Below are 57,671 nucleotides of genomic sequence, written 5' to 3'. Positions count from 1 at the left end.
ATCTTCGTCAAGCTCGGCGACCTCAGCCCGTGGTGGCTGCTCGCGCTGTGGGGTGGCGCGTTCGTGCTCGGGTGGGTGCCGGTGCTCGGCTCGCTCATCGGCCTCGCTGCCTTCCTCTACACGCTCGCCGCCGCCTGGCGCGTCGGGCTGAAGCTGCAGAAGGAGGCCGTCTGGCTCATCCTCTACTTCTTCCTCGCGATCGTCTGGCTCGGCATCAACGCGTTCGACCGCTCGCGCTGGAACACCGCCATCCCGGCCGCGCCGTGGGCGAACAGCTTCCTCGCCGACAAGACCGTGTGGAGCGGTGTGCCGAGCCAGGTGCCCGCGGCCGGCTACCCCGCCAACCCGGCGACTTCGCCGGCGTTCGGCGCCCCGGCCGGCTACCAGCCGCCGACGGGCTACACGGCTCCGCCCGCGCCGCCTGCCGGCTACACGGCCCCGCCCGCCGCGCCCGCGTCGCCGGCAGCTCCCGTGCCGCCGCCCGCCGCGGCTCAGCCGCCGGTGCCGCCGCCCGCGGCACCGCAGTCGCCGGCCGCCGAGCCGCCCGCCGCGCCGCCGGCGCCGGAGGCCCCGAAGCCGTGACACCCGTCGACAGCCCCTCGCCGCCCGGCGAGGGGCTGTCCCGTTCCCGGGCGACATCGCCTCTCGCCCCCGGGATCCCGGACGCCGTGGACGGCCTTTCCGGCCGAGGCCCCTCGTCCGGCATCGCGGCTAACGTGGAGGCATGACCTCGATCGTTCCGCAGCGCCGCGTCGGCGCGTCCGGTTTGCTCGTCTCGGCCGTCGGACTCGGCTGCAACAACTTCGGCCGCCCCGGCACGCGCACCGAGACGCTCGACGGCACGCGCGCGGTGCTCGATGCGGCACTCGAGTCGGGCGTGACGTTCCTCGACACCGCCGACATGTACGGCGGCGAGCCGGGGCTGTCCGAGACCCTCATGGGCGAGGCGCTCAAGGGGCGACGCGACGCGGTGGTGCTCGCGACGAAGTTCGGGCACCCGGGCCGCGACATGGGCTACCCGCCCTCGGGGGCGAAGGCGTCGCGGTCGTACGTCCGGCGTGCGGTCGAGGCATCCCTCACCCGTCTGCAGACGGAGTGGATCGATCTGTACCAGCTGCACGTCCCCGACGACGAGACGCCGATCGAAGAGACGCTCGACGTGCTCGGCGACCTCGTGCACGAGGGCAAGGTGCGCTACATCGGGCACTCGAACTTCGCCGGCTGGCAGCTCGCCGAGGCGCATTTCACCGCGCTCATGCGGCGGGGCGTGCCGTTCGTCTCGGCGCAGAACGAGTACAGCCTGCTGGCACGTGGCGCCGAGCGCGAGGTGCTGCCCGCCGCGCTGCGCTTCCACCTCGGCTTCTTCCCCTACTTCCCCCTGCACAACGGGCTGCTCACCGGCAAGTTCACGCGGGATGCCGCGCCGGCCGACAGCCGGATCATCCGCCAGCGCCGCCACATCTACGACGACGCTCCCTGGGATGCCCTCGACGCCTTCCGCGCGTTCTGCGACGAACGCGGCATCACGATGCTCGACGCCGCGTTCGGCTGGCTGCTGTCGCACCCCGCGCTGTCGAGCGTCATCGCGGGCGCGACGACGCCCGAGCAGGTGCGGGCGAACGCCGCGGCCGCGTCGGCCTGGACGCCGACGGCGGATGATCGACGGGTCCTGGACGAGATGTTCCCGGCACCCGAGTCGGCCGCCTGACCCGCCGGGCCCGACCCGGGTGCCGACGGTTCGCCGACGGCGTACGGCCCGGGCTGTCGGCGGCGCGCGCGCAGGCGTAGCGTCGCATTCCGTGCGCGGTCCGCGGGTGCGGAGGTCGCCGCGCCCCGGAAAGGACCGTCGTGCTCGGAAAGCTCCTGGTGCGCTACCTCCGCCCCGCCTGGCCCCTCATCGTCGCGGTCGTGGTCTTCCAGCTGGCGCAGTCGATCGCGTCGCTGTGGCTGCCGACCCTCAACGCCGACATCATCGACAACGGCGTGGTGACGGGCGACATCCCCTACATCTGGTCGACGGGCGGCGTGATGCTGCTCGTGAGCCTGGTGCAGGTCGTCTGTGCCGTGATCGCGGTGTACTTCGGCTCGCGGCTGGCCATGGGCATGGGACGCGACCTGCGCGGCGACCTGTTCCATCGCGTCGTCGCGTTCTCGCAGCGGGAGGTCGGTCAGTTCGGCCCGCCGTCGCTCATCACCCGCAACACCAACGACGTCCAGCAGGTGCAGATGCTCGTGCAGGTGTCGGCGACGCTGATGGTCTCGGCGCCCATGCTCGCGATCGGCGGCGTGATCCTGGCGATCAGCCAGGACGTCGGACTGTCGTGGCTCATGGCGGTCGCCATCCCGGTGCTCCTCATCATCGTGGGTCTCATCGTCTGGCGGATGGTGCCGGCGTTCACGCTCATGCAGAAGCGCATCGACCGGGTCAACCAGATCATGCGCGAGCAGCTCAGCGGAATCCGCGTCGTCCGCGCCTTCGTGCGAGAGCGCGAGGAGCATGCGCGGTTCGCCGCCGCCAGCGACGACGTGAAGGCGACCGGCCTGCGCGCGGGCAATCTCATGGCACTCATGTTCCCCGCGGTGATGCTCGTGATGAACGTCTCGAGCGTCGCCGTCATCTGGTTCGGCGCGTTCCAGGTGCAGGAGCAGGACGTGCAGATCGGCACGCTCTTCGCCTTCCTGACCTATCTGATGCAGATCCTGATGGGCGTCATGATGGCGACCTTCATGTTCGTGATGATCCCGCGGGCGGCGGTGTGCGCGAATCGGATCGGCGAGGTCCTCGAGACGGCGCCGTCGGTCGCGGCGCCGGAGGTCGCGGCATCCGCTCCCGCTCCCGCGGGCCGGGTCGAGTTCGACCACGTCGACTTCGCGTACCCCGGAGCTGACGACGCGGTGCTGCACGACCTGACCTTCACCGTGGAGCCGGGAACGACGACGGCGATCATCGGGTCGACCGGTGCCGGCAAGACGACGCTGGTGAGCCTCGTGCCGCGGCTGTTCGACGTGACCGCGGGCAGCGTGCGGGTCGACGGACTCGACGTGCGCGAGTACGACCCGGACGAACTGTGGACGCGGGTGGGGCTGGTGCCGCAGCGGGCGTTCCTGTTCTCGGGGACGATCGCCTCGAATCTGCGCTACGGCGACCACGACGCCACGGACCGGCAGCTGTGGGAGGCGCTGGAGCTGGCACAGGCGGCCGACTTCGTGCGCGCGATGCCCGAGGGGCTCCAGGCGCCGATCGCGCAGGGTGGCACGAACGTCTCGGGCGGGCAGCGGCAGCGTCTCGCGATCGCGCGGGCGCTCGTGAAGCGCCCCGAGGTCTACATCTTCGACGACTCGTTCTCGGCCCTCGATCTGAGAACGGATGCCGCGCTCCGGCGCGCTCTCGACACGCACCTGCCCGACGCCACACGCCTGGTCGTCGCCCAGCGCGTCTCGACGATCCAGCACGCCGACCAGATCGTGGTGCTCGATCACGGACGCGTCGTCGGCATCGGCACGCACGACGAGCTGGTCGAGACGTGCAAGACGTACCGCGAGATCGTGGATTCGCAGCTCGCGGCGGAGGCGGCGGCATGAGCGGCCAGCAGACGACGCGTCCGGCTCCCTTCGGGCCACGAGGCGGTGCGTTCGCGGGCGGCGGGGCGCCCGCGGCGAAGGCTCAGAACTTCGGGCCGAGCGCCCGGCGGCTGCTCGGCACCCTCCGCACCGACACGCCCCGGCTCATCCTGGTGCTCGTCTTCGCCGTGGTGTCGGTGACATTGTCGGTGATCGGGCCGAAGCTGCTGGGCGAAGGCACGAACGTGGTGTTCGCCGGCTTCATCTCGCTGCAGGTGCCGGCCGGGGTCACCCAGCAGCAGGTGGTCGACCAGCTCGTGGCGTCGGGCGATCAGGACCAGGCGAACATGGTCGCCGCCATGGACTTCGTGCCCGGCGCCGGGGTGGACTTCGCTCAGCTCGCGCGGATCCTCGCCCTCGTGCTCCTCGTGTACGTGCTGTCCAGCGTGTTCGGCTGGCTGCAGGCGCGCATCCTCAACGGCGTGGTGCAGCGGGCGATGCACCGGCTCCGGCTGCAGGTGGAGGAGAAGGTGCACCGGCTGCCGCTGTCGTATTTCGACGGCGTGCAGCGCGGCGAGCTGCTCAGCCGGGTGACCAATGACGTCGACAACATCGGCCAGACCATGCAGCAGACGCTCTCGCAGGTGGTCGTGTCGCTGCTGACGGTGATCGGGGTGCTGACGATGATGTTCCTCATCTCGCCGCTCCTCGCCGTGATCGCCCTGGTGACGATCCCGCTGACCATCCTCATCACCGTTCTCGTGGCACGGCGATCGCAGGAGCTGTTCGTGCAGCAGTGGAAGGCCACCGGCGTCCTCAACGCGCGCGTCGAGGAGACCTTCTCAGGTCACGCGATCGTCAAGGTGTTCGGGCACCAGCGCGAGGTCGAGGCCGACTTCCGCGCCGAGAACGACGAGCTCTACCGTGCCGGTTTCGGCGCGCAGTTCCTCTCCGGCGTCATCATGCCGGCCATGATGTTCGTCGGCAATCTCGTGTACGTGGCGATCGCGGTGATCGGGGGCCTGCAGGTGGCGGCCGGCCTGCTGTCGATCGGGGACGTGCAGGCGTTCATCCAGTACTCGCGGCAGTTCACGCAGCCCCTCAGCCAGCTGGGCTCGATGGCCAACCTGCTGCAGTCCGGCGTCGCCAGTGCCGAGCGCGTCTTCGAGCTGCTCGACGAGGAGGAGCAGACGCCCGACGACGACCCGGCCGAGACGCCGCCCGGATCCGCCAGCCGGCTGGAGTTCGAGGATGTCTCGTTCCGCTACGTCGCCGACAAGCCGCTGATCGACGGGCTGACACTGGCCGCGCGACCGGGCGGCACCGTGGCCATCGTCGGGCCGACGGGGGCCGGCAAGACGACGCTCGTCAACCTCATCATGCGGTTCTACGACGTCGACTCCGGCCGCATCACGCTCGACGGCGTCGACACGCGACGCATGACGCGCGCTGACCTGCGGGCGCGCACCGGCATGGTGCTGCAGGACACGTGGCTCTTCGCCGGCACGATCCGCGAGAACATCGCGTACGGGCGGCCCGAGGCGACCGAGGAGGAGATCGTCGCGGCCGCCACCGCGGCCTACGTCGACAGGTTCGTGCACGCGCTGCCCGACGGCTACGACACGATGCTCGACGACGAGGCGACCAATCTCAGCGTCGGCGAGCGCCAGCTGGTGACGATCGCCCGGGCGTTCCTCGCCGACCCGCGCATCCTCATCCTGGACGAGGCGACGTCGTCGGTCGATACGCGCACCGAGCTGCTCATCCAGCGCGCGATGTCGCGGCTGCGGGAGGACCGCACCGCGTTCGTGATCGCCCACCGGCTCTCGACGATCCGCGATGCCGACCTCATCCTCGTGATGGAGGACGGGGCGATCGTCGAGCAGGGCTCGCACGAGGAGCTGCTGGCAGCCAAGGGCGCCTACTGGCGCCTCTACAACGCCCAATTCGAGGCGCCGCTCGACGACGAGGACGCGGAAGTCGTGCCGTCGGTGCCGCTCGCGCCGCCCCCGACCACGGCGCAGATCGTCGTCGACGCCCTCGCCGAGTCGGAGGAGGCACTGGAGTAACCCACTAGTATGTGAGGACGCGGGGCTGACCGGTCCCACGAGGGGCCGACAGGAGGACAGGGCGTGCCCGAGGTTTCCACCGAGTCGGTCGCCGTCCCGATTCCCGGCGGCGTGCTCGACCTCTCCTGGGCTGCCGTGACCGACACCGGGCGCCGGCGCGAAGTGAACCAGGACGCGATGTTCGCCGCGTATCCGCTGTTCGTCGTCGCCGACGGCATGGGCGGCCATGTCGGAGGCGAGATCGCCAGCGCCAGTGCCATCGAGCGCCTGCGCGCGGTGGCCGAGGGCGGCCCGGTGAACCCCAAGACGATCGAGAAGGCCCTGGCGCGGGCCGTCAAAGACATCGCCTCGCATCCTGACGCCACCGACGACGGCACCGGGACGACCGTCACCGGCGTCTTCCTCGACACCACGGGTCACACCGCGCACTGGGTGACGCTCAACATCGGCGACTCGCGCGTGTACCTCGTGCGCGACGGCGCGATCGTGCAGATCACCACCGACCACTCCGTCGTGCAGGAGCTCGTCGCCGCGGGGCGGCTCAGCCCCGAGGAGGCCGAGAACCACCCGTACGGCAACGTCATCACGCGCGCTGTCGGGCCGAGCGAAGGCGTCACGCCCGACTACGTCCGGCTGGACGTCCTCGAGGGCGACCGGTTCGTGATCTGCTCGGACGGCCTGACGAAGGAGCTCACGGACTACGGCATCCGTCACTTCCTCGACGAGAACGCCGACCCCGCCGACGCGGTCACGGCGATGCTCGACGCCGCACTCGAGAACGGCGGCCGCGACAACATCACCATCATCGTCCTCGACGTCGGTCGCCCCGCCGTCGCGTCGCCGTCCGAGGAGGGCGACGAGTCCGGCGCCGCGGACGCTGCCGCGTCGGACGCGGACGCCCACTCCTCCCCAGCGGGGGACTGACGCGGGATATCCCCAGTCTCCGGCCGTGCGCACGCGCGGTCGTCGTTCGCGGGGTGCACTGGGAGCATGCGCTCGAGCCTCGCTCCGACCTTCCCGACGTCCGCCCCCGCCCGCGGAGGCTCCGAGCGGGTGACGGCTGTCGGGATGCCGTTGGACGACGACCCCCTCGTGCTGCCCGGTGCCTGGACGCCGCCCGCCCGGCCGCCGCTGCCGATCGTGGCGGCCGTCGTCCCCGTCGTCGGGGCCGTCGGGCTCTGGCTCGTCACCGGATCGATCTACTCGCTGTGGTTCGCCCTCCTCGGGCCGCTGATCGCCGGGGCGACGATGCTCGACGCCGCGCGCGCGGCCCGGCGCGACGGCCGCCGGGCGAGAGCCGAGGCGGACCGTACTCGCGCGGTCGTCGCCGCCGCTGTCGCCGACCGCCACGACGCGGAGCGGGCGCAGCTGTGGGCGCGGCATCCCGACGTCGCCCGCCTCGTCTCACGGGACGGCGACATCTGGCGTGCCGGCCGCGTGATGTCGCTGGTGGTCGGTGAGGGCGAAAGTGCCAGCGCCGTTCGCGTGAGCGGGGGAGAGGGGGATTCGGATGCCGTCGACCTGCGCCGGCGCGCGGCCCGGGTCGACGGGGTTCCCGTGACGGTTCCGATTTCCGCCGGGGTGGCCGTCGTCGGGCCGGAGACGCTCGCCGTGGCGGTCCAGCGCGCCCTCGTCCTGCAGGCGTGCCTGGCGATCCCGCCGGGGGAGCTGCGCATCGTCGGCCCGCTCGCCCCGGGATCGGACTGGGCGCAGGTGCTGCCGCATCGCGAGGCGCGCTCGGGCACCGGGCTTGCGGTGCTCGGGCCGGGCGATCTCGTCCCGGCCGACGCGGACGTCGTCATTGCCCGGTGCCGCCCGGGCGACCCGGTGCCGCCGCGCTGCGGTGCGGTGCTCACCGTCTCGTCGCCCGGGCGGGCGCGCCTGGAGCACGCCGGCACGGTCGCCTCGGTGCGCGTGGAGGCCGTCGCGCACCCGCAGGCCGACGGCATCGCCGCTGCGCTCGCCGCCCGGGCCGAGCGCAGCCTCGGCCTGGTCCGCGGCGGCGGCGACCCGGTCGCGCTCGGGCCGCTCCTCGCCCAGTCGCTCCCCGCCGCCGGGGGACTCGCGGTGGTGATCGGGGTGGCCGGCGCCGACCCGGTCGTGGTGGATCTGGTCGCCGACGGGCCGCACGCCGTCGTCGCGGGTGTCACCGGCGCCGGCAAGAGCGAGCTGCTGATCACGTGGATCCTGGCGCTGTGCGGGACGTACTCGACCGAGGAGGTCACGTTCCTGCTCGCGGACTTCAAGGGAGGAACGGCGTTCGACCCGCTCGCGGGCGTGCCGCACGTCACCGGCGTGATCACCGATCTCGACGGCGCAGGCGCCCGGCGGGCGATCGAGAGCCTCCGGGCCGAGCTGCGACGGCGCGAGGCGACCATCGCCGCGGCCGGCGCGCGCGACATCGTCGACCCGCGCGTGCCGCTGTCGCGGCTCGTGGTCGTGGTCGACGAGTTCGCCGCGCTGCTGGCCGACCATCCGGAGCTGCACGGCCTGTTCGCCGATGTGGCCGCACGGGGCCGGGCCCTCGGCATCCATCTCATCCTCGGCACCCAGCGTGCGGCGGGCGTCATCCGCGACAACCTCCTGGCCAACTGCCCCCTGCGGGTGAGTCTGCGCGTGACCGACCGGGCGGACAGCCGGGCGCTCCTCGGCTCGGACGACGCGGCGCTGCTGCCCGGAGGGGTGGCCGGTCGTGGCACCGCCTTCGTGCGGCGCGCCGGAGATGCCGCGCCCCAGCAGGTGCGCATCGCGCTGTCGGGGCCCGACGACGTGGCCCGTGCGGTCGGGCGCGGGGGTTCGGCCGTCCCCGAACGGCCGTGGCTGCCGGCGCTGCCGGCCGAGGTGACGATCGCCGAGCTGGCCGCGCGCGCCGACAGCGACGACCGGGACGGACCACCCCGGTCCGGAGCCGCCCTGATCGGCCTGGCCGACGAGCCCGAGCGGCAGCGGCAGCCCGTGCTCTCGCTCGCTCCCGGCGACCGCGCACTGCTCGTGCTGGGCGGACCCCGCTCGGGCGTCTCCAACACGCTCGACGTGATCGAGGCGCAGGGAAGCGGCGCCGTCGTGCGCGTGCCGGCGCACCCCGAGGGCGCGTGGGACGCGCTCGCCGCCCTCCACGACCGTCCGCCGCGCGCGGGCGCCGTCGTGCTGCTGGACGATCTCGACGCGCTCGCGCAGCGGATGCCTCCCGAGTACGCGCAGTCGGTCCTCGAGCGGGTCGAGGGTCTCGTCCGGCGCGCCGGCGACGACGGCGTGCTGGTGGTCGCCGGGGCGCACCGGCTGACCGGCGCGGTCTCGCGGATCGCCGACCTCTTCCCGCGACGGCTCCTGCTCCCGTTCGCCACACGCCTGGACCACGCGTCGGCCGGCGGCGAGGCTTCCGCCTTCCAGGCATCCGCCCCGCCGGGGCGCGGTCGACTCGACGGCAGCACCGTGCAGATCGCGCTGGCGCCGCCGGTCGGACGCACCGCCGCGGCCGAGGATCCGTCGTGGACGCCGATGTCGTCGCTGACCGGTGTGGTCGCGCGCCGCTCACCCCGGTTCCGTCGCGCGCTCGCCGCGTGGGAGGAGCACGGCGTCCGCGTGCTCGCCGTCGACGAGTACCTCGCCGATCCGGCGTCGGTCGCGGCGGGTCGTGTCGCGGTGGTCGGGGAGCCCGACGACTGGCAGCGGCAGTGGCGCCTCCTCGCCGACGTGCGCGGCGACCACGACCTCGTCGTCGACACGTCGTGCGCGTCCGAGCTGCGGGTGCTCGCCGGATACCGCGGCGTGCCGCCGTACTGCGATCCGGGCCGGGCACGGGCCTGGCTGATGTCGGCAGGGGCGGACCCCGTCCGCATTGTCCTTCCGGACGCGGATGTCCGGCCGAACCGTCGGGACGACGCGTTGACCAGCCCCGACCGATCCACCTAACGTCGCTCTGTGGCTACTTCCCCTATCGATCTTCAACGACCGGACGGAAAGGGGCTCGCAGCAGGGACGCTCGGGCTCTGGGGCTCGACCGTCATCGGCCTCGCCTCCACCGCACCGGTCTACTCCCTCGTCGCGACCCTCGGCTTCGTCGTCCTGGCCGTAGGCGCTCAAGCTCCCATCGCGTTCGTCATCGCATTCATCCCGATGCTGTTCATCGCGTTCGCGTACCGTGAGCTCAACAACGACGTGCCCGACTGCGGAACGACGTTCACGTGGGGCACCAAGGCGTTCGGTCCCTGGGTGGGCTGGATGGGCGGCTGGGGCGTCGCCGTGGCCGGCATGGTGGTGCTCGCGAACCTCGCTCAGATCGCCGGCATCTACTTCTGGGCGCTCGTCGACGGGATCATCGGCTCGCCCGAAGAGGCACTGCTCTCCGAGAACGTGCCGCTCGTGACCGCCACCGGTGTCGTGTTCATCGCGGCGATGACCTGGGTGAGTTGGCGCGGCGTCGAGATCGGCGAGCGCATCCAGAACGTGTTGCTCGCGATCCAGTACGTGGCGCTGGCGATCTTCGTCGTCGCCGCGCTGTGGCAGTTCTTCGCCGGGAGCGCCCCCGACCCGACCCCCTTCGACTGGTCGTGGTTCAACCCCTTCGCCTTCACCGAGTGGGGCGGATTCATCGAAGCGATCCTGCTCGCGCTCTTCATCTACTGGGGCTGGGACACCTGCCTCGCCCTGAACGAGGAGACGAAGGACCCCAAGCGCATCCCCGGCCGTGCAGCGCTCCTGACGACCGTGATCCTCCTCGTCACCTACGTGGGTGTGACGGTCGCGGCGATGATGTACGCCGGCCTCGGCGACACGGGCACGGGCCTCGGGAACGAGGCCAACGCCGACGACTTCTTCCTCGCGATCAAGGACGGCCTGCTGGGGCCGCTCGGGTGGGTGCTCGTGGTCGCCGTCATGATCTCGGCGATCTCGTCCACGCAGACCACGATCCTCCCGACCGCGCGGGGCACCCTGTCGATGGCCGCTTACAAGGCGCTGCCGCGGCGATTCGCGACCGTGCACCCGCGCTACAAGACCCCGTCGTTCTCGACGCTCGTCATGGGGGTCGTCGCGATCGTCTACTACATCGGCATGACGCTCATCAGCGACAACATCCTGCAGGACTCGATCCTGTCGCTCGGACTCGCGATCGCGTTCTACTACGCGATCACCGGCTACGCGTGCGTGTGGTACTTCCGGCGGGAGCTGTTCACCAGCGCGCGGAACTTCTTCTACCGGTTCCTGTTCCCGCTGCTGGGCGCGCTCATGCTCACCTACGCCTTCGTGCAGTCGGCGATCGACATGTACGACGTCGACTACGGCTACACCGTCCTGCTCGGCATCGGCGGCACGTTCGTGCTGGGCATCGGCTCGCTCGCGTTCGGCGTGCTGCTCATGCTGCTGTGGTTCATGTTCCCGCGCGCCAAGGCGTTCTTCCGCGGCGAGAGCCTCAACCGCGACACCCCCGTGCTGGTCCCCGAGGACCCGGCCGACTTCGCCCGCTCGATCGACGGCGGGCTCGCCTGACCGGAGGGAAGCGGATGCCGCAGCCCCGGACCGCGCTCGGTCCGGGGCTGCGTCGTTCCGCGGCCGGTCACCCCGTGTCGCGGAGAACGGCCCGGGTCCCCGGCGACAGGGCCCCCGGCGCGCGGGGCCGGGCCCCGGCGAGCGGGCCCGGCCTCCCGGCGATAGTGCCCGGCTCCGGCGATAGGGCCCGGTCTCCGGCGATAGGGATCGGCTTCCCGGCGATAGGGCCCGGCCTCGCGGCGATAGGGCCCGGCCTCCCGGCGATAGGGCCCGGCCTCCCGGCGATAGGGCCCGGCCTCCGGCGATTGGGCTCGGCCGCCCCGGCGATTGGGCTCGGCCTCCCGGCGATTGGGCTCGGCCTCGCGGCGATAGGGATCGGCTTCCCGAGCTCGGCCGGCCTCACGGGCCGAGATGCGCGCCGCAGCCGACCTCGTAGGCCTCGCGCAGCCACGCCGCGAAGGCCTCGTCGAGTTCGCTCTCATCGGCGAGCCGGAACTGATGGACGAACAGCTTGCGGCCGTAGGGCGCCGCGCCGCTGATCCTCGGATCGGCCGGCAGCTCGCGCATGAGGTCGAAGTAGCCGCGCACGCCGGTGCGCCACGGCCGCGCTCCGGCGAACCCGCGACGCGTGCCCTTGAAGGTGATCGTCGTCTTGGACACGGATCGGGTGACCGGACCGAACGAGCCGATCAGGTCGTCGATGCGCTGCCACAGCCGGACAGCGGCAGGATCGGCGTCTCTCAGGTGGTCGTCCACGGTCCACACGTGCGAATCCGTCATCCGCCCAGTGTCGTGCAGACCGCCGACACGTGCCGCAGGCACCGACGCCGCGGCCCCGCACTCCGCGAGGAGCGCAGGGCCGCGGCGACGCGTTCGGCCGGTTAGGCCGCTGCGCCGTCCCACGCGACGTGCTCGAGACCGTGCGCGGTCGCCACGCCGGCGTTCGCGACGCGTCCGCCGACGGTGTTCAGCCCGCCCGCGAGAGCGGCGTCGGCGCGCAGCGCCTCCGCCCAGCCGCGGCGCGCGATCTGCCGGATGTAGGGCAGGGTGGCGTTGGTGAGCGCCGAGGTCGACGTGTTCGGCACGGCCCCCGGCATGTTCGCCACGCAGTAGAAGATGCTGCCGTGGACGGCGAAGGTCGGGTCGGCGTGCGTCGTGGGGTGCGTGTCTTCGAAGCAGCCGCCCTGGTCGACGGCGATGTCGACGAGGACCGACCCCGGCCGCATGCGCGACACCATGTCGTTGGTCACGAGCTTGGGGGCCTTCGCTCCGGGGATCAGGACCGACCCGATCACGAGATCCGACGCCGTCACGGCGCGGTCGAGGTCGAGCGGGTTGGAGGCCGCGGTCTTGACACGCCCCTGGAAGTGGTCGTCGAGGTACCGCAGCCGCTGCACGTTCGTGTCGAACACCGTCACGTCGGCTCCCATGCCGACGGCGATGACGGCCGCGTTCGCGCCGGCGACGCCGCCGCCGATCACGGTGACGGTCGCCGGGCGGGTGCCGGGGACCCCCGACATCAGCAGGCCGAGGCCGCCGGCCGAGCGCATGAGGGTGTTGGCGCCCACCATCGGTGCCAGGCGGCCCGCCACCTCGCTCATCGGCGCGAGGAGCGGCAGCCCGCCGCCCGCCAGCTGGACCGTCTCGTACGCGATCGCGGTGACGCGGTCGGCGACGAGCCGCTCGGTGAGCGGACGATCCGCGGCCAGGTGCAGATAGGTGAAGAGCACGAGGTCGTCGCGGAAGTGGCCGTACTCGCTCGCGATCGGCTCCTTGACCTTGAGCAGGAGCTCGGCCCGGTCCCAGACCTCCGTCGCGTCGTCGAGCAGCATCGCGCCGGCCGCCTCGTACTCGCCGTCGGGCATCGACGATCCCTCGCCGGCGCCGCGCTGCACGAACACCTCATGGCCGGCCGCCACGAGATCGTGTACGCCCGCGGGGGTGAGAGCGACCCGGTACTCGTTGTTCTTCACCTCGGTGGGGACGCTGATCCTCATCGTGTGATCCTTTCCGCTCCGCCGTTGGAGCGCTCGGGCTCCTCGTGGGAGCGCCTCTAGAAGGCGGGGCGGATGGCCCCGACATCCTGTCCGCCGCCGGTGACGGCCAGCGGAAGCCTCGACATCGTGTCGGCGACGTCGGAGGGCGCGAGTGCGCCATGCCGCTCGAGCAGCTTCAGCGCGACGGCCGTCGCGGCGCGTCCGCTGCCGTCGAGCATCTTCAGCGCCACGGTGGTGCCGTCCGGCGCCACCATCACCATCACGCCCTCGGCTCCGCCTTTGGCGAAGACGCCGAGCCGTTCGATGGCGACCGTGTCGGCGCGGCCGGGGCCATCGATCGTCCACGGGTTCGCGCGCACAGCCTCGACGAGAGCGCCGGCGCTGCGGTGCAGGGCGAACGGCGACGTCGTCGACGAGTTGCCGATGCGGTGGATCGCCTTCGCGAGGCCGAAGAGCGTCATGGCGTAGACCGGTGCGCCGCAGCCGTCGATGGCGGTGGCCGACACCTTCTCGCCGATGAGCCGCTCGACGACGTCGCGGATCAGCAGCTGCACGGGGTGTTCGGGGGAGAGGTAGCCCGCCGGATCCCAGCCGTTCACGACGCTGGTCAGCAGCATGGTGGCGTGCTTGCCGGAGCAGTTCATGCGGATGCGGGCGGGCTGACCGAGCTCGCGCACCATCTCGTCGCGGGTCGCCGTGTCGGTCGGCCACGCGGCGGGGCACCCGAGGTCGTCCTCGCCGAGCTGGGCTGCGGCGAGGATGTCGCGGACGACGGCGACGTGGCGGTCGGTGCCGGAGTGGCTCGCCGTGGCCAGTCCCAGCCGCTCGCCCTCGAGGCCGACGCCGGCCGAGAGGCAGGCGAGCGCCTGCAGCGGCTTGAGGCTGGATCGGGGGAGGATCAGCGCCGATGGGTCGCCGAGCTTCTCCGCGATGGTGCCGTCGGCCGCGAGCACCACCGCGATGCCGGCGTGCCGCGACTCCACGAATCCGCTGCGTTCGACGACGGCGAGTTCGACGGCGTCGGCTGCGGCGAAGGTCTGCGGCACCCCGCCAGCCTACCGCCGCGGCGGCCATGGCCCGTCATGACAGACTGTGCTCCATGTTTGGCGAGCATCGATACTCCGTCCGGACCACATGGACCGGCGACCGCGGCACCGGCACGTCGGGGTACCGCGACTACGACCGCTCCGTCACGCTCGAGATCGCGGGCAAGCCGGCGCTCCTCGCCTCGTCAGACAAGCCCTTCCGCGGCGACCCGTCGCGCTGGAACCCCGAAGACCTGCTGCTGGCCTCCCTCAGCGAGTGCCACCTGCTGTCGTATCTGCACGCGTGCGTGCAGGCGGGCGTGGTCGTCGTCGGCTACGACGACGAGGCATCCGGTCTCATGGTCGAGGACGGTCGCGGCGGCGGCGCGTTCCGGGAGGTCGTGCTGCGCCCGCGGGTGACCGTCGCGGACGCATCGATGACGGATGCCGCCACCGCCGCCCATGCGCAGGCCAACGCGTGGTGCTTCATCGCGAACTCGGTGAACTTCCCCGTCCGCCACGAGCCCACCATCCTGGTCGCCGGCGCCTGATCCCGCCGGTCCTCGGCCTCCGGCATCCGTTCCCGCGTGCCTATTGCGACGAGGCGTCACGACAGCACCGCCGGGAGGATCCGGACGGTGCGTTCGTGCGGTCTCGCGGTGCCGGCGCCGGCCGGGCGAGCCGGCCTCGGGGAATGGTGGATGCCTGGGTCTCCGGCATCCGTTCCCGCGTGCGATCGCGCCGAGGCGTCACGACAGCACCGTCGGGAGGGTCCGGACGGTGCGTTCGTGCTGTCTCGCGGTGCCGGCGCCGGCCGGGCGAGCCGGCCTCGGTGAATGGTGGATGCCGGGGCCTCCGGCATCCGTTCCCGCGTGCCGATTGCGACGAGACCTCGCGACAGCACCGACGGGAGGCTGCGGACGGTGCGTTCGTGCGGTCTCGCGGTGCCGGCAGCGGTCGGGCGAGCCGGCCTCGGGGAATGGTGGATGCCTGGGCCTTCGGCATCCGTTCCCGCGTGCCGATTGCGACGAGACGTCCCGACAGCACCGACGGCAGGCTCCATATGATGCGTTCGTGCGGTCTCGCGAGAGACGGCGCAGGCCGGGCGGGGAGTGCGTCCGGAATGGTGGATGCCTCGGCCTCCGGCCTCCGTTCCCGCGTGCCGATTGCGACGAGACGTCCCGACAGCACCGACGGCAGGCTCCATATGATGCGTTCGTGCGGTCTCGCGAGAGACGGCGCAGGCCGGGCGGGGAGTGCGTCCGGAATGGTGGATGCCTCGGCCTCCGGCCTCCGTTCCCGCGTGCCGATTGTGACGAGACGTCACGACAGCACCGTCGGGAGGGTCCGGACAGTGCGTTCGTGCGGTCTCGCGGTGCCGGCACCAACCGGGCGGGAGTGCGTCGGGGGATGGTGGATGCCTCGGCTCCCGGCATCCGTTCCCGCGTGCGATCGCGACGAGACGTCACGACAGCACCGTCGGGAGGGTCCGGACGGTGCGTTCGTGCGGTCTCGCGGTGCCGGCACCAACCGGGCGGGAGTGCGTCGGGGGATGGTGGATGCCTCGGCTCCCGGCATCCGTTCCCGCGTGCGATCGCGACGAGACGTCACGACAGCACCGACGGGAGGCTCCGTACGGTGCGTTCGTGCGGTCTCGTGAAGGACGGCTGCACGAGGCGCCCGTCAGGCTCAACCGAGCCCGGAGGGACGGAGCCCGGAGGGACGGAGCCCGGAGGGACTGAGCCCGGAGGAACGGAGCCCGGAGGAACGGCGCCCGGAGGGACGCCGCCCGGAGGGTCAGCGGCGCTCGTGGGGGAGGACCTGCTTGATGCGGTCGATGGGGTTCTGGGCCGGCACCTCGTTGTAGGCGTTCGCGAGCTCCTGGCCGGACAGCGCGTGGATGGCGGCCATGATCTCGTCGGTCGCCAGGCGGCGGGCCTTGCCCGATGTGGCCGGACCGTGGTGCGCGAGATCCAGCGGCTCTCCGAATCTCACCGTGATGCGGTGCCGGAACGACGGCTTCTTCGCCCCGACGGGCATCACCTTGTCGGTTCCGATGAGCCCCACGGGCACCACTCGGGCGCCCGCCTGCAGGGCGAGGAACGCGACGCCGGTGCGGCCCTTGTACAGGCGGCCGTCGAGCGACCTCGTGCCTTCGGGGTAGAGGGCGACGGCCTTGCCCTCGTCCAGGAGCGCCCGCTGCTGGTCCAGCGCATCCAGCGCGGCCTGTCCAGCCCCGCGCTGCACCGGGATCGCACCGATCGACGTGAAGAACCAGCGCGAGGCGGGCTTCTCGAAGTAGCTGGACTTCGCGAGGAAGTGCACCGGGCGCGGGGCGGCTACCGGGATCGCGATGGAGTCGATGAACGACAGGTGGTTGCTCGCGAAGATCACCGGGCCGGTCTTCGGGACGTTCCCCTTGCCCTCGATGCGCGGACGGTAGAGGACACGTGCCAGGGGAGTCAGGATGCCGCGACCCAGCGCGTACGTGATGCCCATGCGGCGGGGCGCCGGGGCCGGCGCCCCTTCCGGCTCTGCCGTCTCGTCGGCGGTCTGGTCGGCGCCGGGCACGAGGTCGGAAGTCACCCGTAGAGGGTACTCTGCATTGCATTCCGGTATCGGCATGGCCTTCCCACAGCTGGCACAGAAGAAGATGCGGGAGGATGGAGGCTCACCTTCCATCGACTCGAGGTTGTTCCGTGCGCATTCGCCCGCTCGCCGCCCTGTCCCTCGCCGCGCTGTCGGCCGTCATCCTCGCCGGCTGCGCCGGATCGGGTGAGCCGGACGCGACGCCGACTCCGTCGGCCAGTTCCGCCGCCTCGGACTGCGGCCTCGACCCCCAGCCCGGCGCGGACTCCGATGCGGTCACGGTGTCGGGCAGCGCGCCGGCGCTGACGGCAGAGGTGCCGACCGACCTGGAGTTCACCGACCTGCAGCGCACCGTCGTCACCGAGGGCGACGGGGACGACCTCGCCGGCGGCGATCTCGTCTCGGGTCAGTACGTGATCATCGACCCGGCGACGGGCGAGGTCATCCTCGACTCGGCCACGCTCTCGGCCGACGACTCGGGCCTCGTGCCGATCACCGTCAACGGCAGCAGCATTTTCGGAAGCGCCGTGCTGTGCGCACCGCTCGGATCGACGACGGCGTTCACCATCCCGGGCTCGCTGCTCGGCGAAGGCGCCTCCAACGCTGTCGTCGTCGCGCAGTCGGTCGAGCAGCTCCCCACCGTCGCGACCGGCGAAGACCAGGCGCCTGTCGACGGCATGCCCGAGGTCGAACTCGCTGACAACGGCGAGCCCACCGTGACCATCCCCGACGCAGAGCCGCCGGCCGAGGTGCAGATCGCCGAGCTCAAGAAGGGCGACGGAGCCACCGTCGAGTCGGGCGACACCGTCTTCGTGCAGTACAGCGGCATCAAGTGGTCGGACGGCTCCGAGTTCGACTCCAGCTGGAGCCGCGGCGAGCCCACCCAGTTCGAGACCACCGGCGTTGTCGAGGGCTTCCAGCAGGCGCTCGAGGGCCAGACCGTCGGGTCGCAGGTGCTCGTGGTGATCCCGCCTGCGTTCGGCTACGGCGAGGGCGAGATCAACGACGCCGACCTCACCGGCGAGACCCTCGTCTTCGTCATCGACATCCTGGGCGTGCAGCGCGCTGCCACCCAGCAGTAGGCCGCGGCCGCATCCGGCCCGGCGATAGGCTGGCCGGATGCGGCGCGTCCTCATCCTCGGCTCGACCGGCTCCATCGGCACGCAGGCGCTCGACGTGGTGCGGGCCAATCCGCGCCGGTTCGAGGTCGTGGGTCTCGCGGCGGGCTCCGACCGGCAGACGCTGGACGCGCAGGCCGCCGAGTTCGGTGTCGAGAGCACCGCGCTCGGCGCCGCCGAGGCGGAGCAGCTGGTGCGCGACGTGGAGGCCGACGTGGTGCTCAACGGCATCACGGGCTCCGTCGGGCTGGGTCCGACGCTCGCCGCGCTCGAGACGGGTCGCACCCTCGCCCTGGCGAACAAGGAGTCGCTGATCGTCGGCGGCGATCTCGTGACCGCCCTCGCGCGGCCGGGGCAGATCGTGCCGGTGGACTCCGAGCACTCGGCCATCGCGCAGGCGCTCCGCTCGGGCGCGCGCGAAGAAGTGCGTCGCCTCGTGCTGACGGCATCCGGGGGCCCCTTCCGAGGACGCAGCCGCGAGTCGCTCGCTGCGGTCACTCCCGCCGAGGCCCTCGCGCACCCCACGTGGGACATGGGGCGGGTGGTCACGACCAACTCCGCGACGCTCGTGAACAAGGGCCTCGAGGTGGTCGAGGCACACCTGCTGTTCGGTGTCCCCTACGCCGACATCGAGGTGGTCGTGCACCCGCAGTCGATCGTGCACTCCATGGTGGAGTTCGTCGACGGTTCTACGATCGCCCAGGCCTCGCCCCCCGACATGCGGCTGCCGATCTCGCTGGGACTCGACTGGCCCCACCGTGTGGCGGGCGTGGGACGCCCGTTGGACTGGTCCACGGCGTCGTCCTGGACCTTCGAGCCGCTCGACGACACGGCGTTCCCCGCGGTGCGGCTGGCGAAGCACGTCGGGCGTGCGGGCGGCACCTACCCGGCGGTGTTCAACGCCGCGAACGAGCAGGCCGTCGACGCCTTCCACGAGGGCCGCCTCGGGTTCCTCGGCATCGTCGAAACGGTGGCCCGGGTCGTCGACGCCCACGAGGCGCCCGACGCGCTCACGCGTGAGGCGCTGGCCGACGCCGAGGCGTGGGCTCGTCGCACCGCCGACAAGCTCATCGCTGCGGCATCCTGATCCACCGTTCCTCGGCTCCTGCGCGACCCGAGGGTGCCTTCCCCACCAGATGAGTCGTCGTATATGCACGCGACACGCTGGCGCGTCGCGTGCACATACGACAACTCAAGAGGGAGAGCGGCGGGGCGGACGCGCCGGGGAGCGGCGGGGGGGACGCGCCGGGGACGGGCGGACGCCCGGGCAGGGCGGGCTGACGGCTCAGGCGTCGGGATAGACCGGGCGGAGGGGGTCGGATGCCGGGGTCTCGTGCTCGGGGTACGGCACCGGCCAGTGGGGCTTGGGCACCGGCCACCCCGCGGCGCGCAGGGCGCGTCGGGCGAGTTCGCGCGCCGAGTAGGGGGTGCGGACGCCGCGGATGTCGCGGTAGTCCTGGTGCCCCGGCCCCGCCCACAGGATCGCGTCCCCGTCACCGACGAGCGCGACCGCTTCGATGATCGCGCGCTCGGGCGGCGAGAATTCGTGGATCTCGGCATCGGGCTGCGCCCGCCGGGCGCCCTCGATGAGGGTGGCGCGGATGGAGTCCGGGTCTTCGTGGCGCGGGTGGTGGTCGGTGATGACGAGGATGTCGCTGCCCTCGACGCCGGTGCGTCCCATGTCGTGGCGCTTGGTCGCATCGCGGTCGCCGTCGGCGCCGAACAGCATGACGACCTTGCCCGGCGTCACGCGTCGCACGGCGGCGAGCGTCTTCTCGAACGCGTCGGGGGAGTGGCCGAAGTCCACGTACACGGCGGGACCCGTCTCGCCCGAGACGAGCTCGGTGCGCCCCGGGAGGTAGGCGTCGATGCGTGCACCGTCGAGCGCCGCCACGAGCCGCTCCCACGCGTAGCCGCCCTCGAGGATCATGACGATCGCGAGCCCGGCGTTGGCCGCCATGTGGCGGCCGATCACCGGCACGACGGTCGTGAGCGTCCGGCCGTCGCGGGCTGACAGCCGGAACTGCGTGCCGGCCGGGCGCTCGTCGAGGATCTCGACGGTCCAGTCGGCGGCGGCTGCGGCATCCGGATCCGAGGCCAGGGCGGGCGTGCCCACGGTGACGGTCGGCACCTCGCTGCGCGCGACGACCTCGGCACCCGAGGCCGTGTCGACGCAGACCACCGCGCGTCGCGCCCGGTCGGGGCGGAACAGCGGCAGCTTCGCCTCGAAGTACTCGCGCATGTCGGCGTAGTCGTCGAGGTGGTCGTGCGTGAGATTGGTGAACCCGGCGACGTCGAAGACGATGCCGTCGACGCGCCGGCGGCTGAGCGCCTGTGCGCTGACCTCCACGGCCACCGCCTCGACCCCGCGCTCGCGCATGAGGGCGAGGAGCGCATGCATCTCGTACGCCTCGGGCGTCGTCAGACGCGAGACGATGACCTGCCCGGCGATGTGCCGTTCGGCGGTCGAGGAGAGCCCGGTGACCGCGCCGAGCTGCCCGAGGATGCCCTCGAGCAGGTGCGAGACGCTGGTCTTGCCGTTGGTGCCGGTGGTGCCGAACAGGATCGGCAGGTCGTCGTCGCGCCCGGTGCCGTAGACCCACGCCGACAGATCGCCGAGCACGGCACGCGGGTCGGCGACCACGATCACGGGCAGTCCGCTGGCGGCTGCCGCGTCGGCGCCCGCGGCGTCCGTGACGACGGCGACGGCGCCCTTCTCGGCCGCTGCGGCGGCGAACTCGGCGCCGTGGCGGTTCACGCCCTGCACGGCGACGAACACGTCGCCGGGGCGCAGATCGGCGGTCGCGAGGGTGAGCCCGGTGAGCGAGACGCCGGCGAGGTCGCCGCGGGTGTCGTCGGCGAATCGCGCCGCGAGGTCGGCGAGCGAGTGGGTCGGCGGCGCGTCGGGGCGGAGTACCGGGGGCAGGTTCGAAGGCGCGTCGGTCGGCATGGCGCATCCATCTTCGCACGGCGCCCCCCGCGAGCTTTCCGCGTCGCCGCGCCGCCGGGTTCGAATCGCGCACTTCGCGACTCCCGGTCGGGAATGACCGCGAAGTGCGCGATTCGAAGAGGGTCAGGCCCTGCGTCGCCCGCGCACGAGCACGATCGCGAGCGCGGCGATCCCGGCCGCGAGGCCGCCGGCGGCGAGCCAGCGGGCGACCGGGTCGGCGCCGGTTCCGGATGCCACGGCCTCGGTCTCTGCGGTCGCTTCCGCGTCGGCGGAGCCGGAGTGGCCGTCGCCCGCCGCGTGATCGTGCCCGGCGTCGTCGGCGACCGCGCCGACGGTCACGACGGGCGCGGGCGCGTCGAGGTCGTGCGGGTCCTGGCCGTCCTCGGCGATCTGCGTCCACGCCGTCTCGCCCGTGACACAGGTCTGCGTGACGGGGAAGGCGATCGACGTGTCGGCGGTGTCCTCCGTGAAGAGCACGTCCATCGACACGGCGGCCTTCAGTGCGTCGTCGATCGGGGCGTCCGCTGTGTAGACGACCCGCGTCGGCACGCCGTCGGCGCCGAGGTCGCGCGTGATGGTCCAGCCGCCCTGCGCGACCGGTGTGGCGTTGCCGACGCCCTCCGGGATGTCGACGGCGAGCGACGTCGTGGGCGACCCGTCGCAGCCGTGCGAGAACGAGAAGGTCAGCGTCTCGGTGGCGCCGGCCGAGGCGGCCTCGGGCGACACGTGGACGTGAGCCGAGGCAGCCAGCGGGGCGCCGAGCGCGAGTACGAGGCCGGCGGTGGCGCCGACGACGGCGCGACGGCTGCGGTGGGTGCGGGAAACGGTGGTCATGAGGGTGCTTTCGTCTTTCGTCTTTCGCCGGCGGATGCGCCGAACGAGGCGTGGCGCGGAGCGCGCGCACGCGAAGGGATCCGGCTCGCGTATCGGACGCGGCCGGTGACGCGCGACGCTCTGGCGTCGCTCAGACGAGCGCGGGAGGCCCGCGCCGCAACAGATCCGAGAGCAGGACCCGCAGCGGGCCGGCGGGGCGGGGCGCCGTCGCCGTGACGACGAGACCGGGCACGGCCGCGCGGGGCGTCACGGCGCGGGCGCGCGTGAAGACCGAGCGGATGCCCCGGCCCAGGGCGCGCAGCAGCCGCTCTCCGCCGTGCAGCGCGAGGACGGTGGCGATCGCGGCGAGCACGTGGGCGGCGAGCATGGGGGCGTCGGGAAGGACCAGGCTGCCGAGATCGTGCCCGAGATGCGCCACGTGGTGTCCGTGCAGCGCGGTCGGGTCGGCGCCGGCGGTCAGGGCGAATGCGGTGTGGAAGAGGGCCTGGCTCGTGAGCACGGTCGCGCCGACGCGCCACGCGGCGAGGCCCCGCCCGGCGAGAGCCACCGCGAACGGCGACGCGAGGACACCCACCGCGACGACGAGTCCGGGCGCGGGCGCACCGCCTCCGGCGAGCGTGTGCGCCGTCGCGGCCACGATCGTCGCGACCCACGCGGCAGCGGTGCCGCGCAGCGCGCGGACGTGGCGTGGGGTCACGGGCTCCTCCTGCCGTCGAGCCTACGCGAGGCCTTCGCCGACGCGGTGCGGGCGCTTGCAGCCGCAGCGCCGTCGTCACACCCAACTCAAAGGCTCGCGCGGGTACCGTGAGCGTGTGGAAGTCCTCGCGTTCGTCATCGGTGTGCTCCTCATGGCCGTGGGCCTCGCCGTGTCGATCGCGCTGCACGAGCTCGGGCACCTGTGGCCCGCGAAGAAGTTCGGTGTACGGGTCGGCCAGTACATGATCGGCTTCGGGCCGACGATCTGGTCGCGCCGCATCGGCGAGACCGAGTACGGCTTCAAGGCGATCCCGGTGGGCGGCTACATCTCGATGGCGGGCATGTACCCGCCGTCACCGCAGGCGGCGCGCCGCGACGGACGCGCCGGCGGCGGCTTCTTCGCCACCATGGTGCAGGACGCCCGCGACGCGAACGACGAGACCCTCCACGGTGACGACGACCCGCGGGTGTTCTACCGGCTCCCGGTGTGGAAGCGGATCGTCGTGATGCTCGGCGGTCCCGTGATGAACCTGTTGTTCGCCATCGTGCTGTTCGCGATCCTCCTCTCGGGGATCGGCGTGCAGACGGCGACGACGACGGTGTCGAGCCTGTCGGAGTGCGTGCCCGCCACCAGCTCGGCGGCGTGCACGGCGTCGGATCCCGAGGCGCCGTCGGTGGCAGCGGGGATCGAGCCCGGCGACACCATCGTGTCGATCGACGGGCAGCCGGTGGCCGACTTCGCCGAGGCCAGCGCCATCATCCGCTCGTCGCCCGGGGAGGCGCTGACGATCGTCGTGGACCGCGACGGCGCCGAGCAGTCGATCATGCTGACGCCCGCGACGACGCAGGGCCAGATCTCGGCCGACGACGGCACCACGACCACCGGCGAGATCGGCTTCGCGGGCATCAGCCCGGCCGTGGAGTACGTCCGGCAGCCGATCTGGGCAGGGCCGAGGATGGCCGCCGAGAACGTCGGCGCGGTGGCGGGCATCATCTGGCAGCTGCCGGTGAAGGTCTGGGAGACCGGCGTGACGCTCGTGACGGGCGGGGAGCGAGACCCCAACAGCCCGCTCAGCATCGTCGGCGCCGGCCGGCTGTCGGGCGAGGTGGCGGCGGCGGACTCGCCGATCCTCAACCGCGTCAGCGGCTTCCTCGGGCTGCTCGCGTCGCTCAACATCGCGCTCTTCGTCTTCAACCTGATCCCGCTGCTTCCCCTCGACGGCGGCCACATCGCCGTCGCGCTGTGGGACGGTCTCAAGCGCGCCTGGGCCAAACTCTTCCGCCGGCCCCCGCCGAAGCCCGTCGATGCCACGAAGCTCGTGCCGATCACGTTCGCCGTGTTCATCGCCCTGCTCGTGATGGGCGGCATCCTGATCCTGGCCGACCTGTTCAACCCGGTCCAGCTGCTCTGACGCGGGACGTCGATCCGACGATTTCCGGTGCGGCTGTCGAAAAGCGTCTTGTCCGTTCGCTGTGGGGGTGAAACGGTTCCACTGACGAAAGGACGACGACCGTGAAGTACGTCATCATGTTCACCTCCACCCCGGAGCTCGACGCCGCGGTACCCGAGGAGCGCGCGCAAGAGGTCTACGGGCGGATCTTCGAGTGGTTCCAGACCTACTCGGATCGGATCGCCGACGGCGGCGCCGAGCTGCTGCCCGTCTCGACCGCCACGACCGTCAAGCACGGGCCGGACGGACCGGTGGTGGTCGACGGCCCCTTCTCCGAGGCGAAGGAGGTCGTCGGCGGATTCAGCGTCATCGACGTGCCCGACCTCGACGCCGCCATCGCGCTCGTGAAGACCTGGCCGTCGATGGAGCTGCCGGGCGTGGCCATCGAGATCCGTCCGATGGTCACCGACTACAGCCAGTTCGAGCAGTGACGGAATCGGATGCCGCGGCCCGGCCGGGTGCGGACGACCCGCGCCCTGCCGCGGCCGGCGCCGCGGCATCCGATCGCCTGCTGGCCGCCGTGGTGCGCGAGGAGTCCGCGCGCATCACCGCGGCGCTCACGGTCGCCTTCGGCAGCTTCGACGTGGCGGAGGAGGCCGTCGCCGAGGCCGTCGAAGAGGCGCTCGGCGCGTGGCGGCGGCGCGGCATCCCGCCGAAGCCCGGCGCCTGGCTCATGCAGGCGGCGCGGCACAACGCGCTCGACCGGGTACGCCGGGAGCGCGTGCTGCGCGACAAGGTGGCGCTGCTCGGTGCGGGGGAGGAGCGCGGGGGCGACCCGGCATCCTCTCGCCCGCCGGCGGACGAGCGGCTGCCGTTGCTCTTCGGCTGCTGCCACCCGGCGCTGGCTCCCGACGCGCAGCTGGCCCTGACGCTGCGCGCGGTGTGCGGACTGACGACGGGGCAGATCGCCCGCGCGACGTTCTCGACCGACGCCGCGACCGGGCAGCGGATCTCGCGGGCCAAGCGCAAGATCGCCGACAGCGGCATCCCGCTGCGGATCCCGGAGGGGCCCGACGCCGCGGCGCGGCTCGACCTCGTGCTCACGATCGTCTCGGTCATGTACAGCGAAGCGCACTTCGTGGCGGGCGCCGATGCGGCCGCCGATCGCGACCTCGCCGACGACGCTCTCTGGCTCGCGCGGGTGGTCGCCGAGGCGCTGCCGCGCGCGGCGGAGGCCTGGGGCCTGCTGTCGCTGCTGCGGTTCCACCGGGCCCGGGAATCGGCGCGCGCGGTGGACGGCGAGCTGGTGCTGCTGGCCGACCAGGACCGGTCGCTCTGGGACGCCGCGCTGCTCGCAGACGCGCGCGTCGCGCTGGAACGCGCAGCGCGGTTGCGCGCGCCCGGACGCTGGCAGCTGCACGCGGCGATCGCGGCGTGCCACGCGGATGCCGCCGGCGCGGCGTCGACCGACTGGCTGCAGGTGCTGACGCTCTATGACATGCTGCTCGCCTACGACCGGTCGCCGGTGGTGCGGCTCAACCGCGCCGTCGCCCTGGCCCGCGTGGACGGTGCGGCGGCGGCGCTCGCCGAGGTCGACGCGCTCGAGGAGCCGCTCGTCCGTTCGCACCTCTGGCACGCCGTGCGCGCCTCCGTGCTGCGAGAGCTCGGTCGTGACGACGAGGCGCTCGCCGCCGACCTTCGCGCGCTCGAGCTCACCGCGAACGAGTCGGAGCGCCGCCTGCTCGCCGCCCGCGCAACGCGCTGACGACCGGGTTCGGGCTCAGACCGTGATAGGGGCGAGGGCCTGGTCGACGAGGCGCTCGAGGGTCGTCATGCCGTCACGCGAGAGGATCGACTCGAGGTGGCCCTGCACCGACGCGAAGCCCGGTCCGCGCAGCGCGTAGACGTCTCCGGCCGCATCGGCAGCCACCTCGGCCTCGCCCGCGCGGGTCGTGCCGGGCGCGACACGGGCGGTGAACGTGTTGTAGAAGCCGATCGAGGCGGGCGCGTCGAACACGTCGACCGTCTTCTGCAGGCCCTGGTGCGGGGCGTCGAGCGGTGCGAGCCCGATGCCGAACGAGTCCGCGAGGATCTGGTGGCTGAGGCACACCGCCAGGAGCGGTCGCCCCGAGGCGCGGCGGCGCGCCACGATCTCGCGCATGCGCCGGATGCGCGGGTTCGCGGTGTCGCGCGGGTCGCCAGGACCAGGGCCCGAGACGAGCAGCTCGGCGGCATCGATCTGGGCGTCGGTGGCCTCGTCCCACGGCGCGATCTCGACCTCCAGGCCGAGGTGGCGCAGCTGGTGGGCGAGCATGGTCGTGAAACGGTCCTCAGCGTCGACCACGAGGGCGGACCGGCCGGCGAACGGCCCCGGTTCGCCCGAGCCCTGCGGATTCAGCCAGAACTCTGCCAGCCGTCCGTTGCGCGAGGCGAGGAGCGCCGCGATGGACGGGTCGTCGGCGAGCCGGCGGGGCGCGGGTGCCGGCGCGTCCTCGTCGATCGCGGCGTCGGCCGACGGCGCGGCCGCGGTCTCGGCCGCGGAGTCGCGGGGGACGGCGCCGATCGCGCCCAGCACGCCCGCGGCCTTGCCGTGCGTCTCGCCGACCTCGCCGTACGGGTCGGAGTGACGCACGAGCGTCGCGCCGACGGGCACCCGCAGCCGGCCGTCCTGCAGGTAGGCGGTGCGGATGAGGATGGGCGCGTCGAGGTCGTGCGTCGGCTCGTCGGCCGCCAGGGTGAGGCGCGGCGTGAACAGTGCCGCGACGCCGGAGTAGTACCCGCGCGGCGTCGTCTCGTGGCGCGTGATGACGGTGCACGCGTTCTGCATGGGCGACCCGGTCACGGTCGGTGCGAACATCGTCTCGCGCAGGATGTCGCGAGGGTCGAGCCTGCTGCGGCCGCGCAGCACGTACTCGGTGTGGGTGAGCCGCGACATCTCCTTGAGGTGAGGGCCGGTGATGCGTCCGCCGTCGGAGCAGACGGCGCTCATCATCTTGAGCTCCTCGTCGACGACCATGAAGAGCTCCTCGGTCTCTTTGGTCGACCGCAGGAACTCGGTGAGCGTCTCGGGGGTGGCGCCGCCCGCCGGGTGGCGGAAGGTGCCCGAGATCGGGTTCATGGTGACGATGCCGTCCTGGGCGCTCACGTGCGCCTCGGGGCTCGCGCCCACCGCGACGTGGCCGGGCGTGACCACCGCGAACGTCCAGTAGGCGCCGCGCTCATGCTCCAGCAGGGCACGGAACCACGTCAGTGCGGCGGTCGCGGCATCCGTCGACACCCCCGCGGTGAAGTCGCGCCGGATCACGAAGTTGGCGCCTTCGCCCCGGCCGATCTCGTCGGCGATGACGCGCCGCACGATGTCGGCGTAGTCCTCGTCGGCGATGTCGAACCCGGCGTCGTCGAGTGCGATGGGCGCGCTCGGCAGCTGCGCGAGCGCCTCGTCACGGGGAAGCGACACGCGGTCGGCCACGACGAGGCAGCGCAGCGGCGCACCGTCGTCGTGGCACTCGAAGCCGCGTTCGCGCACCTGCCGGAAGGGCACCAGCGCGAGCACCTCGCGCGGCGTGCCGGCCGCGTCGGTGAGGGGGATGTCGGCGAGCAGCTCGACGTCGACGACGTCGCCGGTGAGCAGCTCGACGGTGGCGCCGTCGCGAGCGATGAGGGCGAACGGGATGCCGCGCTCGGCGATCTCGCGCAGCGAGGGGTGGGTGTGCCCGGTCATGGCTGTGGGTCTTTCGTCGTGGGGGAGGCATCCCTTACGAAAAAGAAGACCGCCCCGGGGGCGGTCTGAGTCGCACGAAACCCACCGCCTATGCGGTGAGCCACCAGCTGAGGTGCGCGGACATGCGCCGAACCTACCACACGGGGTGTCACGTCTCGCGAGCGCGCTCGAGCATCGCGGCGCCGTGACGCCACCCCACCGTCTCGTAGCCGACGACCACGATCGCCGGTGCGCACGCGATGAACAGCAGCGCCACACCGAGCGAGGCGCCGAGTGACACCGCGATGACGCTCGCGACCAGCGCGGCGACCGAGCCGAGGTAGAGCCACAGGTGGAACGGGTCGAACTGCATCACCGTGAGCGCGTAGATGCCGAAGAGGAACGTCTCGTACACGAGCACCGGGATCGCGATGCTGAGCACCGCGAAGGTCGCGTCGACGTGCGCCACGTGGGCGATGACGTTCGCCGCGACGTGCAGCCCCGCGCCCACCGCGATCAGCGCGCCGAAGACGAACAGGTGGAGGTAGCCCCACGGGAAGCCGCGCCACCGGTGCCGTTCGAGCACTTCGCCGAACGGCAGGACGAAGTAGTTCCACCACATCCCGAACGCCAGCGCCGTCCCTCCGAACGCGACGAGTCCGGCTTCGAGCGACCACCCTGCGGCCTGCACGACCGCCGAGATGGCGAGGATGGTGCCGAGGATCACCTCGCCCAGCGTGATGATGACGAGCAGCCCGTAGCGCTCGGCGATGTGATGCGGGTGCCAGGGGGTGGGGCCGAACCGCTTCTCGGCGAACAGCGGACCGGCCAGCTCGAAGAGGATGAGGGTGACCGCACACGCCATCGTGATCCCCACCGGCATGTTGAGGAAGATCAGCGCGATCCAGCCCACCTGGGCGATCGAGACGTTCACGATGTACGCGATGCACGTCTTGCGCCGGGCCTCGTCGTGCAGCGCGGCTCGCACCCACAGCGCGATCGTCGCGATGCGCATCACGACGTACCCCGCGACCATGACGGTGTTGTCGAGGTAGTGGCCCTCCTCGATCGAGTGGAACACATCGGGCACGCCGAGGGCGACGATGAGGACGCCGATCATGACGACCAGCGTCGACAGGCGGAAGAAGACGTCGTCGTTGTCGTACGCCGACGCCAGCCATGAGTAGTTGATCCACGCCCATGTGACGGCGAACGTCGCGAATGCGAAGCCGATCAGGGCGGACGACACGTGACCGAGCTCGAGCAGATGCGCCGTCTGGGACGAGATCTGGCTGAAGGCGACCACGAACGTCAGGTCGAACAGCAGCTCCAGCGGGGTGGCGGCGCGGTGGGCCTCATTCGGGTCCCTGCCGGTCATGCGTCCGAGATGGTGGCTCAGGCTCATGGCGGGAAGGTACACCGTCCACCGCACGCGCTGAGACGACGACGGATGCCGGGGGCCGCGGCATCCGTCATCGCCACCGCGCGAGCCGCCACCGCTCGGAGCCGACGGTCAGATCGGCCGCGTAGGCTGGTGCCGTGCCAGCCGTGAATCTCGGGATGCCCAAGGTCCCCGAAACGCTCGCCCCCCGTCGCAAGACCCGTCAGATCAAGGTGGGCAAGGTACTGGTGGGCGGCGACGCCCCCGTGAGCGTCCAGTCGATGACGACCACGCCGACGACCAACATCAACGCGACGCTGCAGCAGATCGCCGAGCTCACGGCGTCCGGCTGCGAGATCGTCCGTGTCGCGGTGCCGTCGCAGGACGACGCCGACGTGCTGCACATCATCGCCGCGAAGAGCCAGATCCCGGTGATCGCCGACATCCACTTCCAGCCCAAGTACGTCTTCCAGGCGATCGACGCCGGCTGCGGCGCGGTGCGCGTGAACCCGGGCAACATCCGCAAGTTCGACGACCAGGTGGGTGCGATCGCGGCGGCCGCGAAGGCCGCGGGCGTCTCGCTGCGCATCGGCGTCAACGCCGGCTCGCTCGACCGGCGCCTGCTCGAGAAGTACGGCAAGGCGACCCCCGAGGCCCTCGTCGAGAGCGCCGTCTGGGAGGCCTCGCTCTTCGAGGAGCACGACTTCCACGACTTCAAGATCTCGGTCAAGCACAACGACCCGATCGTCATGGTGAAGGCCTATCGGCTGCTCGCCGAGCGGGGCGACTGGCCGCTGCACCTCGGCGTCACCGAGGCGGGCCCGGCGTTCCAGGGCACAATCAAGTCCGCGACCGCATTCGGCATCCTGCTCGCCGAGGGCATCGGCGACACCATCCGCGTCTCGCTCTCGGCGCCGCCCGCCGAAGAGGTCAAGGTCGGCCACCAGATCCTGCAGTCGCTCAACCTGCGCGAGCGCAAGCTCGAGATCGTCTCGTGCCCGTCGTGCGGTCGCGCCCAGGTCGACGTCTACTCGCTCGCCGACAACGTCACCGAGGGCCTCAAAGACATGACCGTGCCGCTGCGCGTCGCCGTCATGGGCTGCGTCGTGAACGGCCCGGGCGAGGCGCGCGAGGCCGACCTCGGCGTGGCCTCGGGCAACGGCAAGGGACAGATCTTCGTGAAGGGCCAGGTCATCAAGACGGTGCCCGAGGCTGACATCGTCGCCACGCTCATCGAAGAGGCGAACCGCATCGCCGACGAGATGGGTCCCGGCGCCCCCGTCGGGACGGCGCAGGTCGTCACGTCCTGACGCTGCCGGCCGGCCGGCCGCCGGCGATCGCCGCGCACAACGGGGGGACTCTTGCGCGACACGCTTGGCCGCGGCATCCGTTCCCGGCTCCTTGCTGAGCGCCGGCCGCAACGCCGCCCGCGCGGGTCGTGGGCGCGCATGATCGCCGACGTCGGGATGCGCTCAGGTCGTCGAGCCATGGCATTCTCCACGAGACCGGGGACGTCGTCACCTGTTTCGGCCGGAATCCCCGGTCTCGGCGCGGTGGCCCGACGCGACCGGCGCCCGCTCATGGCATGATCCGATGGTGCCCCCGCCCGCCACGCCCGCACCTCCGGAGGGCACCTCGCCGCTGTCGCGGCCGATCATCGCCGGTGTCGTCACGTCGCTGGTGGGGGTGACGAGCTCGTTCGCCGTCGTGCTCACCGGCCTCGACGCGGTGGGCGCCTCGCGTGCGCAGGCCGCCAGCGGCCTGCTGGTGCTGTGCCTCACGATGGGCGTCTCGGCGATCGTGCTCGCCTGGCGATACCGGATGCCGATCACGGTCGCCTGGTCGACCCCGGGCGCCGCGGTGCTCGCCGCCACGGGAGCGGTCGAAGGTGGCTGGCCCGCCGCGGTGGGCGCGTTCCTGGTGACCGCCGGTCTGATCCTCCTCACGGCGCTGTGGCCGCAGCTCGGCCGGCTCATCGCCCGGATCCCGCCGTCGATCGCGCAGGCGATGCTCGCCGGTGTGCTCCTGCCGCTGTGTCTTGCGCCGGTCACCGGCGTCGTGGCGAACCCGTGGGGCGTCGTGCCGGTGGTGCTCACGTGGCTCGTCTTCGTCCGGCTCGCACCGCGGTGGGCCGTGCCGTTCGCGTTCGTCGCGGCATCCGTCGTCGTGGGAGTCCATGTCGCCGTCGCGGGCGCGGCGATCGATCCGGCCCTGCTCGTGCCCCGGCTCGAGTTCACCGCGCCGACCTTCACGCTCGGCGCCGTCGTGGGGCTCGCGCTGCCGCTCTTCCTCGTGACGATGGCCTCGCAGAACGTGCCCGGCATCGCCATCATGCGCAGCTTCGGCTACGAGGTGCCGTGGCGCCCCGCGATGCTCGTGACGGGCGTCGGCACCGCCTTGGGCGCGACGGCGGGCGGTCACGCGATCAACCTCGCGGCGATCAGCGCGGCGCTCGCCGCGGCCCCCGACGCGGACCCCGACCCGAAGCGCCGCTGGGTGGCCGGTGTGTCGACAGGGGCGAGCGGCATCGTGCTCGGCGGGCTGTCGGCCGCGCTCGTCGCCCTCGTCGTCGTCGCGCCGGAGGCCGTCATCCCCGCCGTCGCCGGCATCGCGCTGTTCGGCGCCTTCGGCTCAGCGGTGCAGCAGGCGATCGACGACCCGGGGGAGCGGCTGCCGGCCGTGGTCACGTTCCTGGTCGCGGCGTCGGGCGTCGCGATCGCCGGTGTCAGTGCGGCCTTCTGGGCGCTGATCGCGGGGCTCGTGGTGCGCGAAGTGCTTCACCTGGGGCGTCGCTCTCGCTGACGCGCGCCGACCAGAGGAGATCTGCGCGACGGCGGACCGTGCGACGGGCGGATCTCCTCGCATCCGCAGATCTCCGCGGAACGACGGTGCTCAGTGCAGGGTGCCCGCCGGCACGGTCGCATCGATGGTGACCTCGAAGCTCGTGCGCACCGCGATGTCGAGGGCGTCGGCGATCTGGTCCAGCGGCAGGCTCGCCGAGCCGGCCGGAGCGTGCTCGGTGGACCATGGGACGTGGATGAATCCGGCGCGGGTTCCGGATGCCGCGGCCTCGAGCGCCGTGAAGAACACGTGGTTGCAGACGAACGTGCCCGCCGAGTACGACACCTCGGCGGGGATGCCGGCCGACGCGATGCGGCGGGCGATCTCCTTGACGGGGAGCGTCGAGAGGTGGGCCGTCGCGGCGCCCGGCACGCTGGGCTCATCGACGGGCTGGGCGCCGTCGTTGTCGGGGATGCGGGCGTCGACGAGGTTCACCGCGACGCGCTCCACGCCGATCGCCGCGCGTCCGCCGGCGAGACCGGTCGCGATCACCACGTCGGGGCGATGCTCGGCGAGCAGCTCGCAGAGTCGCGCCGCGGCGCCGCTGAAGGTCACCGGCAGCACAGCGGTCACGAGGCGTTCGGATCCGCGCCAGCGGGACGCGACGATCTGCACGGCTTCGCCGGAGGGGTTGACGGCGTCGCCGCCGAACGGCTCGAACCCGGTCAGGAGGATGGTGGGCACGCCGACAGGCTAAACCGTCGCGACGAGATCGACCGCCCCGGTCGCGATGTCGGCCGACCTCAGGCGCAGGTGCACCCGGGTGCCCGGGGTCGCGTCCAGCTCGGCGATCTTCGCGGCCACCGGCGGGTCGGTCAGCTGCACGCGCACGCCGTCGTTGCGACGGCCCAGCACGACCGCCTCGAACTCCTCGCCGACCCGGCCCGACAGCACGGCCGCCTCGATGCGGTCGATCGTGGCGTTCGCCAGGCGGCCCGCGACCCCGTCGCTGCGGGCCATGATGCCCGGCAGGGTGGGAAGGCTCTCGCGGGCCCAGCGCGGTACCTCGCGCCCGTTCGCCAGCGACTCGCACACGACGAGCGACCAGCGGTCCACGAGCCGGCGCAACGGAGCCGTCGCGTGGGCATAGGGCGCGGCGATCGCCGCCTGCCCGGGATCCTCGGGCGGCGCACCGTCGAAGGCCTCGTAGCCCGCGCCGCGGAAGAGCCCCCCGGCCGCGTCGAGGATCGCGAGGGCGGCGGGGGATGCGCGGTCGAGGCCGCGAAGGAACTCGCCGTACGGGACGCCGTCGTCCCACGGGATGCCGAGCGCGGCTGCCTTCGCTCGGAAGTCGGCGACGTCCTCCGGCTCCGCTGCGGGCATCGTCCGGAGGATCCCGACTCCGCCGGCGAGCATGATCTCGGCCGCCGCCATGCCGGTCAGGAGCGAGACCTGCGCGTTCCAGTCCTCGACCGCGAGCGGCGCCTCTCGCTCCAACCGGTACCCGGTCTCGTCCGCGACGATCCGCGTCTCGGGCACATTGAGACTCGCGCCGCCGCGCTCCGCCTCGCGCTCGAGACGCTGTTCTCCGAACCACGCGAGGTCGCGCAGGGTCGCCGGGGCGGTGCCCGCGTCGACCGCCTCCTGGGCGCCGGCGTACGTCCATTGCGCGCGCGAGCGGACCACGGCGCGCCGCAGGGTCTTCTCGAGCGGCCGCGCCCCGTCGTCGAGGACGAACCGCCATACGAACGCCCGACGCTCGCGCCCGGGAAGGAGGGATGCCGCGTCTTCGCTCAGGACCGCGGGATGCAGCGGGATCCGGCCGTCGGCGGCGTAGATCGTCTGACCCCGGCGCCGGGCCTCGACGTCCATGGCGCCGCCCGGAGTGACGAAGGCGGGCAGGTCGGCGATGGCGTAGTGCAGGACGGCGCCGTCGTCGGTGCGCTCCAGGTGCAGCGCCTGGTCGAGATCGGTGGAGCCCTCGGGGTCGATGGTGACGAACTCGATGTCGCGCAGGTCGTCGACCGCCGCGATCACGGGATCGGTCGGCACCGTCTGGGCCGCCGCGAGCGCCTCCGCCTCCACGTCGGCCGGGAACGCCCCCGGCAGCTCGAGGTCGGCGCGCAATCGCGCCAGGGCCTCGACCAGCTCGTCGTGTGCGCGTGCGGGGACGACTCGGGGACGCGGTGCGGGCACGGGCCCAGTGTAGGCACGACGGGGTTCGGGAGGGCCGCGCGCGGCTCGCGCCGACATCCCACGCCGGGCCGCGGCATCCGCTCGCCCTAGACTTGACCCTCGTGGTCACCCGTCTGTCGCACTTCTTCCTCCGCACGCTCCGTGAAGACCCCGCCGACGCTGCCGTCGCGAGCCACAAGCTGCTCGTGCGCGCTGGCTACATCCGCCCGCAGGCCGCGGGCATCTTCGCCTGGCTGCCGCTCGGACTTCGGGTCAAGGCGCGGATAGAGAAGGTCGTCCGCGAGGAGATGACGGCGGCAGGCGCCCAGGAGGTGCACTTCCCGGCGCTGATGCCGCGCGAGGCGTACGAGGCCACCGGTCGGTGGGAGGAGTACGGAGACCTGCTCTTCCGCCTGCAGGACCGCAAGGGCGGCGACTACCTGCTCGCGCCCACGCACGAAGAGGCGTTCACGCTGCTCGTGAAGGACCTGTACTCCTCGTACAAGGACCTTCCGCTCACGATCTACCAGATCCAGGACAAGTACCGCGACGAAGCACGTCCTCGCGCGGGTCTGCTGCGCGGTCGCGAGTTCACGATGAAGGACGCGTACTCGTTCGACTCGTCGGATGCGGGACTGGATGCCTCGTACACCGCGCAGCGGGATGCCTACGAGCGCATCTTCCAGCGGCTGGGACTCGAGTACGTGATCGTTCAGGCGGATGCCGGTGCCATGGGCGGCTCGCGCTCCGAGGAGTTCCTGCACCCGACGGCGGTCGGCGAAGACACCTTCGTCCGGTCGGCCGGCGGCTACGCCGCCAACGTCGAGGCGTTCACGACGGTCGCGCCCGCGACGATCTCCTTCGACGGCGTCGGCGCGCCCGTCGTCTTCGACTCGCCGAACACCCCGACGATCCAGACGCTCGTCGACCACTCGAATGCGCACCTCGACGCCCCCGCGTCAGGGATCGCCGGTCCGGCGACCGATGGTGCGACGCAGTGGACGGCCGCGCACACGCTCAAGAACGTGGTGCTCGCGCTCACTCATCTGGACGGCACCCGTGAACTCGTGATCGTCGGCATGCCGGGCGACCGCGACGTCGACGACAAGCGCGCCGAAGTGGCGTTCGCGCCGGCCGAGGTCGAACCGGCCACCCCCGAGGACTTCGAGAAGAACCCGCTGCTGGTGAAGGGCTACATCGGTCCGTGGTCCGAGACCGGCGCGGTGCTCGGTGAGCAGTCGGCCACCGGCATCCGCTACCTCCTCGACCCGCGGGTCGTCGACGGCACGGCGTGGATCACGGGTGCGAACATCGACGAGAAGCACGTCCACACCCTGGTCGCCGGTCGCGACTTCGCCGGCGACGGCTTCGTCGAGGTGGCCACGGTGCGCGCCGGCGACCCCGCTCCCGACGGCTCGGGGCCTGTGGAGCTCGCCCGCGGCATGGAGATCGGCCACGTCTTCCAGCTCGGCCGCAAGTACGCCGAAGCGCTGGGCCTCAAGGTCCTCGACGAGAACGGCAAGCTCGTGACCGTCACGATGGGCTCGTACGGCATCGGCGTCACGCGCATCCTCGCGATCATCGCCGAGCTGAACAACGACGAGAAGGGCCTGATCTGGCCGGCGTCGGTCGCGCCGTTCGACGTGCAGGTGGTCGCCACCGGCCGCGAGCCCGCGGTCTTCGAGGTTGCCGAGGCGCTGTCGGCCGAGCTCGAGGCGTCCGGTCTCGACGTGCTCTACGACGACCGTCCCAAGGTGTCGCCCGGGGTGAAGTTCGGCGACGCCGAGCTGGTCGGGGTGCCGAAGATCGTCATCGTCGGCCGCGGCGCCGCCGAGGGCCAGGTCGAGCTGTGGGACCGGCGCACCGGCGACCGCGAGGTGCTGCCCGTCGCCGAGGTGCGCGCGCGGCTCGCCGCGCGCTGAGCCGGAGCGCGATTTCGCCGGGGGCGACCCGCGGACCCGGCGGGCATGGGAACGTGGAGGCATGAGTCCCAGCGCCGCAGTGCCCCCGGAAGTCACCCAGGACGTTCGACGCATCCTCGCCGACGCGGGCGTGACGGAGAACGCCGATCTCGTCGCGCGCATCCTGGCGACGGGCGTCGGGCTGGGGATCGACCGCGCCGACCGGCTCGACCTCAAGATCGCCAGTGCCGCACTCACCGAGATGCGTGCCGCCTTCCAGTTCTTCGCGCCGTACGAGGACGTGCCGAAGGCGACGATCTTCGGCTCGGCGCGCACGCTGCCGGACGATGCCCTGTACCGGCAGGCCGCCGAGACGGCGGCGGCGCTCGCCGCGCAGGGATGGCTCGTCGTGACGGGCGCCGGTCCCGGCATCATGCAGGCCGCCGCCGAAGGGGCGGGCCCGCAGAGCTCGCTGGGCGTGTCGATCCGCCTGCCGTTCGAAGAGAAGCCGAACGCCGTCGTGGGGGAGAACGCGCGCAACGTCGCGATGAAGTACTTCTTCACCCGGAAGCTCATGCTGGTGAAGGAATCCCGCGGGTTCGTCTGCGTGCCGGGCGGCTTCGGCACGCTCGACGAGATGTTCGAGCTGCTCACGCTGCAGCAGACCGGCAAGGCCGATCCCACCCCCATCGTGCTGCTCGACGCGCCCGGGGGCACCTTCTGGTCGGGCCTGCAGCGCTTCGTCGACGACCACCTGCTGCCGTCCGGGGTCATCTCCGAGGGCGACTTCGACCGTGTCCTCATCACCGATTCGGTCGACGCCGCCGTCGCCGAGCTCACCGGGTTCTACCGCAACTACGACTCGCTCCGGTGGGTCGGCAAGCGTCTGGTCCTGCGTCTCAAGCATGAGCCGACGGATGCCGAGGTCACGGCGCTGAACGCCGACTTCGGCGCCCTGCTGGCCGAAGGCGAGATCGAGCGGCGCGGTCCGCTGACGGCCGAGCGCGAGGACGACGACCAGCTCGAGCTGCCGCGCCTCGTCCTCCGGCTGAACCAGTTCCGAGTGGGGGAGCTGCACCGACTCATCCGCGCGGTGAACGCGCTGGACTCCGCCCCGCGCGAGGCGAACCCGCCCACCGCCTGACGTCGGACGGCAAGATCCCGGCACCGCGCAGGAGCCCGGCGCCGGACTTCGCACAGCAGGGGCGCGGCGTCGCAGGCGGGCCGCGGCATCCGTTCACCTTCGATGAGGCCGTTCTCATGCTCTCGTCGCCCGCCGTTCACTCACGGTTCCCGCGGGCGTCGCCGGTCGGGGCGAGGCTGACGCCGCCCCCCGACCGACGCCGTCAGGCAGAGAGGACGATCGTGAGCATCGTCGAAGGATTCCGCCGTTCGCTTCCGCTGGCAGACCACGCCCGCGGCAAGCGCCTGGCCGTGACGTGCCAGTACAAGTGCGCGAACGCCTGCATGTCACCCGAGTGCAACTCGTCGCAGAACGAGACGTTCCAGGAGGTGGCCTCGGCGGCGCTCTCGCGTCGCGCGCTGCTCGGCCTCGGTGCGGCCGGCGCCGTCGCCATCGCCGTCGGCGGGCTGCGCGGCCAGACGCCGCTGTCGGGCCCCGGCTCGGCGGGCGTCGGGGGAGCGGGGGCGGCGTTCGCCCGCCCGGTGAACGGCAGCCTGCCGTTCGACCCGATCGCGCCCGTGAACCGGTTCGTCGACGACTTCGTCGTCCCCTCGGGCTACACCTGGCAGCCGATCATCCGGTGGGGCGACCCGCTGTTCTCGAACGCGCCGGTCTTCGACGTGAACGCGCAGACGCCCGCCGCGCAGGCGCTGCAGTTCGGCTACAACAGCGACTACCTCGACATCCTCCCCGACCCCAGCGGCAAGACCGGCGTGCTGGTGAACAACCACGAGTACTGCAACCCGGGCATCATGTTCCCGCCCCAGGCCGACCCGGCCGACGCGGCCGAGCGGCAGCGTCGCGGCGACATCTTCAAGGCGGCACAGGGTCTCTCGATCGTGGAGATCACCCGACGCCGCACCGGCCAGCCGTGGTCGTACGTCGTCGACGGCACGCGCAACCGCCGCATCACGGTGGAGACCGTCTTCGAGCTCACCGGCCCGGCAGCCGGCAGCGACCTCGTGAAGACCGCCGCCGACCCCGAGGGCCGCTGGGTCCATGGCACGCTCGGCAACTGCGCCGGCGGCACGACGCCCTGGGGGACGATCCTCTCGGGCGAGGAGAACTTCAACGGCTACTTCGCGTGGGCGGCCGACACCCCGGAGCAGAAGCGCTACCAGTCCAGCGCATCGCGCTCGACGGAGACCGGCTGGGACACCTACGACCCGCGCTTCAACGCGCACGACCCGGCCTACGTCAACGAGCCCAACCGGTTCGGCTACATCGTCGAGATCGACCCGCAGGACCCGAACTCCATGCCGCGCAAGCACACCGCGATGGGCCGGTTCAAGCACGAGGGCGCGAACGTCATCGTCGCCGAGGACGGCCGCGTCGTGGCGTACATGGGCGACGACGAGCGCAACGACTATCTCTACAAGTTCGTGTCGAAGAACAAGATCTCCGGCTCGCGCAAGAAGAACCTCGACCTGCTCAGCGAGGGCGACCTCTACGTCGCGAAGTTCGCGGGCAACTCGCCCGCCGGCGAGATCACCGGCACCGGGGTGCTGCCCAGCGACGGGCTCTTCGACGGCTCGGGCACCTGGATCCCGCTGACGCAGAACGGGCAGAGCGTCGTCCCCGGCTTCACGACCGAGCAGGTGCTCGTCTACACGCGCCTGGCAGCGGATGCCGTGGGCGCGACGAAGATGGACCGCCCCGAGGACGTCGAGCCGAGTCCGAAGACCGGCAAGGTGTACCTGGCGCTCACCAACAACTCCGCGCGCTCCGCGCTCGACGAGGCGAACCCCGTCACCGGCAACCGCTACGGCCACGTCATCGAGATGACCGAGACCGCCGGGCAGGCCGGCACGACGTTCGGGTGGAGCATCCTGCTCCTGTGCGGCGACCCCGCCGTCTTCGCGAACTCCTACTTCGCCGGCTTCCCGAGGGAACTGGTGTCGCCGATCTCCTGCCCCGACAACGTCGCGTTCGACTCGGCCGGCAACCTGTGGGTCTCGACCGACGGTGCGCCCAGCACGATCGGCTACAACGACGGCCTGTTCCTCGTGCCGCTGGAGGGCGCCGAGCGCGGGCACGTGCAGCAGTTCCTCGCCGTGCCGCGCGAGGCCGAGACGTGCGGCCCGGTGATCCACGACCGCGAGGGGATGGTGTTCGTGGCGGTGCAGCACCCCGGCGAGGGGGGCTCGTTCGCCGCGCCGACGTCGCTCTTCCCCGACTACGGCCGCTCCCAGCCCGGCGACGCGCCGCGCACGCCGCGTCCGTCGGTGGTGCAGGTCTACCGCGCCTGATCCGACCCGACCGATGCCGCGCCGCCGACCCGGCGGCGCGGCATCCGTTCGTCAGCAGCTCACCCGGCCGTGCGACATCATGTCGTCGGGCGTGTCCTTGGTGACGAGCGCCTTCAGCATGCCCGCGGCGGCGACGATCTTGCCGTGCTTGGGCTCCCAGAACTCGCACTCGACGGGAGTGACGCGCAGCAGCACGATGCCGGGGGTGTCGAGCCCGTCCTCGAACCAGATGTCGAGGTCGGGGGAGTAGAGCTCCTTCATCTTCGCGTCGTCGCGGACGACCTCGGCACGCCCGGCCACCGAGACGTACCGGTGGCCCTTGGCGTCGAGGTACGACAGGCCCACGTCGTGCTGCGGATCGGCCTGCGACTCGGCGACCTTGGCGGTGCCGGCGAGCGTGAAGAACCAGATGTCGCCGGCGTCATCCATCTGCCGCGTGCTCATGGGACGGCTCACGAGATTGCCCGCAGGATCGCGCGTCGTCAGCATCGTGAAGTCGATGTCTTCCACGAGCTCCTTCACGCGGGCGATCGCCTCGGGACCGGTGACGAGATCTTCCTCTGTGTGCGTCATCCCGACAGCCTCGCCGCGCCTGGTCGCCGACGGCCAGCCTCTTGACACCGCGGATGCCGCGTCCTACCCCGGAACGGGCGCGCTCACATGCGGGCGAAGCGCGCGCGGGCGACGGTGAACGCCCCGTACGCGATCAGCCCGAGGCCCACGAGCCAGGCGAGGGCGGGACCCAGGGCGAGGTCGAGCAGGGCGTCCACGGCACCGTCCAGCCCGCCGGCGGTCTCGGCATCGGTGGCCACCCCCGCGATGACGAGCAGGACGCCCACGATCGCGAGCGCGACCCCCTTGGCCACGAAGCCGATGATCCCGAGCACCGTCACGCCGCGGCCGAGGCGCCCCTCAGGGATGCGCAGGCGCTTGCGGAAGCTGCGTCGCGCTCCCATGACGATGAAAGAGACGCCGCCGATCGCGATCCCCAGGCCGATGGCGGTGAGCAGGATCGGTCCGCCGGGGACCTGCAGCAGGCCGTGGCTGGCGTCCTCGGTGGTCTCTTCCGCATCGGGCCGGGCGCCCATCGCGACGGCGGCCGCGATGGCCCCGAGTGCGAGGAAGACGAGCGCCTGCCCCCACTCGGCGAGGCGGCGCCCCCACTTGCGCGCAGCCCCCTTCGCGTCGCCGGAGAGATCGCGGGCGAGGATGCTCTCCACGGCGTGCCACACGCCGAGCGCGCCGAGTCCGATCGCGATGAGCCACAGCACGATGAACCCGGCCGGGGCGCCCGCGACCGCCTTCATGGCCCCCGCCTGGTCGCCCTCGCCGTCGCCGCCGGACGCGACGACGAGCACGATGATGCCGATGAGCGCGTGCACGATGCCGTTCGCGACGTAGCCTGCCCGCGCCACCGTCTCGAAGACGGTGCTCGACTCCGCCTCGCGGGCGAGGTGCTTGGCGCTCGTCTTCACCTCCCTCACGCTAGGCCCCGCGCCGGCGGGGCGCAGGGGGTTGACGCGCAGCGCACGCGCTGCCACCCGCCGTTCCGCAGGCGCCCGGCGTCGTCGAGGCGGGTCGCGCCCACGGCGCGGCCACGGCGTCGGCACCTATCATGGGGCGGATGATCCGCGAGGGACGTCGACCGCCGGCGTCCGGCTGGAGCGTCGTCCCGCAGCTGGTGCGCGGCGCCCCGCCGGCCGTGCTCGTGGTCGTGGGCGCCCTCGCGCTGCTCGTGGGCTTGCTGATCGTCACGCGTCCGCTCACCTCGCTGCTGCTCCTCACCGTCTACGTCGGCCTCAGCGCGATCCTCTCCGGGCTCGCGCGCATGTTCGCCGCGCCGGAGTCGCCGAGATGGTCGCGCGTGGGCTTCGGTGCGATCTGGATCGGCCTCGGGCTCGCGGTCCTGCTCGGACTCGGCCGCACGCTCGAGCTGCTGCCCCAGATCATCGCGGTCCTGCTGCTCCTGGGCGGCCTCGCGTCGATCTACGACGCGATCGCCGGCGGCAGCGTGAGCGAACGGGTGCTCGCCGCGGTGTGGGCGGGCGCGCAGATCGTCTTCGGCATCCTGTCGTTCGCCTGGCCCGACGTGACCGTCCTCGTGGTCGCGGTGGTCTTCGGCGTGCGCACGACGGTGTTCGGCGCCACGCTGCTGGTGCGCGCCGTGCGGGCGTTCGTCGAGGGGCGGCGATCCGTGCCGGCGGTCGCGCACGGCACGGACGACGAGCAGCGGACGGATGCCGCGTCCTCCGCCGCCTCGACCCGCCCGGCTCGGTCGCCCCAGGGCCCGGCGCGGCGTGCGCTGCTCGCCGCGGGGCGGTACGCGCTGTCGGCCGTGCTCATCGCCCTGGCGATCGGAGGCTGGTGGGCCAACGCGTGGATCCAGGACGGCGCGCAGACCGTCGACGCGTTCTACGATCCCCCCGCCGTCGTGCCGTACGAGCACGGGCGCCTGATCCGCGTGGACGACTTCGCCGGTCAGCAGCCGCCCGGCGCCGACCTCCACCGGATCCTGTACACCACACGTGACGCCGTCGGCCAGCCGGCGGTGGCCAGTGCGCTCGTCGTGGTGCCGCAGGATCCTCCGCCCGGACCGCGGCCGGTCGTCTCGTGGAATCACGGCACGACCGGGGTCGCGCGTGGCTGCGCGCCCAGCCTGCGCGACGCGTCCGCCACGAAGTGGGCGATCCCCGGGCTCGACGAGGCCGTCGCCCGCGGGTGGGTGGTCGTGGCGTCGGACTACACCGGGCAGGGAGCCCCCGGGGTCTTCCCCTATCTGATCGGCCCGGGCGAGGCACGGTCGTCGCTCGACGCAGTGCGGGCGGCCCACGAGCTCGAGGGGCTCAAGCTGTCGAGCCGCACGGTGGTCTGGGGCCACTCGCAGGGCGGCCACGCCGCCCTGTGGACGTCGCAGATCGCCGACCAGTACGCGCCCGAGATCGACGTGCGCGGCACGGCGGTGCTCGCACCGGCCGCCGAGCCGGTCGAACTCGCCGAGGAGCTCACGAGCGGCGAGGCCAACGCGCTGCTGTCGATCCTCATCTCGTGGGTGCTGGTGCCGTACGCCGACACGTACGACGACGTCGACCTCACGCGCTACATCGCGCCCGGCTCGCAGGCGATCGTGCGCGAGATGACGCAGCGCTGCCCGTCCGAGCCCGGGGTGGTCGTGTCGGTCGCGACCGCGCTGGGCGTGTCGGAGGACCGCCCGCTCTACGTCGGCGACCTTACCGCCGGGCCCCTCGGCCGCCGGCTCGACGACAACACCCCGCGCGGCCCGTGGCAGCAGCCGCTCCTCGTCGCCTGGGGCGACGAGGACGAGGTCATCCCGCCGCACCTGCAGCAGCAGTTCGTCGACCGGCTGTGCGCGCAGGGCCAGCAGGTTCGCAGCCTCGAGTACCGCGGCTACGACCACCTGCAGACGCTCCTGCCCGGCTCCCACTTCGTGCCGGTGCTCCTCGACTGGACGGACGCACGGCTGCGCCGGGCCGACACCCACGTCGACGACTGCGGCGGCTGAGGCCGAGGCGGTCGCGCACCGGACTCCCAGCAGCGCGGGACGCGGCATCCGGTAATGTTGGAGGGTTCCGGCGCGCAGCGACGCGCCGGTGAGAGCTGAATACGGAGGCCACTGTGGACATCGATCTCGGACTGCTGCGGACTGTCGAGCGCGAGAAGGAGATCCCCTTCGACGAGCTCGTGCGGATCATCGAACAGGCGATCCTGACGGCGTACGCCAAGCACACCTCGCCGACCGGCGAGCTGCCCGAGGGGGCGCGCGCGGTGCTCGACCGCAAGACCGGTCACGTGGCGGTGTTCATCCCGCTGCTCGATGACGAGGGCGCCGTCGTCGGCGAAGAGGAGTCGACGCCCGAGGACTTCGGCCGCATCGCCGCCTTCGCCGCCAAGCAGGTCATCAGCCAGCGCCTGCGCGACATCGCCGACGACGCCGTCCTGGGCGAGTTCCGCGGCAAGGAGGGCGACATCGTCGCCGGTGTCGTGCAGCAGGGCCCGAACCCGCGCATGGTGCACGTCGACCTGGGCACCGTCGAGGCGATCCTGCCGCCCGAGGAGCAGGTGCCCGGCGAGGACTACGCGCACGGCGCGCGCCTGCGCGTGTATGTGACCTCGGTCGCCAAGGGCACCAAGGGGCCGCAGATCACCGTCTCGCGCACCCATCCCGGTCTGGTGCGCAAGCTGTTCGCGCTCGAGGTGCCGGAGATCCCGGCTGGCCTCGTCGAGATCGTCTCGCTCGCCCGCGAGGCGGGTCACCGCACGAAGATCGCGGTGAAGGCCAACGACCCGTCGATCAACGCCAAGGGCGCCTGCATCGGCGAGCTCGGCCGGCGGGTCCGCGCCGTCACCGAGGAGCTCGGCGGCGAGAAGATCGACATCGTCGACTACGACCCCGAGCTCGCGAAGTTCGTCGCGAACGCGCTGTCGCCGGCGAAGGTGACGTCGAGCTTCGTGCTGGATGCCTCGAACAAGGCCGTGCGCGCCCTCGTGCCCGACTACCAGCTGTCGCTGGCCATCGGCAAGGAGGGCCAGAACGCGCGCCTCGCCGCCAAGCTCACCGGCGCGAAGATCGACATCCAGCCCGACAGCATTCTTGAAGAGGGCTGACCCCGGGGCCGGTTCCCAGCCCGTCGGTGTCGAGAGGGGGTCCGGGGCCCATCGCCCCGGTGATAACATGGAACCTGTACGAACGTGCGTCGGATGCCGCACGCGTGCTCCCCGGTCCGCCCTCCTCAGGGTGGTCTCCATCGATTCCGTCCTCGTCGCTGACGAGCGCGCGTCGATGCCCGGAAGGGGTGCGTGGGTGCATCGGACCCCCGAGTGCATGGATACCGCCATCCGGCGCCGTGCCTTCGTGCGGGCATTGCGTGTGTCAGGCCCGCTTGACACGCAGACCATCGAAAAGCACATCCAGCGAAAAGGCTGAACGGCTATGGAAACAAAGTGAACGGCTCGAAATGAGACCCGTCCGCGACTAACGGTCTGCCCTGTCCGGGGTAGGCCCCAGACAGGAGAATTGTGGCTGGAAAACCACGCGTCCACGAGATCGCCTCGGAGCTCGGCGTCGACAGCAAGGTCGCGCTCGAGAAGCTGAAGGCCCTCGGCGAATACGTCAAGAGCCCCTCGTCCACCATCGAACCCCCGGTGGCGCGCAAGCTCCGCGCCGCCCTCGAGGCTGACGGCGCGAGCGCGTCCGGCGCCCCGGCGCCGGCCGCGGCGAAGCCCGCAGCCGCCGCGCCGAAGCCCGGTGCCTCGGCCGTCAAGCCCGGCCCCGCTGCCAAGCCCGGTCCGGCGCGTCCTGCCGCTCCGGCGGCTCCGGCGGCGCCCGCTTCCGCGGCACCTGCCGCTCCGGCTGCCAAGGCTCCGGCGGCTCCGGCCCCCGCCGCTCCGGCGGCACCCGCGGCCAAGGCGCCGGCCGCTCCGGCTGCGCCCGGTGCTCCGGCCGCCCCCGGTGCGCCCAAGCCCGGCCCCGCCGCCGCGACGCCGCAGCCGCCGCGTCCGGGCGGCACGCCGCGCCCCGGCAACAACCCCTTCGCGTCCTCGCAGGGCATGGGCCAGCGTCCCGCCGGACCGCGTCCGGGCAACAACCCGTTCGCCTCGGCGCAGGGCATGGGTCAGCGCCCGAGCCCCGGCAACATCCCGCGCCCGCAGGCTCCGCGCCCCGGCGCCCCGCGTCCCGGCGCCCCGCGCCCGGGTGGTGCGGGTCGTCCCGGCGGCGGCGGTCGTCCCGGTGCGCCGTTCCAGCAGCGTCCCGGCGGCCCCGGTCGTCCCGGCGGCGGCGGTGGCGGCTTCCAGCGTCCCGGTGCACCCGGTGCGGGCGCGCCCGGCGGCTTCGCCGGTCGTCCCGGCGGTGGCGGCGGCCGTGGCCGTGGGCCCGGCGGCGGCACCGCAGGTGCCTTCGGCAAGGGCGGCGGCAAGTCGAAGCAGCGCAAGTCGCGTCGCGCGAAGCGGCAGGAGTTCGAGATGCGGTCGGCGCCGGTCGTCGGCGGCGTCAACGTCTCGAAGGGCAACGGCGAGGTCATCCGGCTGCGCCGTGGCGCGTCGATCGCCGACTTCGCCGACAAGCTCGAGGCCCTGCGCGGGTACACCGTGCAGCCCGGCACCCTGGTGACGATCCTCTTCAACCTCGGCGAGATGGCCACGGCCACCGAGTCGCTCGATGAGGCGACCTTCGAGATCCTCGGCGAGGAGCTCGGTTACAAGATCCAGATGGTCTCGCCCGAGGACGAGGACAAGGAGCTCCTCGAGGGCTTCGGTCTCGACCTCGAGGCCGAGCTGGAGGCGGAGAGCGAGGACGACCTCGAGATCCGGCCTCCGGTCGTGACCGTCATGGGTCACGTCGACCACGGTAAGACGCGACTGCTCGACGCCATCCGCCAGACCAACGTGGTCGCGGGCGAGGCCGGCGGCATCACGCAGCACATCGGTGCGTACCAGGTCTGGACCGAGCACGAGGGCATCGAGCGTGCGATCACCTTCATCGACACCCCGGGTCACGAGGCGTTCACCGCCATGCGTGCCCGCGGTGCGCAGGTGACCGACCTCGCGATCCTCGTGGTCGCCGCCGACGACGGCATCATGCCGCAGACGGTGGAGGCGCTGAACCACGCCCAGGCGGCGAATGTGCCGATCGTGGTCGCGGTGAACAAGGTCGACAAGCCCGAAGCCAACCCGGCCAAGGTGCGCCAGCAGCTCACCGAGTACGGTCTGGTCGCCGAGGAGTACGGCGGCGACGTCATGTTCGTCGACGTGTCGGCGCGCCAGGGCACCAACATCCAGGAGCTCCTGGATGCGGTCCTGCTGACCGCGGACGCCGGTCTCGACCTCACGGCCAACCCGAACAAGGCGGCACGCGGTGTCGCGATCGAGGCGAAGCTTGACAAGGGCCGCGGTTCGGTCGCCACGGTGCTCATCCAGTCCGGAACGCTCCGGGTCGGCGACGCCATCGTGGCCGGCACCGCCTACGGCCGTGTCCGCGCCATGATCGACGAGAACGGCGACGCGGTCGAAGAGGCCTACCCGTCGCGTCCGGTGCAGGTGCAGGGTCTGAACAGCGTGCCGCGTGCCGGCGACGTGTTCATCGTCACCGAAGAGGACCGCATGGCCCGCCAGATCGCTGAGAAGCGTGAAGCGGTCGAGCGCAACGCTCAGCTGGCCAAGGCCCGCAAGCGCATCTCGCTCGAGGACTTCACCCGCGCTCTCGAAGAGGGCAAGGTCGAGTCGCTCAACCTCATCATCAAGGGCGACGTGTCGGGTGCCGTCGAGGCGCTCGAGGAGTCGCTCCTCAAGATCGAGGTCGACGACTCCGTCCAGCTGCGGATCATCCACCGCGGCGTCGGCGCGATCACCGAGTCCGACATCAACCTGGCGACGATCGACAACGCGATCGTCATCGGCTTCAACGTCCGTCCCGACACGAAGGCGCGCGAGCGCGCCGCCCGCGAGGGTGTGGACGTCCGGTTCTACTCGGTCATCTACAACGCGATCGACGACGTCGAGCAGTCGCTCAAGGGCCTGCTCAAGCCGGAGTTCGAAGAGGTCCAGTCGGGTGTCGCCGAGATCCGCGAGGTGTTCCGCTCCTCGAAGTTCGGCAACATCGCCGGTGTCATCGTCCGGTCGGGCACGATCACGCGCAACGCCAAGGCGCGCGTCATCCGCGACGGCGTGGTCATCGCCGACGGCCTGGCCATCGAGTCGCTGCGTCGCTTCAAGGACGACGTCACCGAGGTCCGCACGGACTTCGAGTGCGGTATCGGCCTCGGCAAGTACAACGACATCCAGGTGGGCGACGAGATCGAGACCACCGAGATGGTCGAGAAGCCCCGCGCGTAAGGTCGCGCACGTGAGGGGCGTCCTGCCAGCCAGGGCGTCCCTCACGCTTCGAAAGGAGCAACATCATGGCATCCGAACGTCAGGCACGCCTCGGTGACCGCATCCGCGTGATCCTCGCGGAACGGCTCGAGAAGGGGCTGCGCGACCCGCGGCTCGGATTCGTGACGATCACCGACGTCCGCGTGACCGGTGACCTGCAGCACGCCTCCGTGTTCTACACGGTGCTCGGCTCCGCCGAGGAACGTGAGGGGTCGGCCCAGGCGCTGAAGGCGGCCACCGGCATGCTGCGCTCGGAGGTGGGCAAGCAGCTCAACGTGCGGCTCACGCCGTCGCTGGAGTTCATCCTCGACGCGATCCCCGAGAACGCCGGTCACATCGAGGACCTGCTGCGCGAGGCCCGCGAGCGCGACCAGGCAGTGGCGGGGCTCGCCTCGTCGGCGACCTACGCCGGCGACGCCGACCCGTACGTCAAGCCGCGCGAGCTCGACGACGAAGACTGATCCGCGAGGATCCCGACGCCGCGACCGGTCCGCCGGTCGCGGCGTTCGTCGTCGGTGCGTCCGTCATGCCGGCAGACGCAGAAGACCGTCGGATGCCTCGGCCAGCCCGTCTGCGATCAGCGAGTCGATCGCGCGGTCGCGCTGCTGCGGATCAGGCCAGTCGGGGACGACCTCGAGCAGCGGCACGGCGTGGGAGGCGGCATCCCGCAGCGTCTTGAGCACTGCGCCGCGCACTTGACGATCGCTGCCCTCGTACTTCGCCTGCTTGCGGCGCTCGTCGCCGGTGTCGGGATACCCGGCCGCGCGCCACGCGCACCGGTCTCGGAGGGGGCAGGCGTCGCAGCGGGGGATGCGGGCGATGCACACCGTGGCGCCGAGCTCCATCGCGGCGGCGTTCACGACGGCCGCGGTCTCGACGTCGTCGGGGAGGATCGCCGTCATCGCCTCGAGGTCGCGCCGCGACGGCGGTCCGGGCTGCGATCGGCCGTCGATCGCGCGCGCCAGCACGCGCCGGGTGTTCGTGTCGACCACCGGGTGGCGGTCGCCGTACGCGAAGACGGCCACGGCGCGCGCCGTGTAGTCGCCGATGCCCGTCAGCGCGAGGAGCGCGTCGACGTCGCGCGGGACGACGCCGTCGTGCCGATCGCGGATCTCGACGGCGGCGCGGTGCAGCCACAGCGCCCGGCGCGGATACCCCAGGTTCGCCCACTGCCGCACCGCGTCGGCCGGCGGCGCCGCCGCGAGGTCGGCGGGTGTGGGCCACCGTTCCAGCCACGCCTCCAGGTGGGGGATGACCCGGTTCACCGGCGTCTGCTGCAGCATGAACTCGCTGACCAGCACGCCCCACGCGCCGAACCCGGGCCGCCGCCACGGCAGGTCGCGCGCGTTCTCCCGGTACCACTCGACGAGCGGCGCGGCGAGTTCTGGCACGCGCTCCAGCCTATGCGGCCCGCGGCCGGTGTTCCCCGCTGCGGATCAGCGGCCATCTGCGCACGCGAGGACGATAGGGCTGCGGCCATCCTCGGCTCCGCAGATGTCCGCTGGTGCGAAGGCGGTCGCCCCTCCTCCCCAGGGGCCTCAGAGTCCGGGTTGTCCTCGGATCGCGTGCGCGCCGCGGTTTCGGGTAACGACCGGCGGAAGACTTTCCCGATGACATGGACAGCGGATGCCGGAAGCCCGGTCCTGCGGCGGCTTGTGGCGCGCACCGCGACGCTGCTGGACCAAGGATGGACCCGGCATGCGATCGCGGTCGCCGTCACGAACGGCCAGCTCGTGCGGGTGAAGAAAGGCTGGGTGGCGACGCCCGATGCCGATCCCGTCCTCGTGTCGGCTGCCAGGGACGGCGTCGTCCTCACCTGCGTCACGCAGGCGCACCGGCTCGGCCTATGGGTGCTCCACGAGGGCGGCCCGCACGTGGCCGCGCCGCACAACTCCGGGGCGGTGCGAGCGAGGAGCGCGCATGTGCACTGGGCGAGACCGCCGGTGCCGCGGCATCCCGATTCGCTGGAGGACCCGATCGAGAACGTGCTGGTGATCGCAGCCGGCTGCCAGCCCTATGAGCGTGCGCTGGCCATGTGGGAGTCCGCACTGAACCGATCGCTGGTCGACCGCGACACCCTCCGGGGTCTCCGACTCGGGCCCGCTGCGCGTCGGCTCATCGACGAAGCCGTGCCATGGCGCGATTCCGGGCTCGAGTCCTTCGTGCCGCCGCGGCTGAGATGGATGCGGTTGCCGGTACGCTCCCAGATCTGGATCGCGGGCCGACCGGTGGACTTTCTCATCGGAGAACGGTTGGTGCTCCAGATCGACGGCGGCACGCACGTCGGCGCGCAACGCGAGAAGGACATCGCTCACGACGCGCGACTCATGCTCATGGGCTACCACGTGATCCGTGTGGGCTACAGCCAGGTCGTGCACCGCTGGCCGGAGGTCCAGGATCTCATCACCCGCGCGGTGGCGCAGGGGCTCCACCGGGCGCGGTGAAGACTGCGCCGCGGCGGCCGCCCAGCACCGCTCTTCATACCAGCGGCCATCTGCGCACGCGAGGACGCTTCGTGCCCAAGACTCCTCTCGTGTGCAGATGACCTCGAATCTGCTGGCCAGACGACGCCGGTCGCCGCGACGGGCCGGGCGCTGCGCGCGCCGTAGGCTGGGAGCATGCGCCTTCCCGTCACGCCGACCACGACGCTGTGGCGGGAGCTGCGGGACCGCGTCCGGCGGCGCTACGCGGCGGGGCGGGTCGTCGTGGCCGTGGACGGCCTCGACGGAGCGGGCAAGTCGGTGTTCGCCGACGGGCTCGCCGAGGTGTTCGCAGAGACCGGCGACGCCGTGTTCCGGGCGAGCATCGACGGCTTCCACCGGCCCCGCGCCGAGCGCTACGCGCGCGGCCGCCACGACGCCGTGGGTTTCTACCGCGACTCGTACGACTACGCCACGTTCCGGCGGGTGCTGCTCGACCCGTTCCGCGACGGCGCCCAGACCGCCGGCACGACGGGATTCCAGCTCGCCGCGTTCGACGTCGCGCGCGACGCGCCCGTGGAGTCGCAGTGGGTCACCGCGCCGATCGACGCCGTGCTCGTCGTCGACGGCATCTTCCTCCACCGCCGCGAGCTGCGCGATCTCTGGGACTGGTCGGTCTGGCTCGACGTCCCCTTCGACATCACGTTCGGGCGCATGGCCATGCGGGACGGCTCCGACCCCGATCCCGACGCTCCCGCCAACGCCCGCTACCGGCAGGGACAGGAGCTCTACCTGAGCGACGCGCGGCCGCGGGAAGAGGCATCCCTCATCGTCGACAACACCGATCTCGGCCACCCGCGGATCGTGGGGCGCAGCTGATGGCGGCACCGGGACTCCTGCTCGTCGACAAGCCGGGCGGCATCACCTCGCACGACGTCGTCGCCCGTGCGCGGCGCGCGCTCGGCACGCGCAAGATCGGCCACGCGGGCACCCTCGACCCGATGGCGACCGGCCTGCTGGTGCTCGGCGTCGAGGGCGCCACGCGCCTGCTGACGTTCGTCGTCGGACTCGACAAGACCTACGAGGCCACCATCCGGCTCGGGGTGGCGACCGACACCGACGACGCCGAGGGCGCGGTCGTGGCGGTGACGGATGCCTCGTCCCTCGCCTCGTCCGCCATCGCCGAGGCCATCGGGGCGCTGACCGGCCGCATCTCGCAGGTGCCTAGCACGTACTCGGCCATCAAGGTCGACGGGCGCCGGGCCTACGACCTCGCACGGGCGGGGGAGGACGTGCAGCTGAAGGCGCGGGAGGTCACCGTCTCGAGGTTCGACATCGTCGCCGAGCGGCGGCTGCCGGCCGCCGCGGCGCCCGCACCCGACGCGGCGGCGACCGGGGGAGTCGTCGAGCTCGACGTCGTCGTCGACTGCTCGAGCGGGACGTACATCCGCTCGCTCGCCCGCGATCTGGGGATGGCGCTGGGCGTCGGCGGCCATCTGACCGCGCTCCGCCGCACGCGCATCGGGCCGTTCGCCGTCGCCGAGGCCGCCGCGGTCGACGCGCTCGCCGACGCGCCGCTGCTCGAGCCGGCGGCTGCGGCAACCGCCGTCCTGGGTCGCTTCGACGTGACCGCCGACGAGGCGCGCGACCTGCGCCACGGCAAGCGGCTGCGGGGCGCGGCGACGCGCCTCGCCCAGAGCCCGACCGCCGCCGTCGATCCCGACGGACGGCTGGTGGGCATCGTCGAGCGCCGCGGCGACGACGTCAAGAGCGCCATGAACATGCCCGAGGAGGCGTCCCGATGATCCTGTGGTTCACGATCGCGCAGGTCGTCGTCGCCGTCGCCGCCGGTCTGTTCTGCGTCATCGCCGGACTCGCCGGCCGGCGCCCGAGCGACTGGACCGTCGGCTCGCTGGCTCTGGTCGAACTGCTCCTGCTGGTGCAGGTCGTGATCGCGATCGTGGCGCCGTTCGCCGGCAACCCGCCCTCGGGGAGCCTGCTGGAGTTCTGGGTGTACCTGGTGTCGGCGGTGCTGCTGCCGTTCGCCGCCGTCGCCTGGGCGCTGCTGGAGCGCAGCCGCTGGAGCACCGTCATCATGGGGATCGCCGCCCTGTCGATCGCCGTCATGGTGTGGCGCATGCAGGTGATCTGGACGATCCAGGTCGCGTAGCGGAACTAAACTCGTCTGGTTATGTCGACCTCCGCCCGCCCCCGCATGACCGGCATCGGCCGCGTGCTCGTGATCGTGTACGCGATCATGGCGCTCGGCGCCACCGGTCGCTCCTTCGTGCAGATCGTCGAGCGGTTCGACGAGGCACCCCTCGCGTACACGCTGTCGGCGCTGTCGGCCGTGGTCTACATCGTCGCCACGCTCGCGCTGGTGTTCGCCGGACGCCGCGGCTGGTACGTCGTGGCGTGGGTCGCCATCGTCTTCGAGCTGGTCGGCGTCCTGGTGATCGGCACCCTGAGTCTCGTGCTGCCCGAGCTGTTCGCCCACCCGACGGTGTGGTCGTGGTTCGGCATGGGCTATCTGTTCGTGCCGCTCGTGCTGCCCTTCCTCGGCCTCTGGTGGCTCGCGACCCACCGGCCCACCGCCGACACCCCGGCGCCCGCGCCCACGGCGGTGGCGTCGTGATCGTCTTCCGCGACCCGAGCGAGGTGCCCGCCGGCTTCGGCCCCTCGGTGGTGGCGATCGGCAAGTTCGACGGCGTGCACTCCGGTCATCGCGCGGTCATCGATCGGGCGAGGGTGGATGCCGCAGCCTCGGGCGCGCGGGTCGTGGCGGTCACGTTCGACCGCAACCCGCTGGCGCTGCTGCGCCCGGAGATCTGCCCTGACAGCCTCGTCGGCGTCGACCAGAAGCTGCGCCTGCTCGCGGACGCCGGCGTGGATGCCACGCTCATGCTCACGTTCGACCGCGCGCTCGCCGACCTCGGCGCGCGGGAGTTCGTCGAGCACGTGCTGGTCGGAGCGCTGGGCGTGCGGATCGTGATGGTGGGCTCGGACTTCCGGTTCGGCCGCGGGGGAGCGGGCAACCCCGACCTGCTCCGTGAGCTCGGCCCCGAGTTCGGCTTCGAGGTCGACGTCGTCGACGATGTGCGCGCGATCGACGCCGGGCGGCGGGTGTCGTCGACCTGGGTGCGGGAGGTCCTCGAGCAGGGCGACGTGGCGGCGGCGACGCGACTGCTCGGCCGGCACCACGCGGTGCGCGGGGAGGTCGTGCACGGACTCCAGCGCGGGCGTGAGCTCGGATTCCCGACGGCGAACCTCGGCGCCGACCTCGAGGGCTTCGTGCCCGCCGAGGGCGTCTACGCCGGCTGGCTCGTGGATGAGGGCGCGCCCGGGGAAGCGGCATCCGAACCGCGCAGCAGCGTGCGCTACCCGGCGGCCATCAGCGTGGGAACGAACCCCACGTTCGACGACGTCGAGGTGCGCCAGGTCGAGGCGTACGTGCTCGACGAGACCGATCTCGACCTGTATCACCACGTCGTCGAGATCGAGTTCGTGGCGCGGATCCGCGGCATGGTGGCGTTCGACGGCATCGATCCGCTCATCGCGCAGATGACCGACGACATCGTGCGCGTGCGGGGCGAGCTGTCCTGAGCCGCCGATAGGCGTCGGCCACTGCTGCCGCTGCGGGCCTGAGGGCCGGCCGCGGATGCGTGCGCCCAGGCCGCGTGCTCATGTGAGCAATCTTCGTGCAGATGTTGGCGCCGGCGCCGGGGGTGTGTCAGCCTGGAAGCGTCGAAGGGAGGAACGTGGACGCCGTCGACGAACTTCTCTCGATCCGGGCCGCCGAGCTCTACTACGAGGAGAACCTCACGCAGGAGGAGATCGGCCGCAGCCTCCAGATCACCCGCTGGAAGGTGGGTCGCCTGCTCACGCAGGCGAAGGAGGAGGGCTTCGTCCGCATCGAGATCCTCCACTCCCGCGCACGTCGCCCGCAGCTCGAGCGGCGCCTCCGCGACGAGCGTGAGCTGACGGACGCGGTCGTCGTCTCCCGTGCCGGTGTGCGCAACGAGGACGAGCTGCAGCAGCGCGTCGCCCAGGCCGCGGCGGACTACCTCGCGACGCTCCATCCCCGGCCCCGCGTGCTCGGGCTCAGCTGGGGGCGCACGCTCGCCGACGTCGCGCACCATCTGCGCGACGGCTGGTCGACAGCCACCGACGTCGTGCAGATCAACGGCGGCGTCAGCATGAGCCAGCGCCCGGGCACCGCCGCCGCCACCGCGGTGAGCATCGCGCAGAAGGGCGGTGGCGCCGCGGCGCTGCTGCCGAGCCCCGCGATCCTCGAGCAGCGCGCCACCAAGGAGGCGATCGAGGCCGACCGGGTCGTCGCGCGCGTGCTGGGCGCCGCGCGTTCGGCCGACGCGTACCTCTTCAGCGCCGGCGCCGCCGATCACCGCTCGGTCCACGTCGACAGCGGCTACCTGTCGCCGGCCGACATCGACCGCCTCGTCGCCTCCGGCGCCGTGGGCGACGTGCTCGGCCGCTACATCGACGCCGACGGCCGCATCGTCGACCGCGAGCTCGACGCCCGCACCGTCGGCCTGTCGCTCGACGAGCTGCGCCGTGCCGACGTCGCGATCGCCGCGATCGCGGGCGAGGCCAAGCGCGCCGTCGCCGCAGCGGTCGTCGGATCGGGCCTGTGCACCGTCCTCGTCACCGACGAGTCCACCGCCCACCACCTGCTCGACGGCTGAGCCGCGGGCCGCGGCATCCGTCCCCTCACGAACCCTCACAGAAAGCGGTCATGACATGTCAGGCTCCTCCATCGTCACGCTCCCGGAGCGCGCCGTCGAGCTGCTCGGCGGGCAGCCCGACGACACGACCCTCCGGCGCTACCTGCACGGCCTGCCCGGCGTCGACGCCGTCGGCCTCGAGCAGCGCGCCGCCGGCCTCGGCACGCGGTCGATCAAGACCACCTCGAAGGCGTGGGCGCTCGACAAGATCATCCAGCTCATCGACCTGACCACTCTCGAGGGGGCCGACACGCCCGGCAAGGTGCGCTCGCTGGTCGCCAAGGCGCTGAATCCGGATGCCTCCGACCCGACGACGCCGCGCGTGGCGGCGGTCTGCGTGTACGGCGACATGGTGCCCTACGCCGTCGAGGCGCTCGGGTCGGCCCACGGCGATCCGGACGACGGCGGAGTGAGCGTCGCTGCGGTGGCCACCGCCTTCCCGAGCGGCCGCGCGTCGCTCGAGATCAAGCTCGCCGACACCGCCGACGCCGTCGCCCACGGCGCCGACGAGATCGACATGGTGATCGACCGGGGCGCGTTCCTCGCCGGACGCTACGGGCTCGTCTTCGACCAGATCGCCCGCGTCAAGCAGGCGTGCCGCCGCGAGGACGGCACCTACGCCTCGCTCAAGGTGATCCTCGAGACGGGCGAGCTCAACACCTACGACAACATCAAGCGCGCATCGTGGCTGTCGATCCTCGCCGGCGGCGACTTCATCAAGACCTCCACCGGAAAGGTGCAGCCTGCGGCCACGCTGCCGACGACGCTGCTCATGCTCGAGGTGGTGCGCGACTGGCACCGCGCCACCGGCGAGAAGGTCGGCGTGAAGCCGGCCGGCGGCATCCGCACCTCGAAGGACGCGATCAAGTACCTCGTGACCGTCGCCGAGACCGTGGGCGAGGAGTGGCTGCAGCCGCACCTCTTCCGCTACGGCGCGTCGAGCCTCTTGAACGACGTGCTGCTGCAGCGCCAGAAGCTCTCGTCGGGGCACTACTCCGGCGCCGACTACGTGACCATCGACTGAGATCAGGGACGACAGAACATGAGTTTCCTCGAGTACGCCCCCGCCCCCGAGTCCCGCGCGATCCTGAACCTGCGCGACGAGTACGGGCTGTTCATCGACGGCGAGTTCCGCGCCGCCTCGGGCGAGTCGTTCGCCACGATCTCGCCCGCCGACGAGAAGCACATCGCGACGATCGCCTCCGCGACGGAGGCGGATGTCGACACCGCCGTCGCCGCCGCCCGCCGCGCCTTCGATCGCACGTGGTCGACCATGAGCGGCCGCGACCGCGGCAAGTACCTCTTCCGCATCGCCCGGCTCGTCCAGGAGCGCGCGCGCGAGCTCGCGGTGGCCGAGAGCCTCGACAACGGCAAGCCCATCAAGGAGAGCCGCGACGTCGACGTGCCGCTCGTCGCGGCCTGGTTCTTCTACTACGCCGGATGGGCAGACAAGCTCGACTACGCGGGCCTCGGCTCGGCCCCGAAGCCCCTCGGCGTCGCGGCCCAGGTGATCCCCTGGAACTTCCCGCTGCTCATGCTCGCGTGGAAGATCGCCCCGGCGCTCGCCGCGGGCAACACCGTCGTGCTGAAGCCCGCCGAGACCACGCCGTTGTCGGCGCTCATCTTCGCCGAGATCCTCCAGCAGGCCGACCTGCCGCCGGGCGTCGTCAACATCGTCACGGGCGCCGGCGCGACCGGGGCGGCCCTGGTGCGGCATCCCGATGTCAACAAGGTCGCCTTCACCGGGTCGACCGCCGTCGGCCGCGAGATCGCGAAGGCCGTCGCCGGCACCGACAAGAAGCTCACGCTCGAGCTCGGTGGCAAGGCCGCGAACATCGTCTTCGAGGACGCACCCATCGATCAGGCCATCGAGGGCATCGTCAACGGGATCTTCTTCAACCAGGGCCACGTCTGCTGCGCCGGCAGCCGGCTGCTCGTGCAGGAGTCGATCCATGATGAGGTCGTCGACCGGCTGAAGGACCGCCTCTCGACCCTGCGCCTGGGCGACCCGCTCGACAAGAACACCGACATCGGCGCGATCAACTCCCGTGAGCAGCTCGACCGCATCCGCGAGCTCAGCCGCATCGGCGAGGAGGAGGGCGCCGAGCGCTGGAGCGCCGACTGCGTCATCCCCGACAACGGCTTCTGGTTCGCGCCGACGATCTTCACGAACGTGCAGGCGTCGCACCGCATCGCGCGCGACGAGATCTTCGGCCCGGTGCTGTCGGTGCTCACCTTCCGCACCCCGGCGGAGGCCATCGAGAAGGCCAACAACACGCCGTACGGCCTGTCGGCCGGCATCTGGAGCGACAAGGGCTCGCGCATCCTCGCGGTCGCCGACCGCCTGCGAGCCGGCGTCGTGTGGGCGAATACGTTCAACCGGTTCGATCCGTCGTCGCCGTTCGGCGGCTACAAGGAGTCCGGCTACGGCCGCGAGGGCGGTCGCCACGGCCTGGCCGCGTATCTGAAGGGCGGCTCGGCGCTGGAGAGCTCCCGGTCGTTGAGCGAGCGCGCGAGTAGCGCAGCGACGAAACGCGGCCGCTCGAAGAAGGAGGTGTCGGCGTGAGCCGTCTGACGATCCCCAAGACCTACAAGCTCTACATCGGCGGCGCCTTCCCGCGCAGCGAGTCCGGCCGCACCTACGAGGTCGCGACGCCGAAGGGCGACTTCCTCGCCAACGCGGCGCTGGCCTCCCGGAAGGACACGCGGGATGCCGTCGTCGCGGCGCGCGGCGCGGTCAAGGGGTGGTCGGGGGCGACCGCCTACAACCGTGGTCAGGTCCTGTACCGCGTCGCGGAGATCCTCGAGGGTCGCCGTGCGCAGTTCGTGGACGAGATCGTGCAGCAGACAGGAGCGTCGGCGTCCGTCGCCGCCGCCGAGGTCGACGAGTCGATCGACCGCTGGGTCTGGTACGCCGGCTGGTGCGACAAATTCGGCCAGGTCGCCGGCAACGGCAACCCGGTCGCCGGGCCGTACTTCAACATCTCGGTGCCCGAGCCGACCGGCGTCGTGGGCGTCATCGCCCCGCAGGACACGGCGCTCGTCGGCCTGGTGTCGGCGATCGCACCGGCGCTCGTGACGGGCAACTCGGTGGTCGTCGTCGCCTCGCAGCGCTACCCGCTGTCGGCGATCTCGCTGGCCGAGGTGCTGGCGACCAGCGACGTGCCCGGGGGAGTGGTGAACGTCCTCACCGGTTCGTCGGCCGAGCTCGCACCGTGGCTCGCCTCGCACCCCGACGTGCACGCCCTCGACCTCGTCGGCGCCGGCGACCTCGACTGGGTCGACCTGCAGATCGCCGCGGCCGACACGCTCACGCGGGTGCTCCCGCCGGAGAACGGGACGGATGCCGCGGCCCCGAGCCTCGCGCGCATCACCGCGTTCACCGAGACGAAGACCGTCTGGCACACCAAGAGCCTGGTCTAGCGGTCCGTCGCCGCGCTCGAGCGTTTCGTCTCGCTTCGCTCGCTCAACGACCGGGGGAACCGCCTCGGTGGTCGGTGGTCGGTGTTCGAGCGTTTCGTCTCGCTTCGCTCGC

Annotated in this window: 47 protein-coding genes (1 of these 47 running past the window's edge); 33 read left to right on the top strand and 14 right to left on the bottom strand. The window is 72.0% G+C overall.

The genetic code is table 11. From position 1 onward, the window contains the following. From R8Z57_RS10540 to R8Z57_RS10510, 7 genes are all read left to right on the top strand, one after another. On the top strand, positions 1-582 hold the 3' portion of the coding sequence (locus tag R8Z57_RS10540; protein ID WP_318353725.1) for a DUF5684 domain-containing protein. 177 nt of this gene lie to the left of the window's left edge; the window shows 582 of its 759 coding nt (coding positions 178-759); its start codon lies off the left edge, out of view; it ends in the stop codon at positions 580-582. 142 nt (positions 583-724) lie between these two features. Then, positions 725-1,708 (top strand): aldo/keto reductase, encoded by a 984-nt coding sequence (locus R8Z57_RS10535; RefSeq protein ID WP_318353724.1) that lies wholly within the window; start codon positions 725-727, stop codon positions 1,706-1,708. A 140-nt stretch (positions 1,709-1,848) separates the two neighbouring features. Beyond that, entirely contained in the window at positions 1,849-3,582 is a 1,734-nt protein-coding gene (locus R8Z57_RS10530) for an ABC transporter ATP-binding protein (RefSeq protein WP_318353723.1), read from the top strand. Beyond that, positions 3,579-5,630: an ABC transporter ATP-binding protein gene (locus R8Z57_RS10525; RefSeq protein ID WP_318353722.1), complete on the top strand. Its 2,052-nt coding sequence runs from the start codon at positions 3,579-3,581 to the stop codon at positions 5,628-5,630. The genes R8Z57_RS10530 and R8Z57_RS10525 overlap by 4 nt, the downstream gene beginning before the upstream one ends. A 63-nt stretch (positions 5,631-5,693) precedes the next feature. After that, positions 5,694-6,554 (top strand): PP2C family protein-serine/threonine phosphatase, encoded by an 861-nt coding sequence (locus R8Z57_RS10520; RefSeq protein ID WP_318353721.1) that lies wholly within the window; start codon positions 5,694-5,696, stop codon positions 6,552-6,554. Positions 6,555-6,620: 66 nt separating this feature from the next. Further along, positions 6,621-9,542: an FtsK/SpoIIIE domain-containing protein gene (locus tag R8Z57_RS10515; protein WP_318353720.1), complete on the top strand. Its 2,922-nt coding sequence runs from the start codon at positions 6,621-6,623 to the stop codon at positions 9,540-9,542. 9 nt (positions 9,543-9,551) lie between these two features. Further along, complete coding sequence (locus R8Z57_RS10510) at positions 9,552-11,117, top strand: APC family permease (RefSeq protein ID WP_318353719.1); 1,566 nt, start codon at positions 9,552-9,554, stop codon at positions 11,115-11,117. 399 nt (positions 11,118-11,516) lie between these two features. Here the strand turns inward: R8Z57_RS10510 and R8Z57_RS10505 are convergent, their stop codons facing one another. From R8Z57_RS10505 to R8Z57_RS10495, 3 genes are all read right to left on the bottom strand, one after another. Next, on the bottom strand, positions 11,517-11,897 hold the full coding sequence (locus R8Z57_RS10505; protein ID WP_318353718.1) for a DUF5655 domain-containing protein: 381 nt from the start codon (positions 11,895-11,897) through the stop codon (positions 11,517-11,519). A gap of 101 nt (positions 11,898-11,998) precedes the next feature. After that, a complete protein-coding gene (gene ald / locus R8Z57_RS10500; protein ID WP_318353717.1) occupies positions 11,999-13,114 on the bottom strand; it encodes an alanine dehydrogenase in 1,116 nt (371 codons plus the stop codon). A 56-nt stretch (positions 13,115-13,170) separates the two neighbouring features. Then, positions 13,171-14,160, bottom strand: coding sequence for an asparaginase (locus R8Z57_RS10495; RefSeq protein WP_318353716.1), 990 nt, complete (start codon positions 14,158-14,160; stop codon positions 13,171-13,173). A 53-nt stretch (positions 14,161-14,213) separates the two neighbouring features. Between R8Z57_RS10495 and R8Z57_RS10490 the strand changes: the two genes are divergently transcribed. After that, on the top strand, positions 14,214-14,690 hold the full coding sequence (locus R8Z57_RS10490; protein WP_318353715.1) for an OsmC family protein: 477 nt from the start codon (positions 14,214-14,216) through the stop codon (positions 14,688-14,690). 1,246 nt (positions 14,691-15,936) lie between these two features. Here the strand turns inward: R8Z57_RS10490 and R8Z57_RS10485 are convergent. Continuing rightward, the gene (locus tag R8Z57_RS10485) at positions 15,937-16,764 is read right to left on the bottom strand and encodes a lysophospholipid acyltransferase family protein (RefSeq protein ID WP_378723498.1); all 828 of its coding nucleotides are present in this window, start codon (positions 16,762-16,764) and stop codon (positions 15,937-15,939) included. Positions 16,765-16,838: 74 nt separating this feature from the next. Between R8Z57_RS10485 and R8Z57_RS10480 the strand changes: the two genes are divergently transcribed. Next, a complete protein-coding gene (locus R8Z57_RS10480) occupies positions 16,839-17,810 on the top strand; it encodes an FKBP-type peptidyl-prolyl cis-trans isomerase (RefSeq protein WP_318353714.1) in 972 nt (323 codons plus the stop codon). A gap of 37 nt (positions 17,811-17,847) precedes the next feature. Next, positions 17,848-18,933 (top strand): 1-deoxy-D-xylulose-5-phosphate reductoisomerase, encoded by a 1,086-nt coding sequence (dxr, locus tag R8Z57_RS10475; protein ID WP_318353713.1) that lies wholly within the window; start codon positions 17,848-17,850, stop codon positions 18,931-18,933. Between the two features lie 198 nt (positions 18,934-19,131). Here the strand turns inward: dxr and R8Z57_RS10470 are convergent, their stop codons facing one another. The 3 genes from R8Z57_RS10470 to R8Z57_RS10460 all read right to left on the bottom strand — a co-directional run bounded on the left by R8Z57_RS10470 (position 19,132) and on the right by R8Z57_RS10460 (position 22,327). After that, on the bottom strand, positions 19,132-20,796 hold the full coding sequence (locus R8Z57_RS10470) for a UDP-N-acetylmuramoyl-L-alanyl-D-glutamate--2,6-diaminopimelate ligase (RefSeq protein ID WP_318353712.1): 1,665 nt from the start codon (positions 20,794-20,796) through the stop codon (positions 19,132-19,134). A gap of 123 nt (positions 20,797-20,919) precedes the next feature. Continuing rightward, positions 20,920-21,630 carry a YcnI family protein gene (locus R8Z57_RS10465; RefSeq protein ID WP_318353711.1) on the bottom strand — a complete coding sequence of 237 codons (711 nt, stop codon included), beginning with the start codon at positions 21,628-21,630 and terminating at the stop codon, positions 20,920-20,922. A gap of 130 nt (positions 21,631-21,760) precedes the next feature. Continuing rightward, the gene (locus R8Z57_RS10460) at positions 21,761-22,327 is read right to left on the bottom strand and encodes a hypothetical protein (RefSeq protein WP_318353710.1); all 567 of its coding nucleotides are present in this window, start codon (positions 22,325-22,327) and stop codon (positions 21,761-21,763) included. 115 nt (positions 22,328-22,442) lie between these two features. On the opposite strand from R8Z57_RS10460, the gene R8Z57_RS10455 reads away from it, so the two are divergent. From R8Z57_RS10455 to R8Z57_RS10445, 3 genes are all read left to right on the top strand, one after another. Beyond that, complete coding sequence (locus R8Z57_RS10455) at positions 22,443-23,738, top strand: site-2 protease family protein (protein ID WP_318353709.1); 1,296 nt, start codon at positions 22,443-22,445, stop codon at positions 23,736-23,738. A 101-nt stretch (positions 23,739-23,839) separates the two neighbouring features. Beyond that, positions 23,840-24,208, top strand: a complete 369-nt coding sequence (locus tag R8Z57_RS10450; protein ID WP_318353708.1) for a YciI family protein — start codon at positions 23,840-23,842, stop codon at positions 24,206-24,208. Beyond that, on the top strand, positions 24,205-25,482 hold the full coding sequence (locus R8Z57_RS10445; RefSeq protein WP_318353707.1) for an RNA polymerase sigma factor: 1,278 nt from the start codon (positions 24,205-24,207) through the stop codon (positions 25,480-25,482). The genes R8Z57_RS10450 and R8Z57_RS10445 overlap by 4 nt, the downstream gene beginning before the upstream one ends. 15 nt (positions 25,483-25,497) lie before the next feature. On the opposite strand, the gene R8Z57_RS10440 is transcribed toward R8Z57_RS10445, so the two are convergent. Both R8Z57_RS10440 and R8Z57_RS10435 read right to left on the bottom strand, forming a co-directional pair. Then, complete coding sequence (locus R8Z57_RS10440) at positions 25,498-27,438, bottom strand: anthranilate synthase family protein (protein ID WP_318353706.1); 1,941 nt, start codon at positions 27,436-27,438, stop codon at positions 25,498-25,500. A 148-nt stretch (positions 27,439-27,586) separates the two neighbouring features. Further along, positions 27,587-28,822 (bottom strand): low temperature requirement protein A, encoded by a 1,236-nt coding sequence (locus R8Z57_RS10435; protein WP_318353705.1) that lies wholly within the window; start codon positions 28,820-28,822, stop codon positions 27,587-27,589. Positions 28,823-28,956: 134 nt separating this feature from the next. Between R8Z57_RS10435 and ispG the strand changes: the two genes are divergently transcribed. Further along, entirely contained in the window at positions 28,957-30,108 is a 1,152-nt protein-coding gene (gene ispG, locus R8Z57_RS10430) for a flavodoxin-dependent (E)-4-hydroxy-3-methylbut-2-enyl-diphosphate synthase (RefSeq protein WP_318353704.1), read from the top strand. A gap of 283 nt (positions 30,109-30,391) precedes the next feature. Next, the gene (locus R8Z57_RS10425) at positions 30,392-31,600 is read left to right on the top strand and encodes a benzoate/H(+) symporter BenE family transporter (RefSeq protein ID WP_318353703.1); all 1,209 of its coding nucleotides are present in this window, start codon (positions 30,392-30,394) and stop codon (positions 31,598-31,600) included. Positions 31,601-31,690: 90 nt separating this feature from the next. On the opposite strand, the gene pcp is transcribed toward R8Z57_RS10425, so the two are convergent. Both pcp and R8Z57_RS10415 read right to left on the bottom strand, forming a co-directional pair. Then, positions 31,691-32,323: a pyroglutamyl-peptidase I gene (gene pcp, locus R8Z57_RS10420; protein ID WP_318353702.1), complete on the bottom strand. Its 633-nt coding sequence runs from the start codon at positions 32,321-32,323 to the stop codon at positions 31,691-31,693. 9 nt (positions 32,324-32,332) lie between these two features. Beyond that, complete coding sequence (locus tag R8Z57_RS10415; RefSeq protein ID WP_318353701.1) at positions 32,333-33,775, bottom strand: RNB domain-containing ribonuclease; 1,443 nt, start codon at positions 33,773-33,775, stop codon at positions 32,333-32,335. Between the two features lie 101 nt (positions 33,776-33,876). On the opposite strand from R8Z57_RS10415, the gene R8Z57_RS10410 reads away from it, so the two are divergent. The 3 genes from R8Z57_RS10410 (at position 33,877) to R8Z57_RS10400 (ending at position 39,087) form a co-directional block, all read left to right on the top strand. Continuing rightward, positions 33,877-35,676, top strand: a complete 1,800-nt coding sequence (locus R8Z57_RS10410) for a proline--tRNA ligase (RefSeq protein ID WP_318353700.1) — start codon at positions 33,877-33,879, stop codon at positions 35,674-35,676. A gap of 61 nt (positions 35,677-35,737) precedes the next feature. Further along, on the top strand, positions 35,738-36,799 hold the full coding sequence (locus tag R8Z57_RS10405) for a TIGR00730 family Rossman fold protein (protein WP_318353699.1): 1,062 nt from the start codon (positions 35,738-35,740) through the stop codon (positions 36,797-36,799). Between the two features lie 221 nt (positions 36,800-37,020). Then, a complete protein-coding gene (locus R8Z57_RS10400; protein WP_318353698.1) occupies positions 37,021-39,087 on the top strand; it encodes a PhoX family phosphatase in 2,067 nt (688 codons plus the stop codon). A gap of 51 nt (positions 39,088-39,138) precedes the next feature. On the opposite strand, the gene R8Z57_RS10395 is transcribed toward R8Z57_RS10400, so the two are convergent. Together R8Z57_RS10395 and R8Z57_RS10390 are read right to left on the bottom strand one after the other, a co-directional pair. Next, the gene (locus R8Z57_RS10395) at positions 39,139-39,660 is read right to left on the bottom strand and encodes a pyridoxamine 5'-phosphate oxidase family protein (RefSeq protein WP_318353697.1); all 522 of its coding nucleotides are present in this window, start codon (positions 39,658-39,660) and stop codon (positions 39,139-39,141) included. Positions 39,661-39,743: 83 nt separating this feature from the next. Beyond that, entirely contained in the window at positions 39,744-40,562 is an 819-nt protein-coding gene (locus R8Z57_RS10390; protein ID WP_318353696.1) for a DUF1206 domain-containing protein, read from the bottom strand. 149 nt (positions 40,563-40,711) lie between these two features. Between R8Z57_RS10390 and R8Z57_RS10385 the strand changes: the two genes are divergently transcribed. The 5 genes from R8Z57_RS10385 to rbfA all read left to right on the top strand — a co-directional run bounded on the left by R8Z57_RS10385 (position 40,712) and on the right by rbfA (position 47,435). Next, positions 40,712-42,607, top strand: a complete 1,896-nt coding sequence (locus R8Z57_RS10385; protein ID WP_318353695.1) for a lipase family protein — start codon at positions 40,712-40,714, stop codon at positions 42,605-42,607. Between the two features lie 113 nt (positions 42,608-42,720). After that, positions 42,721-43,710 (top strand): transcription termination factor NusA, encoded by a 990-nt coding sequence (gene nusA / locus R8Z57_RS10380; protein ID WP_318353694.1) that lies wholly within the window; start codon positions 42,721-42,723, stop codon positions 43,708-43,710. A 67-nt stretch (positions 43,711-43,777) separates the two neighbouring features. Next, complete coding sequence (locus tag R8Z57_RS10375; RefSeq protein WP_318353693.1) at positions 43,778-44,029, top strand: YlxR family protein; 252 nt, start codon at positions 43,778-43,780, stop codon at positions 44,027-44,029. 92 nt (positions 44,030-44,121) lie between these two features. Then, on the top strand, positions 44,122-46,935 hold the full coding sequence (infB, locus tag R8Z57_RS10370) for a translation initiation factor IF-2 (RefSeq protein ID WP_318353692.1): 2,814 nt from the start codon (positions 44,122-44,124) through the stop codon (positions 46,933-46,935). A gap of 65 nt (positions 46,936-47,000) precedes the next feature. Next, on the top strand, positions 47,001-47,435 hold the full coding sequence (gene rbfA / locus R8Z57_RS10365; RefSeq protein ID WP_318353691.1) for a 30S ribosome-binding factor RbfA: 435 nt from the start codon (positions 47,001-47,003) through the stop codon (positions 47,433-47,435). Positions 47,436-47,498: 63 nt separating this feature from the next. On the opposite strand, the gene R8Z57_RS10360 is transcribed toward rbfA, so the two are convergent. After that, positions 47,499-48,365, bottom strand: coding sequence for an A/G-specific adenine glycosylase (locus R8Z57_RS10360; RefSeq protein WP_318353690.1), 867 nt, complete (start codon positions 48,363-48,365; stop codon positions 47,499-47,501). A gap of 264 nt (positions 48,366-48,629) precedes the next feature. Between R8Z57_RS10360 and R8Z57_RS10355 the strand changes: the two genes are divergently transcribed. From R8Z57_RS10355 to R8Z57_RS10310, 10 genes are all read left to right on the top strand, one after another. Continuing rightward, a complete protein-coding gene (locus R8Z57_RS10355) occupies positions 48,630-49,418 on the top strand; it encodes an endonuclease domain-containing protein (protein ID WP_318353689.1) in 789 nt (262 codons plus the stop codon). Between the two features lie 174 nt (positions 49,419-49,592). After that, complete coding sequence (locus R8Z57_RS10350) at positions 49,593-50,273, top strand: uridine kinase (RefSeq protein WP_318353688.1); 681 nt, start codon at positions 49,593-49,595, stop codon at positions 50,271-50,273. Further along, complete coding sequence (gene truB, locus R8Z57_RS10345; protein WP_318353687.1) at positions 50,273-51,199, top strand: tRNA pseudouridine(55) synthase TruB; 927 nt, start codon at positions 50,273-50,275, stop codon at positions 51,197-51,199. Before R8Z57_RS10350 ends, truB begins: the two co-directional genes overlap by 1 nt. Continuing rightward, positions 51,196-51,564, top strand: a complete 369-nt coding sequence (locus R8Z57_RS10340) for a hypothetical protein (RefSeq protein WP_318353686.1) — start codon at positions 51,196-51,198, stop codon at positions 51,562-51,564. Before truB ends, R8Z57_RS10340 begins: the two co-directional genes overlap by 4 nt. A 21-nt stretch (positions 51,565-51,585) precedes the next feature. Next, a complete protein-coding gene (locus tag R8Z57_RS10335; protein ID WP_318353685.1) occupies positions 51,586-52,029 on the top strand; it encodes a hypothetical protein in 444 nt (147 codons plus the stop codon). Continuing rightward, on the top strand, positions 52,026-52,997 hold the full coding sequence (locus R8Z57_RS10330) for a bifunctional riboflavin kinase/FAD synthetase (RefSeq protein WP_318353684.1): 972 nt from the start codon (positions 52,026-52,028) through the stop codon (positions 52,995-52,997). The genes R8Z57_RS10335 and R8Z57_RS10330 overlap by 4 nt, the downstream gene beginning before the upstream one ends. Positions 52,998-53,152: 155 nt before the next feature. Beyond that, positions 53,153-54,097, top strand: coding sequence for a sugar-binding transcriptional regulator (locus R8Z57_RS10325; RefSeq protein ID WP_318353683.1), 945 nt, complete (start codon positions 53,153-53,155; stop codon positions 54,095-54,097). A gap of 55 nt (positions 54,098-54,152) precedes the next feature. Next, positions 54,153-55,160, top strand: a complete 1,008-nt coding sequence (gene deoC / locus R8Z57_RS10320; RefSeq protein WP_318353682.1) for a deoxyribose-phosphate aldolase — start codon at positions 54,153-54,155, stop codon at positions 55,158-55,160. A gap of 18 nt (positions 55,161-55,178) precedes the next feature. Further along, positions 55,179-56,702, top strand: coding sequence for an aldehyde dehydrogenase family protein (locus tag R8Z57_RS10315; protein ID WP_318353681.1), 1,524 nt, complete (start codon positions 55,179-55,181; stop codon positions 56,700-56,702). Further along, a complete protein-coding gene (locus R8Z57_RS10310; RefSeq protein ID WP_318353680.1) occupies positions 56,699-57,559 on the top strand; it encodes an aldehyde dehydrogenase family protein in 861 nt (286 codons plus the stop codon). Before R8Z57_RS10315 ends, R8Z57_RS10310 begins: the two co-directional genes overlap by 4 nt. Positions 57,560-57,671 lie beyond the last annotated feature (112 nt).

The organism is Microbacterium sp. M3 (assembly GCF_033548675.1).
Classification (GTDB): domain Bacteria; phylum Actinomycetota; class Actinomycetes; order Actinomycetales; family Microbacteriaceae; genus Microbacterium; species Microbacterium arthrosphaerae.
Note: the sequence above shows the minus strand (reverse complement) of the source record. Positions and strands in the feature narration are given on the sequence as shown.

Bases quoted from the DNA above. Each gene is read 5' to 3' on its own strand.
- R8Z57_RS10535 (WP_318353724.1), top strand. From the start codon at position 725: ATGACCTCGATCGTTCCGCAGCGCCGCGTCGGCGCGTCCGGTTTGCTC.
- R8Z57_RS10525 (WP_318353722.1), top strand. From the start codon at position 3,579: ATGAGCGGCCAGCAGACGACGCGTCCGGCTCCCTTCGGGCCACGAGGC.
- R8Z57_RS10515 (WP_318353720.1), top strand. From the start codon at position 6,621: ATGCGCTCGAGCCTCGCTCCGACCTTCCCGACGTCCGCCCCCGCCCGC.
- R8Z57_RS10505 (WP_318353718.1), bottom strand. From the start codon at position 11,897: ATGACGGATTCGCACGTGTGGACCGTGGACGACCACCTGAGAGACGCC.
- ald (WP_318353717.1), bottom strand. From the start codon at position 13,114: ATGAGGATCAGCGTCCCCACCGAGGTGAAGAACAACGAGTACCGGGTC.
- R8Z57_RS10490 (WP_318353715.1), top strand. From the start codon at position 14,214: ATGTTTGGCGAGCATCGATACTCCGTCCGGACCACATGGACCGGCGAC.
- R8Z57_RS10485 (WP_378723498.1), bottom strand. From the start codon at position 16,764: ATGCCGATACCGGAATGCAATGCAGAGTACCCTCTACGGGTGACTTCC.
- dxr (WP_318353713.1), top strand. From the start codon at position 17,848: ATGCGGCGCGTCCTCATCCTCGGCTCGACCGGCTCCATCGGCACGCAG.
- R8Z57_RS10470 (WP_318353712.1), bottom strand. From the start codon at position 20,796: ATGCCGACCGACGCGCCTTCGAACCTGCCCCCGGTACTCCGCCCCGAC.
- R8Z57_RS10465 (WP_318353711.1), bottom strand. From the start codon at position 21,630: ATGACCACCGTTTCCCGCACCCACCGCAGCCGTCGCGCCGTCGTCGGC.
- R8Z57_RS10440 (WP_318353706.1), bottom strand. From the start codon at position 27,438: ATGACCGGGCACACCCACCCCTCGCTGCGCGAGATCGCCGAGCGCGGC.
- R8Z57_RS10435 (WP_318353705.1), bottom strand. From the start codon at position 28,822: ATGAGCCTGAGCCACCATCTCGGACGCATGACCGGCAGGGACCCGAAT.
- R8Z57_RS10425 (WP_318353703.1), top strand. From the start codon at position 30,392: ATGGTGCCCCCGCCCGCCACGCCCGCACCTCCGGAGGGCACCTCGCCG.
- R8Z57_RS10405 (WP_318353699.1), top strand. From the start codon at position 35,738: ATGAGTCCCAGCGCCGCAGTGCCCCCGGAAGTCACCCAGGACGTTCGA.
- R8Z57_RS10395 (WP_318353697.1), bottom strand. From the start codon at position 39,660: ATGACGCACACAGAGGAAGATCTCGTCACCGGTCCCGAGGCGATCGCC.
- R8Z57_RS10385 (WP_318353695.1), top strand. From the start codon at position 40,712: ATGATCCGCGAGGGACGTCGACCGCCGGCGTCCGGCTGGAGCGTCGTC.
- R8Z57_RS10375 (WP_318353693.1), top strand. From the start codon at position 43,778: ATGGAACCTGTACGAACGTGCGTCGGATGCCGCACGCGTGCTCCCCGG.
- rbfA (WP_318353691.1), top strand. From the start codon at position 47,001: ATGGCATCCGAACGTCAGGCACGCCTCGGTGACCGCATCCGCGTGATC.
- R8Z57_RS10350 (WP_318353688.1), top strand. From the start codon at position 49,593: ATGCGCCTTCCCGTCACGCCGACCACGACGCTGTGGCGGGAGCTGCGG.
- truB (WP_318353687.1), top strand. From the start codon at position 50,273: ATGGCGGCACCGGGACTCCTGCTCGTCGACAAGCCGGGCGGCATCACC.
- R8Z57_RS10340 (WP_318353686.1), top strand. From the start codon at position 51,196: ATGATCCTGTGGTTCACGATCGCGCAGGTCGTCGTCGCCGTCGCCGCC.
- R8Z57_RS10335 (WP_318353685.1), top strand. From the start codon at position 51,586: ATGTCGACCTCCGCCCGCCCCCGCATGACCGGCATCGGCCGCGTGCTC.
- deoC (WP_318353682.1), top strand. From the start codon at position 54,153: ATGTCAGGCTCCTCCATCGTCACGCTCCCGGAGCGCGCCGTCGAGCTG.
- R8Z57_RS10315 (WP_318353681.1), top strand. From the start codon at position 55,179: ATGAGTTTCCTCGAGTACGCCCCCGCCCCCGAGTCCCGCGCGATCCTG.